Source organism: Streptomyces sp. NPDC055962 (assembly GCF_042270185.1).
Taxonomy (GTDB): Bacteria; Actinomycetota; Actinomycetes; order Streptomycetales; family Streptomycetaceae; genus Streptomyces.
The window spans coordinates 6496-64166 of the sequence record NZ_JBHJYN010000020.1; the positions used below are offsets into that span (position 1 = coordinate 6496).

Annotated in this window: 40 protein-coding genes, 1 tRNA gene and 1 pseudogene (1 of these 42 running past the window's edge); 24 read left to right on the forward strand and 18 right to left on the reverse strand. The window is 72.0% G+C overall.

Annotated elements, in window-relative coordinates; genetic code table 11:
• Positions 1-192: 192 nt before the first annotated feature.
• From ACFC51_RS34125 to ACFC51_RS34135, 3 genes are read left to right on the forward strand one after another with little or no spacing between them, the layout of a single operon-like run.
• On the forward strand, positions 193-960 hold the full coding sequence (locus ACFC51_RS34125; RefSeq protein WP_376370687.1) for a (Fe-S)-binding protein: 768 nt from the start codon (positions 193-195) through the stop codon (positions 958-960).
• Positions 957-2498 carry a lactate utilization protein B gene (locus ACFC51_RS34130; protein ID WP_376370685.1) on the forward strand — a complete coding sequence of 514 codons (1542 nt, stop codon included), beginning with the start codon at positions 957-959 and terminating at the stop codon, positions 2496-2498. Before ACFC51_RS34125 ends, ACFC51_RS34130 begins: the two co-directional genes overlap by 4 nt.
• Positions 2495-3127 carry a lactate utilization protein C gene (locus ACFC51_RS34135; protein WP_376532623.1) on the forward strand — a complete coding sequence of 211 codons (633 nt, stop codon included), beginning with the start codon at positions 2495-2497 and terminating at the stop codon, positions 3125-3127. Before ACFC51_RS34130 ends, ACFC51_RS34135 begins: the two co-directional genes overlap by 4 nt.
• Positions 3128-3240: 113 nt before the next feature.
• Here the strand turns inward: ACFC51_RS34135 and ACFC51_RS34140 are convergent, their stop codons facing one another.
• The 4 genes from ACFC51_RS34140 to ACFC51_RS34155 all read right to left on the reverse strand — a co-directional run bounded on the left by ACFC51_RS34140 (position 3241) and on the right by ACFC51_RS34155 (position 6668).
• Complete coding sequence (locus tag ACFC51_RS34140) at positions 3241-3756, reverse strand: DinB family protein (RefSeq protein ID WP_376370682.1); 516 nt, start codon at positions 3754-3756, stop codon at positions 3241-3243.
• Between the two features lie 198 nt (positions 3757-3954).
• Positions 3955-4866, reverse strand: a complete 912-nt coding sequence (locus ACFC51_RS34145; protein WP_376532625.1) for a hypothetical protein — start codon at positions 4864-4866, stop codon at positions 3955-3957.
• A 250-nt stretch (positions 4867-5116) separates the two neighbouring features.
• Positions 5117-5785, reverse strand: a complete 669-nt coding sequence (locus tag ACFC51_RS34150; RefSeq protein WP_376532671.1) for a hypothetical protein — start codon at positions 5783-5785, stop codon at positions 5117-5119.
• Between the two features lie 484 nt (positions 5786-6269).
• Complete coding sequence (locus tag ACFC51_RS34155) at positions 6270-6668, reverse strand: MarR family winged helix-turn-helix transcriptional regulator (protein ID WP_376370692.1); 399 nt, start codon at positions 6666-6668, stop codon at positions 6270-6272.
• A 167-nt stretch (positions 6669-6835) separates the two neighbouring features.
• Here ACFC51_RS34155 and ACFC51_RS34160 point away from each other — a divergent pair, with 167 nt between their 5' ends.
• Positions 6836-7777: a nitroreductase/quinone reductase family protein gene (locus tag ACFC51_RS34160; protein WP_376532627.1), complete on the forward strand. Its 942-nt coding sequence runs from the start codon at positions 6836-6838 to the stop codon at positions 7775-7777.
• A gap of 37 nt (positions 7778-7814) precedes the next feature.
• Here the strand turns inward: ACFC51_RS34160 and ACFC51_RS34165 are convergent, their stop codons facing one another.
• From ACFC51_RS34165 to ACFC51_RS34190, 6 genes are all read right to left on the reverse strand, one after another.
• A complete protein-coding gene (locus ACFC51_RS34165) occupies positions 7815-9707 on the reverse strand; it encodes a DUF2264 domain-containing protein (RefSeq protein WP_376532629.1) in 1893 nt (630 codons plus the stop codon).
• The gene (locus tag ACFC51_RS34170; protein WP_376370676.1) at positions 9704-10732 is read right to left on the reverse strand and encodes a hydroxyacid dehydrogenase; all 1029 of its coding nucleotides are present in this window, start codon (positions 10730-10732) and stop codon (positions 9704-9706) included. Before ACFC51_RS34170 ends, ACFC51_RS34165 begins: the two co-directional genes overlap by 4 nt.
• 37 nt (positions 10733-10769) lie before the next feature.
• Positions 10770-11645, reverse strand: coding sequence for a carbohydrate ABC transporter permease (locus tag ACFC51_RS34175; RefSeq protein WP_376370675.1), 876 nt, complete (start codon positions 11643-11645; stop codon positions 10770-10772).
• Positions 11642-12643: a carbohydrate ABC transporter permease gene (locus ACFC51_RS34180; protein ID WP_376370673.1), complete on the reverse strand. Its 1002-nt coding sequence runs from the start codon at positions 12641-12643 to the stop codon at positions 11642-11644. The genes ACFC51_RS34175 and ACFC51_RS34180 overlap by 4 nt, the downstream gene beginning before the upstream one ends.
• 48 nt (positions 12644-12691) lie before the next feature.
• Complete coding sequence (locus ACFC51_RS34185; RefSeq protein ID WP_376532631.1) at positions 12692-14059, reverse strand: ABC transporter substrate-binding protein; 1368 nt, start codon at positions 14057-14059, stop codon at positions 12692-12694.
• Between the two features lie 102 nt (positions 14060-14161).
• On the reverse strand, positions 14162-15283 hold the full coding sequence (locus tag ACFC51_RS34190) for a substrate-binding domain-containing protein (RefSeq protein WP_376370669.1): 1122 nt from the start codon (positions 15281-15283) through the stop codon (positions 14162-14164).
• 146 nt (positions 15284-15429) lie between these two features.
• Between ACFC51_RS34190 and ACFC51_RS34195 the strand changes: the two genes are divergently transcribed.
• Positions 15430-16197, forward strand: a complete 768-nt coding sequence (locus ACFC51_RS34195) for a sulfite exporter TauE/SafE family protein (RefSeq protein WP_376532633.1) — start codon at positions 15430-15432, stop codon at positions 16195-16197.
• A 21-nt stretch (positions 16198-16218) separates the two neighbouring features.
• On the opposite strand, the gene ACFC51_RS34200 is transcribed toward ACFC51_RS34195, so the two are convergent.
• Together ACFC51_RS34200 and ACFC51_RS34205 are read right to left on the reverse strand one after the other, a co-directional pair.
• On the reverse strand, positions 16219-17748 hold the full coding sequence (locus tag ACFC51_RS34200) for an amino acid permease (RefSeq protein WP_376370665.1): 1530 nt from the start codon (positions 17746-17748) through the stop codon (positions 16219-16221).
• A 103-nt stretch (positions 17749-17851) separates the two neighbouring features.
• On the reverse strand, positions 17852-18859 hold the full coding sequence (locus tag ACFC51_RS34205; protein WP_376532635.1) for a hypothetical protein: 1008 nt from the start codon (positions 18857-18859) through the stop codon (positions 17852-17854).
• Positions 18860-19231: 372 nt separating this feature from the next.
• On the opposite strand from ACFC51_RS34205, the gene ACFC51_RS34210 reads away from it, so the two are divergent.
• The 3 genes from ACFC51_RS34210 to ACFC51_RS34220 are packed head-to-tail and all read left to right on the forward strand — an operon-like array spanning position 19232 to position 23351.
• On the forward strand, positions 19232-20665 hold the full coding sequence (locus ACFC51_RS34210) for an FGGY family carbohydrate kinase (protein ID WP_376532637.1): 1434 nt from the start codon (positions 19232-19234) through the stop codon (positions 20663-20665).
• Complete coding sequence (locus tag ACFC51_RS34215; RefSeq protein WP_376532639.1) at positions 20662-22083, forward strand: FAD-dependent oxidoreductase; 1422 nt, start codon at positions 20662-20664, stop codon at positions 22081-22083. The genes ACFC51_RS34210 and ACFC51_RS34215 overlap by 4 nt, the downstream gene beginning before the upstream one ends.
• Positions 22080-23351: an NAD(P)/FAD-dependent oxidoreductase gene (locus ACFC51_RS34220; protein WP_376532641.1), complete on the forward strand. Its 1272-nt coding sequence runs from the start codon at positions 22080-22082 to the stop codon at positions 23349-23351. Before ACFC51_RS34215 ends, ACFC51_RS34220 begins: the two co-directional genes overlap by 4 nt.
• Positions 23352-23396: 45 nt before the next feature.
• On the opposite strand, the gene ACFC51_RS34225 is transcribed toward ACFC51_RS34220, so the two are convergent.
• The 3 genes from ACFC51_RS34225 to ACFC51_RS34235 form a co-directional block, all read right to left on the reverse strand.
• Positions 23397-23786, reverse strand: coding sequence for a hypothetical protein (locus tag ACFC51_RS34225; RefSeq protein WP_376370658.1), 390 nt, complete (start codon positions 23784-23786; stop codon positions 23397-23399).
• A 62-nt stretch (positions 23787-23848) separates the two neighbouring features.
• Complete coding sequence (locus ACFC51_RS34230) at positions 23849-24271, reverse strand: DUF350 domain-containing protein (RefSeq protein ID WP_376370656.1); 423 nt, start codon at positions 24269-24271, stop codon at positions 23849-23851.
• 105 nt (positions 24272-24376) lie between these two features.
• Positions 24377-24943, reverse strand: coding sequence for a DUF309 domain-containing protein (locus ACFC51_RS34235; protein ID WP_376532643.1), 567 nt, complete (start codon positions 24941-24943; stop codon positions 24377-24379).
• A 107-nt stretch (positions 24944-25050) separates the two neighbouring features.
• On the opposite strand from ACFC51_RS34235, the pseudogene ACFC51_RS34240 reads away from it, so the two are divergent.
• Together ACFC51_RS34240 and ACFC51_RS34245 are read left to right on the forward strand one after the other, a co-directional pair.
• Positions 25051-27707: pseudogene (locus ACFC51_RS34240) on the forward strand (AAA family ATPase).
• 50 nt (positions 27708-27757) lie between these two features.
• Positions 27758-27831 (forward strand) — tRNA-Pro (locus ACFC51_RS34245).
• Between the two features lie 379 nt (positions 27832-28210).
• On the opposite strand, the gene ACFC51_RS34250 is transcribed toward ACFC51_RS34245, so the two are convergent.
• Complete coding sequence (locus ACFC51_RS34250; RefSeq protein WP_376532645.1) at positions 28211-29134, reverse strand: hypothetical protein; 924 nt, start codon at positions 29132-29134, stop codon at positions 28211-28213.
• Positions 29135-29624: 490 nt separating this feature from the next.
• Between ACFC51_RS34250 and ACFC51_RS34255 the strand changes: the two genes are divergently transcribed.
• Positions 29625-32450 (forward strand): AbfB domain-containing protein, encoded by a 2826-nt coding sequence (locus ACFC51_RS34255; RefSeq protein ID WP_376370649.1) that lies wholly within the window; start codon positions 29625-29627, stop codon positions 32448-32450.
• Between the two features lie 597 nt (positions 32451-33047).
• Here ACFC51_RS34255 and ACFC51_RS34260 read toward each other — a convergent pair.
• On the reverse strand, positions 33048-33821 hold the full coding sequence (locus tag ACFC51_RS34260) for a thioesterase II family protein (protein WP_376532647.1): 774 nt from the start codon (positions 33819-33821) through the stop codon (positions 33048-33050).
• 554 nt (positions 33822-34375) lie between these two features.
• Here ACFC51_RS34260 and ACFC51_RS34265 point away from each other — a divergent pair.
• The 4 genes from ACFC51_RS34265 to ACFC51_RS34280 all read left to right on the forward strand — a co-directional run bounded on the left by ACFC51_RS34265 (position 34376) and on the right by ACFC51_RS34280 (position 41178).
• Positions 34376-35179 (forward strand): type VII secretion system-associated protein, encoded by an 804-nt coding sequence (locus tag ACFC51_RS34265; RefSeq protein WP_376532673.1) that lies wholly within the window; start codon positions 34376-34378, stop codon positions 35177-35179.
• A 123-nt stretch (positions 35180-35302) separates the two neighbouring features.
• Entirely contained in the window at positions 35303-36475 is a 1173-nt protein-coding gene (locus ACFC51_RS34270; protein ID WP_376532649.1) for a ricin-type beta-trefoil lectin domain protein, read from the forward strand.
• A 147-nt stretch (positions 36476-36622) separates the two neighbouring features.
• Positions 36623-39937 (forward strand): right-handed parallel beta-helix repeat-containing protein, encoded by a 3315-nt coding sequence (locus ACFC51_RS34275; protein WP_376532651.1) that lies wholly within the window; start codon positions 36623-36625, stop codon positions 39935-39937.
• Positions 39934-41178, forward strand: coding sequence for a S8 family serine peptidase (locus tag ACFC51_RS34280; RefSeq protein ID WP_376532653.1), 1245 nt, complete (start codon positions 39934-39936; stop codon positions 41176-41178). The genes ACFC51_RS34275 and ACFC51_RS34280 overlap by 4 nt, the downstream gene beginning before the upstream one ends.
• Positions 41179-41259: 81 nt before the next feature.
• Here ACFC51_RS34280 and eccCa read toward each other — a convergent pair whose 3' ends face one another.
• Entirely contained in the window at positions 41260-45309 is a 4050-nt protein-coding gene (gene eccCa, locus ACFC51_RS34285; RefSeq protein ID WP_376532655.1) for a type VII secretion protein EccCa, read from the reverse strand.
• A gap of 406 nt (positions 45310-45715) precedes the next feature.
• Here eccCa and eccD point away from each other — a divergent pair, with 406 nt between their 5' ends.
• From eccD to ACFC51_RS34330, 9 genes are all read left to right on the forward strand, one after another.
• Complete coding sequence (gene eccD / locus ACFC51_RS34290) at positions 45716-47122, forward strand: type VII secretion integral membrane protein EccD (RefSeq protein ID WP_376370640.1); 1407 nt, start codon at positions 45716-45718, stop codon at positions 47120-47122.
• 48 nt (positions 47123-47170) lie between these two features.
• Complete coding sequence (gene eccB / locus ACFC51_RS34295; protein ID WP_376532657.1) at positions 47171-48772, forward strand: type VII secretion protein EccB; 1602 nt, start codon at positions 47171-47173, stop codon at positions 48770-48772.
• A gap of 431 nt (positions 48773-49203) precedes the next feature.
• On the forward strand, positions 49204-49539 hold the full coding sequence (locus ACFC51_RS34300; RefSeq protein WP_099176577.1) for a hypothetical protein: 336 nt from the start codon (positions 49204-49206) through the stop codon (positions 49537-49539).
• A gap of 91 nt (positions 49540-49630) precedes the next feature.
• On the forward strand, positions 49631-49939 hold the full coding sequence (locus ACFC51_RS34305) for a WXG100 family type VII secretion target (RefSeq protein WP_362933362.1): 309 nt from the start codon (positions 49631-49633) through the stop codon (positions 49937-49939).
• 140 nt (positions 49940-50079) lie between these two features.
• A complete protein-coding gene (locus ACFC51_RS34310) occupies positions 50080-50544 on the forward strand; it encodes a type VII secretion system-associated protein (protein WP_376370636.1) in 465 nt (154 codons plus the stop codon).
• A 125-nt stretch (positions 50545-50669) separates the two neighbouring features.
• Complete coding sequence (locus tag ACFC51_RS34315; RefSeq protein WP_376532659.1) at positions 50670-54110, forward strand: AAWKG family protein; 3441 nt, start codon at positions 50670-50672, stop codon at positions 54108-54110.
• A gap of 184 nt (positions 54111-54294) precedes the next feature.
• Positions 54295-54747, forward strand: a complete 453-nt coding sequence (locus tag ACFC51_RS34320; RefSeq protein WP_376370633.1) for a YbaB/EbfC family nucleoid-associated protein — start codon at positions 54295-54297, stop codon at positions 54745-54747.
• A 3-nt stretch (positions 54748-54750) separates the two neighbouring features.
• Positions 54751-55122 carry a hypothetical protein gene (locus tag ACFC51_RS34325; RefSeq protein WP_376370631.1) on the forward strand — a complete coding sequence of 124 codons (372 nt, stop codon included), beginning with the start codon at positions 54751-54753 and terminating at the stop codon, positions 55120-55122.
• An 81-nt stretch (positions 55123-55203) separates the two neighbouring features.
• A protein-coding gene (locus tag ACFC51_RS34330; protein WP_376532661.1) for a lonely Cys domain-containing protein crosses the window boundary here: on the forward strand, positions 55204-57671 show its beginning. 23353 nt of this gene lie beyond the right edge of the window; only the first 2468 of its 25821 coding nucleotides appear in the window; its start codon is at positions 55204-55206; the stop codon falls past the right edge of the window.

Here is a 57671-nt window from a genome sequence, read left to right on the forward strand (position 1 = left end):
CTCTTTTGGGGGGGTTTTTTTTTTTTTTTTTTTGGGGGGGGGGGGGGGGGGGGGGGCGCGGGGGGGGGGGGGGGGGGGCTCCCCCCCCCCCCCCGCCCCCGTTCGGCTCCGCGCGGGCCGGGCGTGCCCGCACGCTTCCCCCTACGGACCGAGGCTAGTATGGTCGGACCATAAATCGACGCGGGAGGTCCCATGCGCATCGGACTCTTCGCCACCTGCCTGGGAGACACGCTCTTCCCGGAGGCGGTGAGATCGACCGCGGTGCTGCTCGCCCGCCTGGGTCACGAGGTGGTCTTCCCGCCGGACCAGACCTGCTGCGGCCAGATGCACGTCAACACCGGCTACCAGCGCGAACCCGTCCCGCTGGTCCGCGACTTCGCCGCGCAGTTCGGGGACCCCTCGATCGAGGCGGTCGTCATGCCGTCCGGCTCGTGCGCCGGCTCCGTCCGCCACCAGCACGAACTCGTCGCCGAGCGGTACGGGGACGCCGCGCTGCGCGCCGGGGTCGCCACGGTCAAGGCGAAGACGTACGAGCTCTCCGAACTGCTCGTCGACGTCCTCGGTGTCACCGACGTGGGCGCCTACTTCCCGCACCGCGTCACCTACCACCCCACCTGCCACTCCCTGCGCATGCTCAGGGTGGGCGACAAGCCCTTGCGGCTCCTGCGTGCCGTCGAGGACATCGACCTGGTCGAGCTTCCCGAGGCCGAATCGTGCTGCGGCTTCGGCGGCACGTTCGCCGTCAAGAACGCCGAGACCTCCACGGCGATGCTCCAGGACAAGATGCGCAACATCACCGGGACCAAGGCCGACGTCTGCTCCGCGGGGGACTCCTCCTGCCTGATGCACATCGGCGGCGGGCTCTCCCGCATCAGGTCCGGTACGCGCACCCTGCATCTCGCCCAGATCCTCGGCTCCACCCGCACCGCGCCGTACGCCCTGAAGGAGGCCGCCCGATGAGCACGTTCCTCGGCATGCCCGCCGCCCCGCCCCGCTCCCCGTACGGCACCGGAAACCTGCGCGGGGACAGGACGTTCCCCGAGGCTGCCCACGACGAACTCCGCAACGAACAGCTGCGCCGAAACCTCGGCAGGGCCACCCGCACCATCCGCACCAAGCGCCTCGGCGTCACCGGTGAACTCCCCGACTGGGAGCAGCTGCGTGACGCCGGATCGGCCGTCAAGACCGACACCATGAACCGGCTGCCCGAACTCCTGGAGCAGCTGGAGCGCAAGGTCACCGAGCACGGCGGCACGGTCCACTGGGCGCGTGACGGCGTCGAGGCCAACGAGATCGTCACCCGGCTGATCCGCGCGACCGGCAGCCGCGACGTCATCAAGGTGAAGTCGATGGCCACCCAGGAGATCGGCCTCAACGAGCACCTCGAAGCATCCGGCATCACCCCCTACGAGACGGACCTGGCCGAGCTCATCGTGCAGCTCGCCGACGACAAGCCGTCGCACATCCTCGTCCCCGCGATCCACCGCAACCGCGACGAGATCCGGAAGATCTTCCTCGACGAGATCCCCGGCGTCGACCCGGACCTCGACAACGTGCCCGCGCACCTCGCCGCCGCGGCCCGCTCCTATCTCCGCGAGAAGTTCATGACGACCAAGGTGGCCGTCTCCGGCGCCAACTTCGGCATCGCCGAGACCGGGACCCTCGCCGTGGTCGAGTCGGAGGGCAACGGCCGCATGTGCCTGACCCTGCCCGACACCCTCATCACCGTCATGGGCATCGAGAAGGTCCTGCCGCGCCACCAGGACCTGGAGGTCTTCCTCCAGTTGCTGCCGCGGTCCTCGACGGGCGAGCGGATGAACCCGTACACGTCGATGTGGACGGGCGTCACCCCGGGGGACGGGCCGCAGGACTTCCACCTCGTCCTCCTGGACAACGGACGCACCGCCGCGCTCGCCGACACGATCGGCCGCGAGGCCCTCAACTGCATCCGCTGCTCGGCCTGTCTCAACGTCTGCCCCGTCTACGAGCGGGCCGGCGGCCATGCCTACGGATCGACGTACCCCGGCCCGATCGGCGCGGTCCTCACCCCGCAGCTCGCCGGGATGCACGCGGCGAAGGACGACCCCAACAGCTCGCTGCCGTACGCCTCCAGCCTCTGTGGCGCATGCTTCGACGCCTGCCCCGTGAAGATCGACATCCCCTCGATGCTCGTCGAGCTGCGCCACCAGCACACCGAACAGTCCGGAACCACGGCGGAGAAGCTCGCGATGAAGGCCGCGGCCGGGGTGATGAAAAGGCCAAAACTCTTCACCGCGGCGCAGAAGGCCGCCGCCCTCGGGCGGGTCGTCGCCGGACGCGACGGCACTCTCTCCCGGCTGCCCCCGCCGCTCAGCGGCTGGAGCGACAGCCGGGACACCGCTGCACCGCCCAAGCAGTCCTTCCGTTCCTGGCTGGCGTCGGCCGAAGGAGCGGAGACGATGCGGACCGCGGCCGAGGAAGGCGCCCGGCGCACCGCCGCACCCGAGGAGGACCGGTGACCACCGCCCGCGACACCGTGCTCGGCCGGATCAGGGACGCCCTGGCCCTCGCGCCCGCTCCCGCCACCGAGATCCCCCGCGCCTACCGCACGGGCCGCACCCTCCCGGACGCCGAGCGCCTCGCGCTCCTGACCGACCGGCTCGTCGACTACAAGGCGACGGTCCACGCCGTCACGAGCGACCGCACGGCCGACGTGATCGCCGGGATCCTGCGCGAACGGGGCGCCCGGAGGATCGGCGTCCCGGACGGCCTGGACGAGCGGTGGCTCGGCGCCTACGACGGCGAGATCCTGCGGGATTCGGCCGACATCCCTGCGCCGAGCCTCGACGCGCTGGACGGCGTGGTGACGGCGTCGGCCGTCACCTGCGCCGAGACCGGCACGATCTTCCTGGACGGATCGGCGGGCCAGGGCCGGCGCGCGCTCTCCCTCGTACCCGACCTGCATGTCTGCGTCGTCGACCTGACGTCGGTCGTGGCCGGTGTCCCGGAGGCGGTGGCCCGGCTGGTGCCGGAGCGGCCGACGACCCTGATCAGCGGCCCCTCGGCGACGTCCGACATCGAGCTGGAGCGGGTCGAGGGCGTCCACGGACCGCGCAATCTGGTGGTGGTGATCCGTACGGACGCCTAAGGCCTGTCCGACGGATTATGTGACGGTAACGGTCTCGGGTCGTCGGCATGGGCATGGGAGGAGGGGATTCAACGCACCCGGAGTGGGCCCGGTTGAAGCTGCATCTCCCGAAGTCAGACACCGGTCTGTCCGTCGAGGAGTTCACGCACGACATCGAGGTGACCGTTGTGGCGGGAGATCTCTTCGATGAGGTGGAGGACCACCCAGCGCAGGTCCACGTGGCGGCCGTCGCCGATAGGGCGTTCGGCCTTGGAGTTCAGGTCGCGGTCGGCCACCAGCCGGCGATAGCGGGCGCTCTGTTCCTCGTACTCGGCGAGAAGCTGGGGCAACGGGATGTCGACCGCTGTCCGCATCTCGGGGTCGGGGTCGTCGTCGGTCGCCGCTGTGAGCGGCCCCTCGGGCTCCTCGCCGAGGAACATCACCTGGACCCAGTGATGCTCGACCCATCGCAGGTGGCTGATCAGCCCGCACATCGTCATCAACGGGGAATCCGGGAGCGGTGCCTTGCGGGCATCTTCCTCGGACACGCCTTCGCACTTGGCTCGCGCCGTGTCACGGGCGTAGTCCAGGAAGGTGGCCAGCTGCGTACGTTCGTCCCACGTGGGGGGTGTATCGGTTCGTTGTGTCATCGCGGGTGAGGTTGCCACAGCTCGGCTGCGGTGTCGCGTGGTTTAGGAACCGTGCAGACGAGCGTGCAACCACCGCCTTGCGCCGGCACGGCCTACAAGATCCGTCGGACAGACCCTCGCCAGGGCTTCCCCCGCCCGAGGACGGCCCGGGAGCCGAGGACGGGTCCGGTGGCGGCCGTGGACCCGTCCTCGGGCCTCTCAGCCCTTGCTCAGGTGGACGGCCACCGTCTCGCCGGCGGTCACCGGCTGGTCGTAGTCCGGGTCCGTCGCCGTCGCCCGCGCCTCGACCTCGACGTCACCGCGCTGGAACGGCACCGACCCGGTGGGGACGGCCTTCGCGGTCCAGGCGACCGGCGCGCCGGGAACGCACTCCACCGACGTGGCGTAGGAGCCCCGGATCAGCTGCTTCCGCTTCACCTGGGTGACGTCGCCCGCCACCTCCACGTGCACCGGCTTGTTGCAGCTCACCGTGCCGTGCAGGGTGGCCTTGCCGTTCAGGGTGCTCGCCGTGCCGTCGAGCGCCACGGCGAGGCCGAGGCCGAGCTCCGCGGGCGGGGCGGGGTTGTCGATGTGCACCTCACCGCGCGCGGCGCTCCCGCCGCCCTCGCAGTGCTGCTCGAAGGAGGCGTCGAGCTCCTCGACGTACCCCCGCGGGCCGAATTCGACCGCTGTGACCGTGAAGGTGCCGGTGAGCGTGTTGCAGCCGCGTCCGTTCCCGCTGAGGTCCAGTCCCGGCTCCGCCGCCTCGTTGAACGGGTACCGGGTGGCCCCGTCATAGGTGCCCGGGGCCAGGGTGGCGCCTGCGGGAGCCGCGAGGTCCAGGTACCACCAGTCCCCGTTCGCCCCGGCGACCGACACCGATACCACCCGGTTGTCGCTCGACCCCGTCACCGACACCGTGTCCTGGGAGTCCGTCGAGTAGGCGTAGGACTCGCCGCCGCTGATCCAGTCGCCCTCGTCCCCGCTGAAGGCCAGCGATCCGTCCGTGACCGGCTGGGCATGAGCCTGGGTTCCGGACAGCAGGCCCGTGGTGCCGGTCGCCATGCTGAGCGCCAGCGTGAGCACGGCCGCCCCTCTGGCCAGAGTGCGCCCGGGCATCGTGAGTTTCATGAGTGTTCCCCCCCTGGGAAGACGGTTCCCGCCTTGCCGACGAGGTGTCCCGTCAGCAGCGGGAAGAGTCTGGCAAGGAGAGGGACGGGCGACAACTGAGTTTCAGGAGTTACTGGTTGAGGTTTCAGCCAAGCTCTGTGGCCGGTGTGAACAGAGGGCTGAGACGCCCATCACCGGGAGTGGTGAACGTACCCCGCAGGGCCGCGCCCCGGCGTCCGCTCCTGCGGGGTGCCGGGGCGCGGCCTCGGTGTCAGGCCTCCAGGCTGTAGAGGGTGAACTCCTCCCAGGAGCCGGTGATCTCGGCCGAACGGGCGCGCAGCGCGTACTGGAGGGATCCGGTGTAGCTGTTCTCCATGGCGACGAAGAGCCCGTTCAGCGTGGACTGGAGCGCGAAGCGGTCCAGGCTCTCGTTGTAGTACAGGACGAACCGCTCCCAGCCGCCCACGCTCGTCGAGCGGGCGCGCAGGATGTTCTGGGCGGTGCCGGTGTAGTTCTTCTCGACCGCCACGTAACGGTCGTTCGCCAGCGACTTCAGCGAGACCGTCCCGGTGGCCTCGTCGAAGGTGAAGACGAAGCCTTCCCAGCCGCCGCCCACCTGGGCGGAACGGGCCCGCAGGGCGCCGGTGTTCGGGGCCGCGTAGTTGGCCTCGGTGGCGACGAACTTCTCGTTGCGGGCCGACTGCAGGGCCAGGAGTTCCGGCTCGACGGCCGCGGCGGTGGCGGCGCTGCGCCCGGCGGCGAGCGGGGCCTGGAGGGTGTCGGCCGCGTCGGTGATGTGCTGCAGTCCGGAGCTGTCCACGGCGACCCAGCCGCTGGGTACCGACGTCGCGGCGTCGGCCTGCGGCGCGGCTCCGGCCGTCGGTGCGGCCAGTGCGGAGGCCGCCAGGAGGGCGCTCAGGGACAGGAATACGGACGTGATTCGTCGCACGGGTCTTCCTTACTTGTCGTCAAGAGAATTCCGGGCGTGCGGAAAGGATGCGCGAAGGAGTCCCCGGTCGTCGCGCCGGGCGATCCGTCGAAAGAACAGCTGCGGACGGGACGGGTGTTCACCCGTCGACCAGTTCCTCCGCACGGCGAAGCCGCCCCCTGTTTCCCCACCCCCGAAAGCCGCGTCGACGCCTCCCCAGGCGTCCCCACGGCTGCCGCGCCACTCGGCGAAGCGGCCTCAGCGTAACCGTGCGCCGCGATATTCGGAATTGATTTCGAGGGATTCTGTGAAGTGCCCGAAAAGATTCCCGTGATGTATCTGTTCCGTGGTCCGCCATTAATTCGGGAGAGGCTTTCTGTTTCCCTGGTGTTGGTTCGGGGGTTCATGAACGGGAGTGCGTCAACCAGGGGCGCATATCCGGGCCGGGGGTGCGTGCGCGGGCCGGGAGTGCATGCGCGGACCGGGGTGCCGGACCTCAGTCGTCGGCGAGAGCCCGTTCGTAGGCCGTGAGCGTGTCGACGAACATCTGCCGCTCGCCCGGCGTCAGCGGGGCGAGCGCCTCGCGCCATGCCGCCGCCCCGCGCCCCAGCCATCCGTGGATCGTGTCCCGGTGCGACTCGGCGATGCTCACGATCTTCCGGCGTCGGTCCGTCTCGGACTCGCGCCGCTCCAGGACACCCTTCCGGCTCAACTCGCCGACCATCAGGCTCACCGTCGTGGGGGCGACCTCCAGTCCTGCCGCCAGCTCGTTGACGCTCATGGGGCCGTCGAAGAGCAGGTGGGCGAGGAGTGAGAGGTGCCGGGGGGTGAGTGCGAGTGAGCGGAGCTCCTCCGGGACCGGGATCCGCTTGGCCCGGCCGATCATGCGCGGCATGAGGAGGAGCAGGGCGCGGATCGACTCGTCGACGTCCTGGCCGGAGTCCCCCCGCCTGGGGTCGGCGGTTGACACGGTCTCCACCTCTCTTTAGCTTTGATGGCAAAGCTAATTTGCTTTCGAAGCAAATGGGTACGCGATGCGATGCTACCGGAGAGGCTGAATCCGTGACCGACCAGCACCCTTCACCCGCAGCGTTCAATCAGCAGGTCATCGAGGAGTTCAGGGCGAACGGCGGCGCGGTGGGAGGGATGTTCGAAGGAGCGCCGCTCGTCCTCCTCACCACCACGGGCGCCCGCACGGGCCGGCCCCGCACCAACCCGGCGGTGTACGCGCACGACGGCACCAGGATCCTCGTGTTCGCCTCCAACGCGGGCGGACCCAGGCACCCGGACTGGTACCGGAACCTGCTCGCCGACCCGAGGGTCACCGTGGAGGCCGCCGCCGGGGGCGGCGCCGTCGAGACGTACGCCGCCACGGCGGTACCCCTCGTGGGGGCCGAGCGTGACCGCCTCTACCAGGAGCAGTGCGACCGCGACCCGGCATTCAGCGCCTATCAGGCGGGCACCACCCGGGTCATTCCGGTCGTCGCGCTGCACCGCCTCGATCTGTCGGACCGTGAGCGCAACCGGGCACTCGCTGCGTACCTGTCCCGCGTCCACCGTGAACTTCGCGAGGAACTGGCGGTGTTGCGCCAAGAGGTCGACGCCGGCCTCGCGGTGCAGGCCCCGGCCGCCCCGCACGACCCCGTACGGCCCGCGCCGTCCCTGGGGAAGCGGCTGGCGGTGCACTGCCTCGCCTTCTGCGACTCCCTCCACACGCACCACACCGGCGAGGACGGGGCGTTCACCGTGTTCGAGACGCAGTTCCCCCGGCTCGCCCCCGTGATCGCGAGGCTCCGCGAGGAACACCGCACCGTGGCGCGGGTCCTGCACGACATCGAAGCGCTCCTCGCACGTCTGTCCTCACGGACGGCCGCGGGTGACGCGGAGACGCTCAGGACCGAGCTGGCGCGCCTGTCGGCCGAGCTCGAAGCCCACTTCAGCCGGGAGGAGCAGTACCTCCTCCCGGCCCTCACCGGTGACGACGGCGGGTCCCTCGCCACGTGAACGGTGCGTGGCAAGGGGCCCGTGGCCGGCCGCCGGACTACGGCTCGTGCGTGACCTCCAGCGGCGCGAAGGCGACCCGGGTCGTCGAGCCGTCGTCGGCCCAGCGCACCGCGACGGCCTCCCGGTCGACGTCCACCCCGCCGACCGCGGCCGCGAGGGGTCCGGCGTCCGGATCGGCGGTGAGCGAGGCCAGTGCCACCAGCACCTCCGTCCCCTCCACGTCGGCGCTCAGCCGGGGCAGTACCGCCCACCGGGTGAACGCCGTCCCCTGCGGAGCCCGTACGTCCTCCTGTCCCTCCCAGCCGTGCAGCCCGTGCAGCGCCGAACGCACCGTGCCCCCGGGGTCCGCCGCCCAGCCCGTCTGCTCGGCCAGGGACCCGGCAGGCGCCCCCAGGATCCGGTGCACCCGCAGCTCGTACCGTCCCCGTACGACGGTCACGCTCTCCACCCGCAGGCCCGGCCAGGTCCGCGGGCCGGCCGGGAAGACCGGGGTGTGCCAGGACGCCGCCCAGCCCCAGCCCTCGCCGTGCCCCGCACCCAGGGGGTGGATCCGGACGCGGCTGCTGCGGGAGCCCCCGACGCGTACCGACAGGTGGTTGTCCGCGGTGTTCGCGGATGCCGTGGGGCCGGTGGCCGTCGAATAGGCGAGCCGTGCGTAGAGCGGGTCAGCCACGTCCGCCGTCTCGCCCTCGTGCGGCCGGACGTGGTCGCTGCCGTGGTTGTGCAGCCGCACGATGCCGTCCGCCCGCGTCGACTGCACCAGCAGTCCCGGCGACGGCAGCGACAGCACCCGGTCCGGGCCCTCGCTGGGAGCGGGCTCCTCGTCCGCCGTCCACAGCGGGTGCTCCGCCGGGGCCAGCAGGGCGACGAAGGCCTTCGACGCCCAGTACGGCGACGAGGGACCCGAGTACACCTGGAGCGTTGCGTCGTGCGGGCCGTGCCACCCCAGGCTCAGCAGACCGTCGTCCCCCGCCGCGCCGTTGTCCAGGAAGTACCGAAGCGATCCGCTGATCAGCCGTCGCGACACCCCCGGTGCCAGAGGGGTGTGCCCGGACACCGCGCCCATGCCGACCGCCGCGCCCGCCGCGAAGCGATAGGTGAGGGAACGCCCGAAGTGCAGCGGGGCGCCGTCCGCGCCGAACATCAGGGAGAAGCCCTCCAGATGCTCGCTCAGCCGCGCCCCGTGGAGGGCGGACAGCTCCGCGTCACCCGAGAGGTAGGCGTCCAGCACGGGGTACAGGTGAAGCGCCCAGCCGTTGTAGTGGTCGAAGGCCCGCCCGTCCCCGTCGGCGTACCAGCCCTCGCCCCGGTACCAGACCTCCAGCAGGTCGAGCGCACGCTGCCGCGCCCGTGCCGTCTCCGCGTCGCCCCGGCCCACCGACTCCAGGAATCCGGCGACGGAGAAGGGGAAGAGGTACCAGTTGTTGGGAGCGGGGCTGTGGCGCAGCGCCCCGCGCAGCCACTCCTCGGCGCGGTCCTGGGTGGCGGCGTCCAGCCGGTCCCACAGCCACGGGCGGGTCAGCCGCAGCCCGATGGCCACCGACGCCGACTCCACCATCGGCTGGCCGAACACGGTGTGGTCCAGGATCAGCGGCCAGGACTCGGCGTCGTCCCGCCCGGCCGTACGCGTACCGGCGGTGAGCCCGGCGGCGTACCGCTCCAGCCAGTTGTGCGGGTCCTTGCCCTCCGCGCCGGCGACCCGGAACGCCGCGGTCAGGAACGTACGGGCGTAGCCCTCCAGGCCGTCGGACCTGACCCCCGAGCGGGAGGGCCGGCCGGGCAGGTCGAGGAGGGCCCGGCCGGGGGTGGCCCACTTCCAGGCGGAGTCCAGCAGTCCGTCCGCCACCGCCTCCCAGTGCGCCCGGGTGTAGCCGGTGAACGGGCTCGGTCCGCGGTCCTCGGGAGGCAGTGCAAAGGGAAGGGAGGTCATGCGAGGAATGCCAGCCTTTCACGTCGTACGGGATGGGCGAAGCCGTCGCCCGCGGCCCAGCGGGCGACCTCACCGACCGCGAGATCGGCCAGCCGCCTCAGTTCGTTTCCCTGGGATCCCGCGAGATGGGGAGTGATCGTGGCGTTGTCGCAGTCCCACAGGGGGTGGCCGGGCGGCAGCGGATCGGGGTCGGTGACGTCGAGCACCGCCCGGATGCGCTCCTGCCGCAGGACGTCGGTGAGGGCGTCCTGGTCGACGACCGCACCCCGGGAGGTGTTGATCAGGACGGCGTCGGGTCGCATGGAGGTGAGGAGTTCGCGGCTGACCAGCCCCGTCGTCGCGGGCAGCAGCGGGGTGTGGACGCTGACCACGTCGCTCCGGTTGAAGAGCGCGGGCAGGGAGACCCGCGCGACCCCCAGCGCGGCGGCCTCCTCGTCCGTGACGTACGGATCGTGGAGCAGCACCCGCAGGTCGTAGGGGCGGAGCAGCTCGATCACCCGGCGGCCGATCAGGGAGGCGGACAGGATGCCCACTGTTCGGCGGTAGTTGCCCACGTCGGGCGGTGTGGCGAGCCAGGCGTCACGCAGACGGGTGGCCCGGTAGTCCCTGGCCCGTTCCAGGACCCGCTTGCCGGACAGCAGGATCATCGCCAGGGTGTACTCCGCGACCGGGAGGGCGTTCGCCGCCGCCGCGGACGACACCTCGATGCCCCTCTCCCAGCACGCTTCGGTGACATGGCCGCGCACCGTGCCCGCGGTGTGCACGACCGCCCGCAGCGCGGGCGCCTCGGCCAGCACCCCGGCGTGGATCGGCGGGCAGCCCCAGCCGGTGACCAGGACCTCCGTGCCGGCGAGCACGGCGCGGGCCGCCCCGGTCGAGAAGTCGTCGAGGGCGGGGAGGGGCGCGAGGTCGCACACCTCGGCCAGCGCCGCCAGGGAGTCCGGGGAGAGCACCGCCGCTGCGGCGTCCGCTCCCATGGCGAGCGCGGCACGCGGCCGGCGGTGGGCGGGGGGAGTGCTGTGCATGGTTCTCCTGTGCGGTGGTCCGGGCGGGGCGGCACGGCTACTTGACGGCACCCGCCGTCAGACCGGACCGCCAGAAACGCTGGAGCAGGGCGAAGGCGAGGATCAGGGGCACCACCGCGAGCAGCGAGCCCATGATCACGGCGGGGTAGTACTCGGGAGACACGGACGCCGAGCTGTTCCAGGTGTACAGGCCGAGGCTGACGGGATAGAGGTCCTGGTCGGAGAGCATCACCATGGGCAGGAAGAAGTTGTTCCAGATGGCCGTGAGCTGGAAGAGGAAGACGGTGACCAGACCCGGTCCCAGCATCCGCAGCGCCACCCGGAAGTAGGCGGCCAGTTCGCCGGCGCCGTCCATCCGCGCGGCCTCCAGCACCTCGTCCGGCACGTAGCCCTGGCTGAAGATCCGGCCGAGGTAGACCCCGAACGGGTTGAACAGGACAGGGATGAAGACCGCCCAGAAGGTGTTCACGAGACCGGCGCCGGAGGCCATCAGGTACAGCGGCAGCGCGAGCACCGTCTGCGGCACCATGACGGCGGCCAGCACCAGTCCGAACAGCTTCTCCTTGTGCGCGAAGCGGTACTTGTCGAAGGCGTAGCCGCAGGCGATGCTGATCAGCGCGCCGAGGGCCGCGCCCAGCACCGCGTACAGCAGGCTGTTGCCGTACCAGCGTCCGAACAGCCCGCCGTCCATCGCGAACAGGTCCTTCATGTTCTGGACGAAGGAGAAGTCGCTCAGCGACAGGATGTTGCTGCTGAAGAGGGCGTCCCTGTTCTTGGTGGAGGCGAGCACCAGCCAGAGCACCGGCAGCAGGGTGTACATCACCGACACGAGCACCACGAGATTGACGACGGAGCGCCCGAGGAGCCGGGGCCGCAGGGGTGCGGTGGTGCGGGACACGGTCGACGCGCTCATCGGGCGCCCTCCTCGGTGGCGTTGGCGCGGTTGGTCCAGCGGGTGACGCCGTAGGAGAGCGCGATCGTGCAGAGCAGCAGGATGACCGAGGCGGCCGCCGCCAGTCCGTAGTTGTTGCGGGTGAACGCGGCGTCGTAGATGTACATGCTGGGCGAGAAGCGCGAGTTGATCATCGGCGTGGACTGGCTGAGCAGCATGGGTTCGGTGAAGAGCTGGAGCGCGAAGATGAGGGTGAACATCGCGACCATCACGATGGACGACCGCACCAGGGGGGTCTTGACCTGGAGAGCCGTGCGGACGGGGCCCGCACCGTCGACCACGGACGCCTCGATCACCTCGCGGGGGACCGCCTGGAGGGCGGCGTAGAACACGATCATGTTGTAGCCGAGGTTGCTCCACAGCGCGATGTTCACGATGGACGGGAGCACCGTGTGCACCCCGAGGAAGTCGACGGTGATGTCGGCCTTGCCCAGCAGGTCGATGACCGGACTGATGCCGGGGGTGTAGAGGTACAGCCAGATCAGGGCCGCGATGATGCCCGGCACGGCGTGCGGCAGGAAGAGCGCCAGCTGGGCGGTGCCCCGGAGCCGGACCACACCCGCGTCCAGCAGCAGTGCCAGCACGAGCGCGCCGGCCACCATCAGCGGGATGTAGACCAGGCAGTACAGGGCGACGACGCCGAGGCCGCCGAGGAAGGTCGGGTCCGCCAGTACGGCGGCGTAGTTGCGGACCCCGGCGAAGACCGTCCGCTCGGGGCCGAACCCGAGACCGGGCTGGTCGTCACTGAAGAAGCTCAAGTAGACGGCGGTGGCGACCGGGATCAGGAAGACGGTCACCAGGAGGACGAAGAAGGGCGTCATCAGGACGCCGCAGGCGCCGAGTTCACGCCGGCGGGCGGATCTGCGGCCCGTGGGTGCGGCCGGCTCCGCGGCCGGGGTCCTCGTCGACGGCCGGGCGGGGGCGTCCGCGGCCACGGACACGGGGGTGGCGCTGGTCATGGGTGTCACCTGCCTCTCTGCTGCTGGGAAGGGGATGCGGGGCGCAGGTCAGGTGGAGCGCTGGGTGGTGGAGAGGCCGAGCGCCTTCAGGTCCGGCATGGTGCCCTCCTGCGCCGCGCGGACCGCTCCGAGGATGGAGCCCTGGCCTCCGCTCGCCCGCGCCAGTCCGTCCTTCATGATCCTTCCCGTGGCCGACATCCGGGGGCCCCAGACCCAGCCGGGCCGGATCTTCCGCGCCTCCTGCTCGAAGAGCGTGTAGATGTCCTGGCCGCCGTAGTAGGCGCGGTCGAAGGCCTTGCGGCCCACGTCGACCAGGCCGGGCGCGGCCGGGTACTGGCTGCTCGCGCCGCTGGAGAGCCGGGCGCGCAGGGCGTCCGGGTGGGAGACCTGCCACTCGATGAACTCCATGGCGGCCTCGGGGTCCGCACAGTCCTTGGTGACCGCGAACGTCGACCCGCCGTGGGTCCCGACCCCGGGGTCCGCCGGGTCCCACTGGGGCATCGGGGCGATCTTCCACAGACCCTTCTGGGCGGGACGGGCCTTCATCTGGGCTCCTGCGTCCCACGCACCGCTGAGCCGGCTGAGCACCAGGCCCTCCGCGATCTGGACATCGCTCTGCCTGCTCTCCACGGCGTTCATGTACACCTGGTCCCGGTCGGTGAGCCGCTGCCAGTAGGCGCTCACCCGCCGGGTCGGCGCATCGGCGAGCGAGAGGTTCCAGGCGCCGCCCGAGGTGTCGAACCACCGGGCCCCCGCCTGCCACGCGAAGGCGGCGAGCTGGGTGTCACCGTCCGTCGGGAAGAGCGCCATCCGGCGCTCACCGCCTGTGCGGCGCACGCTCCTCGCCGCGTCCTCGAACTCCTCCCAGGTGCGCGGGACGCCCAGCCCGTACCGCTCGAAGAGGTCGGTGCGGTAGTGCAGCACCATGGGCTCTATGTCGAGCGGGACGCTGAACACCCGCTTCTCGAAGGTGGTCAGCCCCAGCGCCTGCGGCAGCAGCTTGGCGCGGAGGCCCTCACCGACGAGGTCCGTGATGTCACGGCACACCCCGTCGATGGCGAAGCCCGGGACCTGGGGGTACTCGATGGTGGCGATGTCCGGGGCGTTGCCCGCCCGGGCGGCGTTGCTCAGCTTGGCGTAACCGCCCTGGGCCCCGCCGGGGACCTGCTGGAAATCGACCTCGATGGTGTCGTGACCGCGGTTGAACGCGTCCACGACCTCCTGGCTGCCCCGCAGGGCCGACCAGAAGGTGATGCGTGTCTTCCTGCCGGTCCTGCTGCTGACCGTCCTGCCGGTACTGCTCGTGCTGCCCGATCGTGTGTCTCCGCCACCGCCTCCGCAGGCGCTGAGCGCGCCTGTCAGAGGCAGTGCGGCGATCGTGGCGAGCACGGATCGACGGCTCTGTCGACCAGGCATGTGCGCCTCCCGCGGCTCCTGATTCGAGACACGGGGAATACTGATCGGCTGGTCGATCGCGGTCAATAGATCGATCAAAAGAAGCGTGAAGTGTTCAATCGATCAGTCGGTAGGCGGGGGCAACACACGGGTCGATCCGCGCACTTCGAGACGCGGCAGCAGTTCCGTCCTGCGGACCGGACCGGTCGTGCCGGCCGGCTGCCCCAGCCGGTACAGGAGCAGCTCGGCCGCCGCCCGTCCGATCTCGGCCCTCGGCGGGGAGACCGCGGTGAGGGAGGTACTGGCCAGGGCCGCGACCACATCGTCGTACGCCACCACCGAGCAGTCCCGCGGCACCCCGATCCCGTTCTCCGTCAGCCGCTGGACCAGCATGAGGGCGTCCTCGTCGCCGTGCAGGACGGCGCCGGTGACGCCTCGCTCCCGCAGGTGCGCCGTGAGGTCCGGGGCCTCCTCCAGCGTGCCGGGCTCCCCGGGGCCCGCGTGGGGCGAACTCAGCACCACCGACCACTCCTCCACCTCGGGCCGGGCCGCCGCGATCTCGGCGAACGCCGCCCGTATGGCTCGTGCCGTGGGGCTGTCGTTCCTGGCCGCCAGCACGAGCCGGCGGTGGCCGAGCGAGATCAGGTGGTCCACGGCCAGATGGATCCCGTACCAGTGGTCGGAGCACACGGTGTCCATGGCGTGCAGCACGCTGCCGGACCGGGGCCGCCGCTCCATCATGACGGTGGGCACCCCCACCTCGGCCAGCCATCCGTAGTCCGCCTCCTCACCCGCGGCGCTGCGCCACCGGGGGGCGATCAGCAGACCGCGTACGCCGGCGGCCAGGGCCCTTTCCACCTGTGGCCGTTCGGCCCCGGCCATCTGCGGGGCGATGTGCAGGGTGATCCGCGCACCCGCCTCCTCCAGCGCCGTCCTTGCGCCGTGCAGCGTCTCGTAGAGGTAGGAGTGCCGCTCCGGGACGACCAGGCCGACGGCGGCCCCCTCGCCGGCGGGTTCGCCGCCGCGTGCGGCCGGCACGGCGGCCGGCGGCCCGGTGTCCCCCATCGGCCGGACCACGCCGTGTCCGCGCCGCAGCATCCCCGTCCTGGCGAGCTCCTCCACGTCCCGTCGGAGCGTGACCATCGAGACCTCGAGCTCGGAGGCGAGCGCACTCACCTTGACGGCGCCCCTCGCGTGCACCACCGCGAGGATGCGCGTGCGCCTCGCGTCAACAGGCTCCCGCATGCCGGCCCCCTTGCCTACTGCTGTGCGATGTTCGTTTGAACGCTTACGTGAGCGATCGCAGCATAGCGAGGGACTCGCGCCCGGAGAGGCCGCAGGATGGAACGATGATCCGCCGAGAGGAAGATGTGTCTACCATCTGAGCCGGAATGGATACCCTCACACTCTGGCAACTGGCCGCGCTCGCGGCGGCATCCACCCTCGTCGGCTTCTCCAAGACGGCGGTCAGCGGTGCCAATACGATCAGCCTCGCGGTCTTCGCGGCCGTCCTCCCGGCGCGCGAATCCACCGGGGTGCTGCTCCCGATCCTGATCGCGGGCGACCTCCTCGCCGTGCTGGTCTACCGCCGTCACGCCCACTGGCCGACCCTGCTGCGGCTGTTCCCCGCCGTGGCCGTCGGGGTGGTGGCGGGCACCGTCTTCATGCTGTGGGCCGACGACGACGCCGTACGCACCTCGATCGGTGCGATCCTGCTCTTCATGGCGGGCGTCACCCTGTGGCGCAGACGCGCGCGGCCCGGACCGGCTCCCGAGGGGGAGGACGGGGACGGCCCCTCGCGCGGCGGCCGGTTCAAGGCCCGCTCGTACGGGGTGCTCGGCGGTTTCACCACCATGGTCGCCAACGCGGGCGGTCCCGTGATGTCGCTCTACCTGCTGTCGGCGGGCTTCCACAAGCTGGGCTTCCTGGGGACGTCGGCGTGGTTCTTCCTCATCGTCAACACCTCCAAGGTCCCCTTCAGCGTGGGACTCGGTCTCATCGACGCCCGGTCGCTGCTGCTGGACGCCGCCCTGGTGCTCTTCGTCGTCCCGGGCGCCTGGCTCGGCCGTGCCTGCGTCGGCCGGATCAACCAGAAGCTCTTCGACCGGATCGTGATCGGAGCCACCGTCCTGGGCGGCCTCCAGCTGCTGCTGCGCTGAAGGCCGCCCGGGGAGGGACGGTCAGACGATGCCCTCGGCGATCTCCGCCTGCTCACGGGCGTTCCCGTACGCGTCCGGGGTGCTGTACGAACGGCGCGCGACGAACCACCACACCGTGGCCAGGACCAGCACCACGACCAGGGCGATCGACGCGTAGTTCATCGAGTCGACGGTCACCGGCGACGACTGGGGGAGCAGGAAGATCACGGTCACGATCGCGACCCACGTCACGGCGATCCAGCCGATCGGCTTCGACCAGCGGCCCAGGTGCCAGGGACCGCGCTCGAAGCGGTCCCCGGCCCGCAGCTTGAGATAGATCGGGATGGCGTACGCCGGAGTGATCCCGATGACGTTGATCGCCGTGACCGCCCCGTACGCCGTCGCCGAGTACAGCGAGGGCACCGCCAGCAGGGCGGCGACCGCGACCGACAGCCACACGGCGGGCACGGGCGTCTGGGTGCGCGCGCTCACCCTGCGCCACAGGGCGGAGCCCGGCAGCGCGTTGTCACGGCTGAAGGCGAAGACCATCCGGCTCGCGGCCGCCACCTCGGCGTTGCCGCAGAAGAGCTGGGCCGCGATGACGATCAGCAGCATGGCGGTGGCGCCCGCCGTGCCCAGCGCGTCGATCAGGATCTGGGCGGGCGGCACCCCGGTGGCGCTGTTCTGGGTGCCCGCGTAGTCCTGGATGGCGAACGTCAGACCGGCCAGCAGGACGAACCCGGCGACCCAGGAGACCCAGATCGCCCGGACGATGCCCTTGGCCGCGGTCACCGACGCGTTGGACGTCTCCTCGGACAGGTGGGCGGAGGCGTCGTAGCCGCAGAAGGTGTACTGCGCGAGCAGCAGGCCGATGGCCGCCACGTAGATCGGATTCTCCCAGCCCGTGCCGTTGACGAACTCGGTGAACACGAACGACGGCGACTGGTGGTCGGAGGGCACGATCGCCAGCACCGTCACGATCACGGCGACACCGGCCAGGTGCCACCAGACGCTGATCGAGTTGAGCAGGCTGACCAGACGCACACCGAAGAGGTTCAGCACGGCGTGCAGGAGCAGGATGCAGAGGAAGATCAGCATCGTGGAGCCCGGCGTGGGATCGAACCCCCACTGGAGATTGAGCAGGGCGCCCGTGAACAGCGCCGCGCCGTAGTCGATGCCGGCGATGGCGCCGAGCAGGCCGAGCAGGTTCAGCCACCCGGTGTACCAGCCCCACTTGCGGCCGCCGAGCCGGTCGGCCATGTAGTAGAGGGCGCCCGACGTGGGGTACGCGCTGGTGACCTCGGCCAGGGCCATGCCCACGCAGAGCACGAACAGGCCGACACCCGCCCAGCCCCAGAGCATCACCGCCGGACCGCCGGCCGACATCCCGAAGCCGTACAGGGTCATGCAGCCGGAGAGGATCGAGATGACGGAGAAGCTGATGGCGAAGTTGCCGAAGCCGCCCATGCGGCGAGCCAGCACCGGCTGGTAGCCGAGCTCGCGCAGCCGCTGCTCTTCGTCCTTCGGGGGCGTGGGCTCCGTGCCCGACCGGGTCGAGGCGGATATGGACATGGGGAGGACCTCCGGGTGGGGGTTGGGGGACGGGGACGTACGTGGGGGGCTCCGGCCGGACCGGCGTGCGGCTCCCTCCCGGGGAGGGGGCGTGCCCGGGAGGTCAGCCGTCCGGGTCTCTCCCGGGCTCGTGCCCGGCGGCCAGACAGCGGCTCCGGGCCCTGAGGAACACGTCCTCGGCCCCGGCCGGATCCTGGGGGGTGCGTGTGCGGTGGGCCCACGGGACCGAGGTGTAGTACGGGCCCATCGCGCGGAACACCGGTGCGGCGTCGGCGAACCGGAGCGAACCCCACAGCGCGTGGGCGAGGTGGTTGAGATCGAGCAGTGACCGGCTCGCCGGGTCGGCGGCGTCGAACCAGACGGACAGGGCCCGCCGGGCGTCGCGTTCGCCGTCCTCGGTCACCCAGTGCAGGTCCAGCGCGTGTTCGTTGCCGTGCTCACGGCGGTAGCGCTCCACGCGCACATACAGCGGCAGCACATGGAGGGCCGAGCCGTCGGGAGCGGAAGAGGCCGCCCACTGGACGAAGTTGACCGCCTCCGAGAGCGTGCCGCTCGCCTGCCTCGCGTAGACGAACTGCAGCATCCGGTGGTAGGCCTCGCGGTTGAACGGATCGCGCTTGTCCGCCTCCGCGAGCAGCCCCCACGGGCCGGGGAACAGCATCGGGCCCGGCGGCAGCAGCCGGTGCTCCTCCAGGCGCTGCCCCTCGTCGAGCTGGGAGAGCGCCAGCAGACACACCCACGGCACGGGATCCCGGGGCGCCGCGTGCGCGGCGGTACGGCATCCCTCCCAGGCCTCCTGCCACAACTGCTGGGCGCTCGGCCGCTTCTCCCGGTGCGCACGGACGGCCCGCTCCACGGTCACCCTGGCGTGCATCACCGCCCCCGCGACACTCCGAGGCTCCTCCGCGAGCCATGCCTGCACCGTGTCCGACCCCGCGGCCACAGCCGCGAGGACCTGGGTCCGCTGGGTCCAGAGTGCCCAGTCCGGTGTGCTCTCCAGCAGATTCCGCATGGCGAGCCAACGGCCGGTCCGCAGGTCCTGTAACGCCACACGCAGCGCGTGATCGTGTCCCGCTGGGTGGTAGACCGGCCGGAAATCACCGGTGGCCATGGACGCGCCCCGCCCCTGGACACACGGTGGGGGAGGGGCGGTGAGCCGGGCACGGCGGCGCGGCGCAAGTTCGTCTCGTCATGAATCCTCAAGAACGTGGGGGGTTGGTCGGTTCGGTCCTGAACGCCCGGTGTTCATCGTCCGGTCGTCCACGGGCGGTGAGTGTAGAGCTCTGCGCACCGTCCGTCGGGGGACTCCGTGGATCTTACTCAAGTAGTGCTGTCACACCGGACGTTGATCTCTCCAGGTGACTCCGGACGGGATGTTCTGGGCAGGGTTGACGCATGACGTGGACTGCACGACTGTGGGCGGAGGGACCAGATGATCACGATTCCGCCCGGGTCAGGGCGGCCCGCACGGCTGGAGCGTGGATTGACAGGACCGGTGCTCGCCATCGACCAGGGGACGTCCGGAACGAAGGCGCTGGTGATCTGCCCCGAGCGCGGGGTGATCGGTTCCGGTTCCGCGTCCGTGCGCCCGCGCCACGGCGCGGGCGGCCTGGTGGAGACCGATCCCGCCGAGCTGATCGGATCGGTCCTCGACGCCGGCCGCCGGGCGGTGGCGGACGCCGCCGAACCCGTGGCCGCCGTCGGTCTGGCCAACCAGGGGGAGACGGTGCTCGCCTGGGACCCCGCGACCGGCAGGCCCCTGACCGAGGCCGTCGTCTGGCAGGACCGGCGTGCGACAGGGATCTGCGGTGAACTCGCCCCGCACGGCGAGGAGCTGAAGCGGCTGACCGGGCTCCCGCTCGATCCGTACTTCGCCGCCCCCAAGATGGCCTGGATACGCCGCGAGCTGACCCGGGAAGGCGTCGTGACCACCAGCGACTCCTGGCTGGTCCACCAGCTGACCGGCGCGTTCGTCACCGACGCCGCCACAGCCGGGCGCACCCAGCTGCTGGGCCTCCACGACGTCGCATGGTCGCCCGCCGCCCTGGAGATCTTCTGCCTGTCCGACGAGCGGCTGCCGGCGGTCGTCGACTGCGCCGGGCCCGTCGGCACCACCACGGCGTTCGGCGGTGAGATCCCCCTGACGGGTCTCCTCGTCGACCAGCAGGCGGCCCTGCTGGCACAGAACGCCCTGGAGCCCGGCCAGGCCAAGTGCACCTACGGCACCGGCGCCTTCCTCCTCGCCCAGACCGGCGGCCTGCCCAGCACCGGCTCCACCGGTCTGGTCAGCTGTGTCGCCTGGCGCCTCGGCGGCCGGACCGACTACTGCCTCGACGGACAGGTCTACACAGCGGCCTCGGCGGTGCGCTGGCTCACCGACCTCGGGGTCATCTCCGGGGCCCCGGACCTCGACCCGGTCGGCGCCTCGGTGCCGGACACCGGCGGGGTCACCTTCGTCCCGGCGCTCGCCGGTCTCGCCGCCCCCTGGTGGCGCAGCGACCTGCGCGGCTCCGTGACCGGCCTCGGCCTCGACACCACCGCGGGGCACCTGGTCCGTGCCCTGTGCGAGGGCATCGCCGCCCAGGTCGTCGCCCTGGCCGACGCTGTCGCCGCCGACCTGGGCGCACCCCTGACCACACTGCGGGTGGACGGCGGCCTGACCCGCTCCGCCCTGCTCATGCAGACCCAGGCCGACCTGCTGCAACGGCCGGTCGAGGTCTCGGCGCTGCCCGACGCGACCGCGCTCGGCGCCGGCGTGGTGGCCCGCCTCGGCCTCGACCCCCGCCTTCCACCGGGCCGCGCGGTACCCGACTGGCGGCCGTCCGCCGTGTACGAGCCCCGGATCGGCCCCGAGGAGGCGTCGGAGCGCCTCGCGGGCTTCCGTGCCGCGGTGGACGGCCTGCTGGAGCGCGCGTGACCGTCACCCTCACCACCGCCGGACCCCTGACCCCGGACCGGACCCCGGAGGACACCTACGACGTCACGGTGATCGGCGCGGGCGTCGTCGGCGCGGCCATCGCCCGGGAGCTGGCCCGCCACCGGCTGCGCACCGCTCTGGTCGATGCCGCCGGCGACATCGGCAACGGCACCTCGAAGGCCAACACCGCGATCCTGCACACCGGTTTCGACGCCGTTCCCGGATCGCTGGAGGCCCGTCTCGTACGCGAAGGACAGGGACTCCTGGCCGCCTACGCGGCGGAGACCGGCATCCCCGTGGAGAGGGTCGGCGCGCTCCTCGTGGCCTGGGACGAGGAGCAGCTCGCCGCGCTGCCCGGGCTGCGGGCGAAGGCCGGGCGCAACGGCTACCACGCGTCCCGGATCATCGGAGCGGAGGAACTGCGGCGGCGTGAACCGCATCTGGGACCCGGCGCGCTCGGCGCACTCGAGGTCCCCGACGAGAGCGTCATCTGCCCCTGGACCACCCCGCTCGCCTTCGCCACCCAGGCCGTCAGGGCCGGTGTCCACTTGCACCTCAACTGCCGGGTGGAGGACGTCACGAGCGACGCCGGAAGCCATCTGCTCACCACCACGCGCGGTCCGCTGCGCACCCGCCACCTGGTCAACGCCGCCGGACTGCACGCCGACGAGATCGACCGGCTCCTGGGCCACGACGTGTTCACCGTGACCCCGCGCAGGGGCCAGCTGGTCGTGTTCGACAAGCTCGCCCGCGACCTCGTCTCCCACATCCTCCTCCCGGTGCCGGGCCCGGCGGGCAAGGGCGTCCTCGTCGCCCCGACCGTGTTCGGCAACGTCCTTCTCGGCCCCACCGCCGAGGAACTCGACGACAGGACCGCCACCGGGTCCACCGCGGAGGGCATCCACCTCCTGCGCGAGAAGGGCCGCCGGATCGTGCCCGCCCTGCTCGACGAGGAGGTCACCGCCGTCTACGCGGGCCTGCGCGCCGCCACCGGGCAGGAGGACTACCGCATCCAGGAGTACCCGGCTCAGCGCTACGTCGCCGTGGGCGGCATCCGTTCCACCGGACTGACGGCGTCCATGGCGATCGCGAAGCACGTCATGGGGCTCCTCGCGGCAACCGGCCTGGACGCCGGCGAGCCGGGCGCACTCCCGCACCTGACGATGCCGAACCTCGGCGAGGCGTTCCCCCGGCCCTACCGGGACGCCGGGCTGATCGCCGGCGATCCGGCGTACGGCACGCTGGTCTGCCACTGCGAACAGGTCACCCTCGGGGAGATCCGGGACGCCTTGTCCGCGACGATCCCACCGCACTCCCTGGACGGCCTGCGGCGCCGCACCCGGGCCCGGGGCGGCCGGTGTCAGGGCTTCTACTGCGGCGCCGCCGTCCGCGCCCTGTTCGAGGAGGCACGACCGTGAGCGGGAACGAGCGCGAGGTGGACGTGCTGATCGTCGGTGCCGGCCCGGCGGGGCTGGCGGCCGGCGCGGAACTCGCGGGAGCCGGTGCGGGCCGCGTCGAGATCCTGGAACGCGAGCAGGAGGCGGGCGGCGTGCCACGCCACTGCCACCACGGTGGATTCGGCGGCCGCCTCGACCGCGCGGCGTACGCCTGGGCCGCCGCGACCGGTTCCGCCCACGCCGGACGAGGGACGACCGGGCCCGTGTACGCCCGGCGGAGCGTGGCAGCGGCGGTGGCCGCGGGCGCGGCCCTGCGCACCGGGGTCACCGTCACGGGCTGGGCGGGGCCCCGCACCGTCGAGACCACGGGACCCACCGGGCTCGAACGGATCACCGCCCGCGCCGTCCTGCTCGCCACCGGCGCTCGCGAACGGCCCCGCAGCGCCCGCCTGATCCCCGGCACCCGGCCGCCCGGCGTCTACACCACGGGAGAGCTCCAGCAGGCCGTCCACCTGTACGGACAGCGGATCGGCAGCACCGCGGTCGTCGTCGGCGGCGAGCCCGTCGCCCACGCCGCCGTGGCCACCCTGCGCGCCGCGGGGGTCCGTGTCGTCGCCGTGGTCACCGACCGGACGCCCCTCCCGGTCCTGCCGCGGAGCCGGCACGTCCCCCTGCTCACCGGGGCGACCGTCACGGGGCTCACCGGCAGGGCCCGGCTCACCGGGGTGGCACTGCGCCACGACGACGGCCGCACCACCACGCTGCGCTGCGACACCGTCGTCCTGACCGGCGACTTCGTCCCCGACCACGAGCTTGCCAGGCGCGGCGGCCTCCGCCTCGACCCCGGCACCCGGGGCCCGGCGTACGACACCGCCTTCCGCACCTCGCGTCCGGGCGTCTTCGCCGCCGGGAACGTGCTGCACGCCGTCGAACGTGCGGGGTTCGCGGCTCAGGAGGGCCGAGCCGTGGCGGTGCCCGTGCTGCACCACCTGGCCGGCACCGAGGATCCGGCCGGGGAGGGGCGGCACCTGATCGTCGACGCCCCTCTGCGGTGGATCGCCCCCAACGTGACGGGACCCCCTGGCACGCGCCCGCCGGGGGACCGCTTCGTGCTGCGCACCGCGCGGCGGCTTCCCCGGCCGGTGCTGGTCGTCTCGCAGAACGGGCGCGAACTCCACCGGCAGCGGCTGCTGTCGCCCGCCGTCCCCGGCAGGCCGTTCACCGTCGCGGCCGACTGGCTCGACCGGGTCGACCCGGACGGCGGCCCCGTACGGATCACGGCCCGGTGACCGGCGGAGCGGTGTTCCGTCAGGGGGCTCGCGGAGCGGCCTTCCTCAGGGGATGAGCAGCCGGTCCGCGCCGATCGCCGCCACCAGGCCGACCCCCAGCAGCCAGCTGCCGAGCCGGGTGCGGCCGTTCCTGCTGAGCTCGATCACCACACCGCACAGGATGAGCGCGAGGCCGTACACCCCGACGACCAGCACCGACGAGCGGCTCGCGATCCGCAGGGCCAGGACGACGGCCATCGCCGCCATGCCCACCGAGGAGAGGACGATCCGCAGCCGCCGGGCCTGACGGGGCGTCAGTCTCCGCTCCCGTGCGGCGGGCCCGGGTATCGCCCCGTCGTTCTCGCCCCGGCCCGCGTCCTGCTCCGCGTCCTGCTCCGCGTCCTGCTCGCGGGCCTGCGCTGTTTCCTGGTCCTGGTCCTGGTCAGAAGTGCTCATGACGCCGGATCGTAATGGCTGCGCACCGCGGTGTTCGCCGGACCGGGGGATCAGCCGCGTGGTCAGGCGATCGACGCCGAGACGACGGCCGCCACAGCCAGGTTGCAGGACGCCGTCACCCAGACGGCCGGGTGCGGCTCGCGCTCCACCAGCGTGGCCCCCAGCTTGCCGGGCGTCACCAGGTCCACGACGAGGAACGCCACCGCCATCATGATCAGGCCGAGCAGCCCGAAGGCGGCCGTGGAGGCGAGCCCCTTGCCGAAGTCCTCGTAGGTCGTCCAGATCGACGTGAACACGATCCCGCCGATGCCCAGCAGCGCCGAGCTCAGGAGCAGCGCGGCGTTGCGGTTGCGCTCCTCCCATATCTGGCGGCCGAGCTTGCCCGGGGTGAGGGCGTCGATCAGAAATATGCCGAGAACGAGCAGTACGACGCCGAGGGCCCCGTACGCGGTGGCACGGCCGAGGCCGTTGATGATGTCGGTCATCGGGGCGTCCGTCTCCTGAGCGAGTGAGCGAAACATGGAACAGGAATGTGACAGGCGCGATCGGCGCACCGTCAGGAAAGAGCAAAACCTATCGCATGTAGACGCTCACTCCCCGGCCCGGTCCTCCAGCCGCAACCGGGGTGCCTCCGCGGCCGCGTCCACCACGACCGGACCGTGCGCGGCGACCCGGCCCACGCCCGTGACGCCGCCCGGTCCGTCCTCGGGTCCGCCCGGGTCGGCCCGGTCCATCCGGTCCGCCAGCTCCTGTGCCCAGCCGATGAGCCCGTTCACACCGATCCCGTGCGGAGCGGAGTCCCCGAACCTCTCGACGGCGGTGGCGCCCCGCCGCAACAGCCTTGCTCCGCCCGCCGTGTTGCCCCGGGCGGCATGGGTGAGCCCCACCGCCATCTGCGCGAGTCCGCGCCACAGCTCGCGCTCCTCGGCGGGCCCCGACTTCCAGGCGTCCTCGAACACCTCGTGGGCGTGGAACGGCATCCCCGCGTCCAGCAGCCTCTGGGCCTCGCGCACCGTCTCGCCGGGTGCACGGACCACCCCCTCCGGCTGCCGCTCCACACCCGGAGTCCCGTACGGGAGGGGGCGCCCCAGCCCGTCCCGGGGGCGCGCGTTGCGCGCCCGCCCTTCCTCGTCCCGGTCCCTGCGCGATTCGTCCACCCCCCGATTGTGCCTCGCACCTGCGGAGAACCACGGGAACCCTGTCCGTGAGCACCCGCGCGCGGCTAGGCTCGGACTTCTCCGCAACCACCCTGGGAAGGGGAGGCATGAAGCCGTCCCGGCCGTTGTACGAGCGCGAACCGGAACTCGCCGCCGCAGCACAGGCGGTGGACGCCCTCTGCGGCGGACAAGCCGCCGGCGGGCTGCTCGTCTTCAGCGGCGAAGCCGGCATCGGCAAGACCGCGCTGCTCGGTGAGATCCAGGCCATGGCCGCCGACCGGTGCACCGTGTGGTCCGCACGCGGCGGTGAGACGGTCACCTCGGTGCCGTTCCACGTCGTGCGCCAACTCCTCCAGCCCGCGCTGGACCAGTTCCCCGCCGACGAGATCCGCGCCCTGTTCGGCGACTGGTTCGAGAGCGCCGCACCGGCTCTCGGTCTCGCCGACCCCAGCGGCCCGCAGCCCGACCCGCAGGGCGTCAGGGACGGTCTCGACCACGTCGTCTCCCGCCTCGCCTCCCGCCTCAGCCACCGGCCGCTGGTCCTCATAGTGGACGACGCGCACTGGGCCGACGGCGAATCCCTCGCCTGGCTCTCCGGATTCACTGCGCGCCTGTCCGAACTGCCCGTGCTGGTCGTCCAGGCGCACCGCCCCCAGGAGCTCGCCGACCGCGACGCGGACTGGGCCGTCTCCCGTGGTGAGGAGCGGGGCGCGGCCCCCGCCCACCCGGCGCTGATCCGGGTCGCCTTGCGCGCCCTCACCCCGGACGCCACGGCCGACCTGGTGCGCGCCGGCCTGGGCGACCACGCGGACGACCCGTTCTGCCGGGAGGTCTGGGCCGTGACGGGAGGCAACCCGTACGAGGCGGTCGAGCTCGTCGCCAAGGCGCAGGACCGTGAGCTGGCACCCGTCGAGGAATCCGCCGGGCTCCTCCGCGAGCTCGGTGCCTCGGCCCGTGGCAGCGGACTCGTCGCCCGTCTCGAACGCCTGGGCACCAACGCCAACCGCTTCGCCTGGGCCGCGGCCGTGCTCGGCACGGAGATCTCCCAGGAACTCGCCGCGACGCTCGCCGGCATGAGCTCGGCCGAGGCCGCCGACTGCACGGCCCGCCTGCGGGACGCCCGTATCGTCAGCGGCTTCGACCCGCTGGAGTTCGTCCACCCGCTCATCGCCTCCGCCGTCTACCGCTCCATCCCGCCGGCCACCCGCACCGCCATGCACGGAAGGGCCGCCTGGGCCATCACCCAGGCGGGGCTCGGAGCCGCCGCAGCCTCCCGTCACCTGCTCGAAGTCCACCCGGACGACGACCAGGAACTGGTTGCGCAGCTCCGCGAAGCAGCACGGCAGCACCTCGCGGTCGGCGCCCCGGAAGCCGCCCGTCGCTGCCTCGAACGCGCCCTGGACGAACCGCCGCGCCCCGACGACCGGGCGGCCCTGCTCTACGAACTGGGCTGCGCCACACTGCTCTTCTCGCCGGCCACGACGGTGCAGCACCTGCGCGCCGCACTCGACACACCCGGTCTCGACGGGCCGCTCCGGATCGACGCCACCTTCCGGCTCGCCTCCGCGCTGTCCCACAACAACCAGCTCAAGGACGCGGCGCTCTCGCTGGCCGCCGAGGCGGCCCGGACCGCGCCCGGGCCCGGCCTGATGCGTCTCCAGGCCGCGCACTTCCTGTGGGAGGGCATGCAGGCCGCCGAGGACGACGGGCCAGGACGGTCCGCCCGGCTCGCACGCAACGCCGACCACCTCAAGGGCCGAGACAACGCCGAGCGCGCCCTGCTCACCCTCCGGGCCTTCGACGCCATGCTGCGCGGGGAGAACGCCCAGCTCGTCGTGGACTTCTGCGAACGCGCGCTCGTCGACGGCCGTCCCGCCCGCGGGCTCGGCTGGACCGACACCGAATGGGGCTTCGAACTTCCCACGATGGTCGGTATCACCTACGCGTTCACCGACCGGACGGACCGCGCCGAGGAACTCTTCAGCGAGGCCGTGCGCGCCTTCGAGATCTCCGGCTGGAGCGGCGCGCACCTCGCGTTCGCGCACACCCTGCTCGGCCTCGTGCACCGCCGGCGCGGCCGTCTCGCCGAGGCCGAGGGCTTCCTGCGCGAAGGGCTGCGCCTCGCCGACCGGGCCGGCCGCGGGCTCCCCGTCCACTGGGACGCCGCCTGCCTCCTCGTCGACACGCTCCTCGCCCGCGGCCGCACGGCCGAGGCCCGGCTCGTCGCCGACCGGTACGACTTCGGTCCGCCGTACCCGACCGCGATGGTCCTGCCGGACGCGCCGTGCGTCCGCGGACGGCTGCTGCTGGCCGAAGGCCGTACGGAGGAGGCCGTGGCCGAGCTGGAGTCGGCGGGGCGGCCCTGGAGCCCCGGGGCCGCTTCAACGGCGTCTGGGCCCCCTGGGCGGGCGACCTGGCCCGTGCCCTGGCGGACAGCGACCCGGTCCGGGCCTCCCAGCTCGCCACCCGTGCCCGCGTCCACGCGGAGCGCTTCGGCACGGACACGGCGATCGGGGAGGCGCTGCGCTGCGTGGCCCTCTTCGCACCGGAGGGGGAGGCCGAGCAGCTGCTCGCGGAGTCCGTACGCCACCTCGAGGCGTCCTCGTCCGCCTACGAGCACGCCTTGGCCCGGTTCGAGTACGGCATCGCGATCCACTCCCAGCGGGAGGTAGCCCGGGCCCAGAAGATCGCCGCCGCCTGCGGCGCGGAAGGACTGGCGACCCGCGCCCAGCAGGTACGCGCGTCGATCCGGTCCTCGGAGTGAGGTAATGTTTGTCCTGCGCGGTCACCCGGGAACACCGGGAGAAAACGCATCGGGACGTGGCGCAGCTTGGTAGCGCACTTGACTGGGGGTCAAGGGGTCGCAGGTTCAAATCCTGTCGTCCCGACGGAAACGTCGCAGATCAGAGGGGTCCTTCGGGGCCCCTCTTGATCGTTTCCAGGGGTGCCGTCCCATCATTTCGCACCAACGCTGCTGATCAAGGTAGGCCGAGCAGTGCGGCCGGCTTCTCCGGACCCGTTTTCGGCGACTGCTCCTGAGCGGGGTCCCGCTCGCCAACGGCGTGGACGGTCCCCCGGCGCGACGGCAGGCGCGCCGGGCCGGCCGGGGCCGGTCCTGCCGCCGCCTGGCGTGTGAAGGAAGAAGAGGCCGAGAACGCCGGTCGGGACGAGTCCGCCAGGAGGTCGGCCCAGCGAGGGGGGAGTGCGTGAGCGGGACACCGGATTCCTTCGCGTACGCGGCGGCCGGGGGATCGTGGGCGGGTCCCGTCAGGACGGCAGCGGTACGCCTTGGTACACGCGCTGGAGGAGGTCGAACAGCGGGCGGTCGTAGCGCTGCAGTTCACCTCGGGTGTTGATCTCGTTGTGGACGCCGTCCCCGCCGGGCCGGCCCTCGTAGTTGACGTCGAAGTAACTCTGCACGCCCTCCGCCCGGTACTCGGAGGTGTTGGTCGCCGCGTAGGTGTTGTTCCAACGCCCGGACGCCCGCGCCTGGTTGTAGGCGTTCTCGAGGTCCCGGGTGTAAGCGGGGTCGATGTGCCGGAGGGACATGTCGGCGACCGAGTGCCCGAACTCGTGGACGAAGACGTTTTCGCGCCCCTGGCCGTCCGTGAGGTTGGCCTCGGTGCCGACCGACAGCGGCAGCGAGTCGGAGGCGCCCATCCCGCCCCAGTACCGGTCGTCGAGCTGCGTTCCCCAGGCGGCCTGCACCTCGGGGATCGAGCTCATCCGCTCGCCGCGCGCTGTGAGGACCACCCGTACGTTGCGGCGCGACAGCTCGCCGACCGGGTAGTACGGCCAGGTCCGGGTGAGCGCCTCCAGCTGACGTGCCGCCTTGAGGAGAGTGGCGTCCGAGATCCGGGCCGAGCCGAGGACGGCGACGGAAGCTCCGGTGTTCACATCCGTCGGTCCCTGGACGTACTTGGCGTACCAGCGGGTGTCGAGCCGGTACCGGTCCACGACCGACTGCGGCACGGGGCTCTGCACGGCAGCCGCGGCGCCGACGGTCCGGTGTGCCGCAGTCCTGGGAGCGGAGGCCGGCGCGCCCACCGGTCCGGAGCCTGCGGACGCCGGTGCGGTGCCGGCCGGCGTGCCGCACAGGGCGGCCGCAAGAACGGCCGCGAGCGTGGCGAGGCGGCGGCCGGGGCCCGCGGTACGGCGGCGGAGGGTGCCCGCGTGCGGCGTGGGGGGCATGGCTCACCTTTCGTACGCGCCGGAGCGGCGCTGCGGAGGCGGTGGGGGAGCGATGGGGAGAGGCGGGGCGGGCCCCGGGGAGGGGCGGGGCGTCCGGGCCTGTTGCCGACACTGGCACGGGTTGCGCGTTCCTGGAACCGGTGCGCAGGCGATGGACGATTCCCGATGGATCTGCCGGGACGAAGACCGGACGGTTTCGGGACACCGGCGACGCTGCGGCTTGAAGTCACGACCTGCAATGTCAACACCCCATCGAAACAACCAGGTTGACCGTCGCCGGCCGCGCCAGGATGTCGCGGCTGCACAGACTCCGTTCGTTCGTTTTTGAGGCTTCCTGATGGATTCCGTTGGTCTCTGTTTTCTGTTACGTTCCCCCCCGCCTCACCCTCTCGCCTCATCCCCCTCACTCCGCATGGACTCCCGCACGCCGTCGGCCGGTAAGCCGTACGGGGTGACGGTCCTGCGAGCCGCCCAGACCTGGAGGAGTCCGATGCGCCGCATCATCGCCTGCCTGGTGGCCCTGTTGGTGGCGGCGTTCGGAGTCCCGGCGCTCGCCGGTGCCGCCTTCGCCGCCGTTCAGCCCAAGACGCCACCGCTGACCACCCCGTGGACGGATCAGGTGTCCACCACGAACCCACTGCCCGAGTACCCGAGACCCCAGATGACCAGAGGGGCCTGGCAGTCCCTGAACGGTGAGTGGGAGTTCCTCAATCCGGCCACCGACGGCGCCGGCAACGTCAACCGGTACGCCGCCCCGCCGGTTGGTCAGACGCTGCCCGAGCGGATACTCGTGCCCTACCCGGTGGAGTCGGCGCTGTCGGGCATCATGCGCAACGACAACCGCGACCTGATGTTCTACAAGCGGTCGTTCACCGTGCCCGCGGGCTGGAACGGCCAGCGGATCAACCTCCACTTCGGGGCGGTCGACTACGAGGCCACCGTCTTCGTCAACGGCACCCAGGTCACCACGCACAAGGGCGGCTACGACCGATTCGACGTCGACGTCACCCCTCAACTGAAGTCCGGCGCGAACGAGTTGATCGTCAGGGTCTACGACCCCACCGACGGACGTGGCGAGAAGCAGCCGGTCGGCAAGCAGGTCAACCAGACCAGCAACATCTTCTACACCCCCTCCTCCGGCATCTGGCAGACGGTGTGGCTCGAGCCCACCCCCGCCTCGTCGGTCTACTCCGTCGACATCCGCGCCGACCTCGCCGACAACACCGCCCGGGTCCGCGTCTTCACCCGCGGCGACGTCACCGGCCACACCGTCCTCGCCCAGGCGATGAACGGCGCCCAGGTCGTCGGGCAGAACACCGGCGCGTTCACCGAGTTCTCCGTGCCCGTCCCCGACGCCCGGCGGTGGTCGCCAGACGACCCGTTCCTCTACGACCTGAAGGTCCAGCTGCGCAACGCCTCCGGCGCCACCGTCGACACGGTGACCAGCTACTTCGGCATGAGGGAGATCGGCACGAAGAAGGTCAACGGGGTCCTGCGGCCCACCCTGAACGGTGAGTTCGTCTTCCAGGTCGGCACCCTTGACCAGGGCTTCTGGCCCGACGGCCTCTACACCGCTCCGACTGATGCCGCGCTCGCCTCCGACCTGCAGAAGCACAAGGACCTCGGTTTCAACATGGTCCGCAAGCACATCAAGGTCGAACCCGCCCGCTGGTACTACCACGCCGACCGGCTCGGCCTGCTCGTCTGGCAGGACGTGCCGTCCACCCCGGCCTTCGACCAGAGCCGCACCCCCTCCCAGATCGCCCAGTTCGAGACGGAGGCGCGCGAGATCATCGACGAGCACCGCTTCTCGCCGGCCGTCGTCACCTACGTGCCCTTCAACGAAGGGTGGGGCGAGTGGGACCTGAACGACACCCGACGGATCACCACCGCGCTGAAGAACCAGGACCCGTCCCGGCTGGTGAACTCACACAGCGGCTACAACTGCTGTGTGAGCAAAGGCGATCCGGGCACCGGTGACATGCTCGACTGGCACGTCTACACCGGACCCGACGCACCGCGCCCCTCCGACACCCGGATCTCCGTCCTCGGCGAGTTCGGCGGCATCGGACTGCGCACCCCGGGCCACGAGTACAGTCCGCGCAACGAGTTCTTCGCCTACGAGGAGGTCTCCAGCGCGGCGCAGCTCAACGACCGCTATACCGGCATGGTCCGCGACACCCAGCACCTGATGACCGCCAAGGGCCTCTCGGCGTTCATCTTCACCGAGATCACTGACGTGGAGGGCGAGTACAACGGCCTGTTCACCTACGACCGCCGGGTCCAGAAGGTCGACACCGCGCAAGTGCGCAAGGCGCACGGCGACCTCATCGCCGCCTCCCGCAACCTCAACGCGGCCACGCCGCTGACCCTGGGTCACGTCCGCTCGTTCAAGTCGACCTCGGCCGGCTCCACCGACCGCTACCTGCGGCACGCGGACAGCCTGGGGCGCACGGACGTCCTGACCACGGCGTCATCCGACGGCGCCCGCCAGGACGCCTCGTTCCGCACGGTGCCAGGTCTCGGGGACTCGCGCTGCTACTCCTTCGAGTCGGTCAACTTCCCCGGCCGCTACCTGCGCCACGCCAACTTCCGGGTGCGGCTCGACGCCGACACCGGAGGCTCGTTCCGGGCGGACGCCACCTGGTGCAGCCGGACCGGGCTCGCCGCCGGCGGCACGTCCTTCGAGTCGCTGAACGTGCGCGGCAGCTACCTGCGGCACTACGCCGACAACGTGTACCTCGCCCGCAGCGGCGGTACCAACGCCTGGGACACGGCCTCCGGCTTCACCGCCGACGCCACCTGGAACGTCGCCGTCCCGGCGCTGTGGCGCAGCTCGGTGATGATGCCCGCCGACGCGCGGCGCTCGCTGCGGGTCGCCACGTTCAACTTCACCGACCGCTACCTGCGGCACGCCGACAGCCTCGCCTACACGGAGATCGTGAACGCGGGCAGCCCGGCGGTCCTCAAGGCCGACGCCACCTACACGATCCGGCGCGGGCTCGCCGACTCCTCCTGCTACTCCTTCGAGTCGGTGAACTTCCCCGGCCAGTACCTGCGACACGCCGCGAGCCGGGTCCGCAACGCGCCGAACGACAACACCGCGCTCTTCCGCGAGGACGCGACGTTCTGCGCCAGGCCCGGTCTCAGCGGCACCGGGGTCACCCTGGAGTCCTTCAACCAGCCGGGATCCTTCCTCCGCCACTTCGAATCCCAGGTGTACATCGCCGAGGGAGGCGCGAACGAAGGCTTCAATCGCCCACAGGCCATCACCGCCGACTCCACCTGGACCCTGGCGAACCCCTGGACGCCCTGATCCGGTCACCACCTGAACAGCACGGACACCCCGGTGGGGCCACGGCGAGCGCCGCGGCCCCACCGGCCGTTCATCCGATCGGCATCAGGACTCCGCCGCCCCGGCCCGGCCGCCCGCGCCGAGGGGGCCCCGCGTCGTAGGAGCCGGCCGGAAGGCGCGGACCAGGCCGAGGCTCCGGGCCGATGTGTGGCGGTGGCCTCCGCCGTGCTCACCTTGTGCTGGAGTCCCATGAGCGGTTCGACGGGCCGCCCCCGGCCCTGAGGCTTCCGCATGAACAGGATGAGCCGAGCGCACGGGGCAGGGACGGGCACGCTGGACAAGAGGGGCACCGCCTGGTCCAGCGGTGGGCGGGCACCGTGAACGCCAGTTCGTCGTCCGCCCACCCGCGCTCAGGCCGCAGAGCGCGACCGGCCGCCGCTTCTCCTCGCTGCGGCGATCCCGGCACGTCCACATCCTGTCGTCCCGACGGGAGACAGACGCAGGTGAGGGCCGGCTTCGGATTTCTCCGAAACCGGCCCTCACTCGTTCCCCGGGCCACGTGGGCACCGGGGTGCCCGCACGGCTCGGGCGTGGGCACCCAGGGACCCGCGTACGAGGTCAGCGGGCGGAGGCCGTGACGCTGCGGCGGATCAGCTCGGCGAGTTCGTCGATCCGGTCGGCCAGGTAGAAGTGGCCGCCCTCGAAGACCCGCAGGCGGAAGGCGCCCGAGGTGTGCCGGCGCCACGCCTCGACCTCCTCGACAGGCGCCGACGGGTCCGCGTCGGCCGCGAGGGCCAGCACGGGACAGGACAGCGGCGTCCCCGTGGTCCCTCGGTAGGAGGCGAGGGCCTCGTAGTCGCCCCGCAGCCCGGGCAGGATCAGTTCCAGCAGATCGGGGTCGTCGAGGAAGGCGGGGTCGGTTCCGCCGAGCGCCCGCACTCTCCTGACCAGGGCCGCGTCGTCCCCGGTCCGGTCCCAGGCCGTCTCGGGCACGCTCGGAGCCCGCCGGGCGGACACGACGAGCAGGTCGGGACCGGCGCCGGCGGAGCGGGAGAGCCGCGCGCCCACCTCGTACGCCAGGGAGGCGCCCATACTGTGGCCGAGCAGCACCCGGGGGCGGTCGCCGGGCCCGTCCAGCACCCCGGCGACCAGATCCGCGGTCCGGTGCAGGTCGGTCACGGCCGGCTCCCCGAAGCGGTCCTGGCGGCCCGGGTACTGGACGGACAGGACATCCGCGTCACCGGCGAGCGCCTCGGCGAGCCCCCACCAGTACGAGGCCGAGCCGCCTGCGTGCGGAAAGCAGATCAGCTCGAACGGTGCGTCGGCCGCAGCAGCTCTCCGTGCCTCGTTGCCGAATGCCCGTATCCAGAGATCTCGTTCAGTACGCGCCACTTCAGGAACACCCCTGACGGTTCATCATGCTTCGATGCCTCATATGCCGACCTGGAAGAGAGAACGACAGCCTCTCGCATCACTGCCGAAGGGACACGCGATTCCGCGCAACCGAGGAGCGGCGCCCGACCGGGCCCTTGTCCGGGACCGACCAGCAGTACGGCCGGAACCTTCCCCCGGAGGCTCTGCCCATGCGCCGTCCTACGCATGGGTACGGCCGCGACCGGCTGCCGGCTGCTGACGGCCGGGTCGCCCTCGGTCCGGAGGATCGCCATGCGTTCCCCGTGGCGCCGACGACCGCGAGCCCGGGGAACGCATGGCCGGCCCGCTGCCCGGTATATCCCTCGTCGGTTTGTCCGTCTGCGCCTCTGTGCTCCCGGATCGTCCCCGGACCGGGCGGCAAACGGGTGCCCGGGCCACCGAAACGGACCCCGGGCGGGCGTCAACGGGTGGGGCTGATGTGACATCCTGTTGACTCGGTTTGATCAGTGTCGGCGCACGCTCAGGTCGCTCGGCACCCAAGGATTCGTACGGACCCAAGAGTTCAGGTGGAGATGCGGCCCGGACAGCGGCAAGAGGGCGGGCAGAAAGCTTCGTTCACCGTGCCGGACGCCGTCGTCCCCGTCGCTGACGAGTCATCACCCACGGACGGGTCCACCGAACCTCCCGTGATACCCGAGGCCGTGAGGGCTGCCGCGCGTGAGGCGCCGGGGCACTGGATCGGCGTGGTGGATCCCGAGTGGACCGACGAGCGGACGCCGCCGGAGTGGGCGGTGCTCGGGGAGTGGCGGACGGACGACGAGGGCGGCGTGGGGGAGTACCGCGCCAACCCCGTGTACCGGCCCTCGGCGCGCGTGCTCGACTGGCCCGAGCCCACCGACCCGGTGGACGCCGCGGCCCAGCGGGCCGCCACCGGCTACGGCTCGGTGGACGCCGCCGTCGAGGCGCTCGCGGCCGCCGACGTCAGCGTGGTGCGCGGACCGGACGGCGGGCCGCTCCTGGCCGCAGGGCTGGACGGGGCGCCCGTGGCCTTGTTGTTCACCTCCCCGGCACACGAGTTCATGTCCGCGGCACTTCACCATGACAGGCTTCCGGCAGCGGACCTGGCCCGTTCGCTCAGCGGTCCCGGCGCGCTGCTGATGGTCAATCCCGCTGCGGCGGCACCGCTGCTCGTCCCGGCGGACAGCCTGTCCGGCCCCGGACACGAGGCGGACGACGGGAACGCTCCCGCCGAGGGCCCGCCCGTACACCTCTCCGGCACGGTGCCCCGTGCCGGTGCTCCGGTCGTGGACCTGTCCGCGGACCGGGCCCACAGCCCATCCGAACCCTGGCCCCACACCACAGGGAGAACCTCGTGACGCGTTCGGCTCAGCAACCCTCCGCCTCCGCACGGGCTCGCGCGGAGTCCGCTTCCGAGAGCGAGGAGACGGCCGCTGCCCCCCTCGGTGAGCCCACGCCCGAGGCGAGGCCCGGTACGTCCGGTGCCCACGCCCGAGGCGAAGGCCGCCACCTCCGACCCCGAGCCGGAGGCCACGCCGGCGCCGGCGAAGGCCGGGGCGGGCCCAGCCGCGCCCGCCGGCACGGCGGAGGTGGAGCCCGAGCCGGGTGAACCGACCGGCGAGGCCGGGAAGAGGGCCGGCGCGGACGGCACGGCGGCGGATCCCGGAGCAGGTGCGGCCGCCGGGCCCGACGCATCTTCCGGCGCCACGTCCGGGCCCGGCACCTCCTCCGGTGCCCGGCCCGACGCCGACCCCGACTCCGGTGCCACCGCCGCCGCCGAGAGCCGGCTGCCCGCCCTCGTACGGACCATGACCGCGACCGCGATCGGCCGTCCGCAGCAGTCCGGGCCGGTCGGACGGCCGGGCAAGGCCGTGCTGGCGGGCGCCGCGATAGCAGGGGCCCTGCTCGTGTCCGTCCCGTTCCTGGTCCTCGCGACGGACGACGACAAGGACCCCGACCGGCCGGCGACGGCGGCCGGAACCGTGCTCACCGGCAGCGAGCAGGAGGCGCCCGGCGAGTTCGCCGTGACCCCGACCGAGCCCGGCACCCCCGGCGACGGCACGAAGGGGAAGGGCCCCGAGGCGTCCGAGAAACCCGCCAGGCCGGTGGAGCAGGCGCCCGAGGATCCTACGGCGGACCCCGACAAGGCCGCGGGAGCGGAGAAGAAGGACGACGCCGAGAAGCCCGCCGCGCCGAAGAAGCAGAGCAGCGGCGGTCAGAAGTCCGGCAGCACCAGGAACAAGCCGGCGGCCGCCCCGGCGGTCACCCTCAGCGCACCCGTCTCCTTCCGCAGCCATCTCTCGGGCCGTTGCATCGACGTACCGGGGCACGACTTCAGTGACGGCAAGGCCCTGCACATGTGGGACTGCAACAACGCCGCCGCACAGAAGTGGCAGTTCGCCTCCGACGGCACCATCCGCATCCAGGGCCTGTGCCTCGACGTGGCCAATGCGAACTTCAGTGACGGCACCGTCATCCAGATCGCCCGGTGCAGCGACAACCCCGCCCAGAAGTTCGCCCTGAACGGCGCCCACGACCTGGTCAACACCGTCGTCGGCATGTGCGTCGACATCGCGGGGGCCAACCCGGACAACAGGGCCGCTCTGCAGCTGTTGAAGTGCTCCGGCAATCCCGCCCAGAAGTGGAGCACCTGACCGCAGCGCCTCGACGCCGGGAGCACCGCTCCCGGAACCCGCACGACCCGGGGGCGAGGCATGATGGCACCGTCGGCCCCCGACACGCGTCCCCGGCGAAGAGGGGGACGTCCGCTCATGACGTTGCCGTAGCAAGGAGGTTGGTGCGTGTCGCGCCAGGTACTGTCGGTCGGCCCTGACAGCCGGGACCGCTACCGGACGATCGGTGAGGCACTCGCCGCCGCCCGTACCGGTGCGCTCATCAGCGTCCGGCCAGGGACGTACGCGGAGAACCTCGTGATCCACACGAGGGTCACCCTCACCGCCGCCGAGGGGCGGGGCACCGTGGAGATCAGGCCGCGCTCGGGCAGCGTCATCGCCCTGCGCGCCGACGCCGTGATGCTCTCCGAGCTCACCCTGCGCGGCGGCGACGCCGAGCTGCCGGCCGTGGACGTGCGGCGTGGCCAGGCCGCGCTCGACGGCTGCGAGGTCGTCGGCGCGGCCTGGACCGCGATGCTGGCCGGAGGCACGGGCTCCCTCGCGCTGCGCGACTGCCGGGTGAGCAACCCGCAGGGCGCCGGCATCGTGGTCACCTCGAACACGCCCACCACCGTGGAGTCCTGCACGTTCGAACACCTGGGGACCAGCGGGCTGGTCCTCGCCGAACAGGGCGAGGCGCGGGTACGCGACTGCACGGTGCGCGGCGCCCGCGGGAACGGGCTGCTCGCCAACGGCGAGTCGCGGGGCAGCGTCGAGGACTGCGACATCTCCTCCACCGACAAGCCCTCCCTCGCCCTGGAGGAGAACTCCGCCGTCACGGTGGTCCGCACCGTGGTGCACGACACCAGCACCGGGGTGCACCTGAGCAGCGCGGGCCGTACGACGCTCGAGGACGTCCGGGTCACCGGTGCCTCCGGGAACGGCATCGCGCTGGCCGCGGGCGCCGACCCCGTACTGCGCCGCTGCCGCGTCTCGCGCACCCGCGGCCACGGCTTGCTGGTCACCGACCGGGCGCGCGGCACCTTCGAGGACTGCTGGGTGGACGGCGCGCAGGGCGCGGCGGTGCGGGTCGCCGGAGCCGCCTCCCCGGCGCTGACCGGGCTGACGGTCCGTGACTGCGACGGGGCGGGGCTGCTCCTGGAGGAGGACTCCGCTGCGGAGCTGGACCGGCTGGAAGTGATCGGCGGCGCACCCGCGGTCGCGGTGCGCGGCGGCGCCAACCCCCTGCTGCGCCGGGCCCGTCTGGTGGAGCCCGCAGGGGAGGGCATCTCGGCCACCAAGGACGCCCGGGGCCGTGCCGAGGACTGCGAGATCGTACGGCCGAAGGGTGCGGGGGTGCGAGTGGCCTCCGGCAGCACCTTCTACCTGGCCGGCGGCGGGGTCTCCGACGCGGCGGCCGGCGGCCTCGTCGTGGACGACGGGGGCAACGTCACCGTCCGCGACTTCCGGATCGAGATATCGGGCGAGGAGGGGGTGGTGGTCGCCGCGGGAGGCGAGCTGACCGCCAACCGCACCGCGGTGCACGCCGCCCGGGGCCACGCCTTCCTGCTCCGCGAGGGTTCGCTCGCCTCGCTCAGCGGCTGCGAGGCCACCGGAGGGGCCCAGGACGGCTTCCGGGTGGAGTCCACCGCGCCCGTCTCGCTCGTCAACTGCCTCGCCCGCGAGAACGAGGGCGGCGGCCTGGTGCAGACCGCGCCCGGCGAGCGGCTCGCCGTGGAGGCGCTGAACAGCGTCGGCAACGGCAAGCGCGACGCCTGGGGCACGGGCAGCGCGGAGAACACCGACCCGGCGGGAGCCGGGGCCGCGGACGCGCCCCCGCCGGACCGCGCGGACGGCCCGCTCGGCGCCCTCAACGCGCTGATAGGCCTGGAGAACGTCAAGCAGCAGGTCCGTACCCTGGTCAACCTGACGCAGCTCGCCCAGCGCCGCGAGCAACTCGGCATGTCCGCACCGCCGATGAGCAGGCACCTGATCTTCGCCGGTCCGCCCGGCACCGGCAAGACCACCGTCGCCCGCCTCTACGGGGCCATCCTGGCCGAGCTGGGTTCGCTGCGCAGCGGCCACCTGGTGGAGGTCTCCCGCGCCGACCTCGTCGCTCAGGTCGTCGGCGGTACGGCGATCAAGACCAGCGAGATCTTCCAGCGGGCCCTCGGCGGAGTGCTGTTCATCGACGAGGCGTACACGCTCACCGCGGACAGCGGCAACGGCGGGGCGGACTTCGGCCGCGAGGCGGTGGACACCCTGCTGAAGCTGATGGAGGACCACCGCGACGACGTGGTGGTGGTCGCCGCCGGGTACTCCCGTCAGATGGACTCCTTCCTCGGCTCCAACCCGGGTCTGGCGTCGCGTTTCTCACGGACCGTCGAGTTCGAGAACTACTCGGTGCCCGATCTGGTCGCGATCATGGAGAGCATGTGCGCCCAGCACCAGTACGAGCTGGGGGAGGGCACGGAGGATGCGCTGGCCGCGCACTTCGGCGCGATGCCGAGGGACGAGGGGTTCGGCAACGGACGTGCCGCACGCGGGGTGTTCGAGGAGATGGTCGACCGGCAGGCGGTCAGGCTCTCCACGCAGGCACAGGTCGGTGAGCACGACCTGCGGCTGCTGCTGCCGGAGGACGTCTCCGTGGCCGCCGCGGCGAAGGCCGGGCCGTCCGCCGCACCCGACGACGACCCGCTGACCCGCCTCGGCGACATGATCGGCCTGGCCGAGGTGAAGCGGGACGTGGCGGACCTGGTCAACCTCATCACCACGGCCCGCCACCGCGCCGCGGCCGGACTGCCGGTCCCCTCGCTCAGCAACCACCTGGTCTTCACCGGCCCGCCCGGTACGGGCAAGACGACCGTGGCCCGTCTCTACGGAGAGGTCCTGACCCAGCTCGGCATCCTGGACCGGGGCCAGCTGGTCGAGGCGGCCCGCGCCGACCTGGTCGGCCGCTACATCGGCCACACGGCCCAGCTCACCCGCGAGGTCTTCGAACGGGCCCGGGGCGGTGTGCTGTTCATCGACGAGGCGTACACCCTGACCCCGCGCGGCGGCGGCGCCGACTTCGGACAGGAAGCGGTGGACACCCTGCTGAAACTGATGGAGGACCACCGCGACGAAGTCGTGGTCATCGTCGCCGGCTACACCGACGAGATGGAGCGCTTCCTCGCCTCCAACCCCGGTCTGGCCTCCCGCTTCCCCCGCCGGATCGCCTTCGCCGACTACTCCTCCGAGGAACTGGTCACCATCGTGCGGGCCCAGGCCTCGCACATGGGGTACGAGTGCGGGCCCGGCACCGGGCCGCTGCTCAAGGAGTACTTCGACGGATTGCCCCGGGACCGTTCGTTCGGCAACGCCCGGCTGGCCCGCCAGGTCGTCGAGTCGATGGTCACCCGCCAGGCGGGACGGCTCAGCTCGCTGGCCGCGCCCACCCTGGACGACCTGCGCATCCTCCGCCCCGAGGACGTCACGGCCGCACCGAAGCCGGCGTCCCGATGAGGCCGCCCGCCCGCGGGGCCGCTCGTCTGCTGTCCGGCGCCGGCCTCGCCGCAGCCCTGCTGCTGCCCACGGCGCTGCCGGCCCAGGCGGCGCCCCCGTCGCGCGTACCGACGGCCGACGGGGAGAAGGGCCAGGAACTGCCCGGCATGCCCTCCGCCCTCGATCCGCAGGCACAGCAGGAGGCCTGCACCCCGGCCTCCCGGGAGAAGGCGAAGAAGCAGGACTGGTCGCGCCAGCGCCTCGACCTGGACCGGCTGCACGGACACAGCACCGGTGAGGGCACGACCGTCGCCCTGATAGACACCGGCGCCGCCCCCGACGCAGCAGGGCTCAAGGGCCGGGTCTCGGCCGAGGGGGCGGCCGGTGACGACTGCGTCGGCCACGGTACGTTCCTGGCCGGGCTGATCGCCGGGAACGGCGGCGGTGCCCCCCGGCTGGCCGGAGTCGCCCCGAACGCGAAGGTCCTGGCGCTGCGCGGCACCGACCGGAGTGGTCGGGCGAGCGCCGCCCTGGTGACGCAGGCGCTGAAGGAGGCGACCGCCGCACACGCCGACGTGATCGCCGTCGCGGTGGCCCTGCCCCGCCGGGACGCGGCGCTGACACGCGCGGTGGCCGAGGCGCTCGGAGCGGGGGCGGTGGTGGTGGCCGCGGCGACCCCGGACCCGCCCCGCACCGGCACCGACGAGATCCCGTCCCGCACCTACTGGCCGGCGGGTGAACCCGGCGTCCTCTCGGTCGCCGACATGCTCCCCGCCGGCGTCCGCCCGGACGGCGCCCTGCCCACCGACGGCATCGACCTCGTCGCACCCGGCGCCGGAGTGGTCTCCGGCGGCCCGCGCGGCGACGGCCACTATCTCGGGGCGGGAGCGTCGGTGGCCGCCGCCTACGCCGCCGGCGCCGTCGCCGCGGTGCGCTCCGCCTATCCGGGCGAGGAGCCCGGCGACGTCGTACGCCGTCTCACGGCCACCGCCTACCCGGCCGAGATCCCCCAGCTCGACCCCTACGCCGCCGTGACCACGGTGCTCGGTGCCCCGGCGGCGCCCCCGGGTGACGGGCGGGCCGCAGATCCCGTGACCGTCCGCGACACAGCGGACGCCGACCGCGCGACCGGCCGTGCCACCCTCCTCGTCCTCCTCGGCTCCGCCGCCGTCCTCTCCGTCCTCTGGGCGGGCTTCGCCGTCACCCGGGCCCGCGCCCGGGGCTGGCGTCCGGCAGGAGCCGGCGGGACGGGTACGGAATGAGCTGAGCCGGGCACACACACGACACCCTCCCGGGGAGCTCCCCGGGAGGGTGTCGTCGTCGCGTCCGCGCTCTCGCCGGCTCTAGCGGCCCCCGTTCTCCTCGACCAGGGCCGTCTGCATCAGGCGAGGCTTGCGGCGGGCGATGTGCAGGGCCCGGCCGGGCGGGAGGTTGAGGGGCTTCGCGTCCCCGAAGAGACGGCCTTCCGTCGGCGGGCAGGACAGCAGGACGGCCGGGTTGTTGGCCTCGTCGAGGCGGCGGACGAGCCCGTCGCTGAGTCCGCGGCCTGCTCCCATCGCGCTCCGCGCCACGACCAGGTGCAGGCCCATCTCGAAACCGAGGGTCAGACTCTCGAAGAGCGGTTCGAAGGGGCTCTGGAAGGAGTTTCCGGAGACCATGTCGTAGTCGTCGACCAGGATGAACAGGCGGGGGCCGGTCCACCAGTCGCACTGCCGCATACGGGCGGGTGCGATGTCCGCCCCGGGCACCCGGGTCTTCAGGGCGCGTGCCGCACCGTCGATGGTCTCCTTGAGGTTGTCCAGGGAGATCACGTGCCCGATGCGGTACTCCTCCGGGACGGCGTCCACCAGGGTGCGGCGGTAGTCCACCGCGATGATCTTCGCCTCGTTCGGGGCGTAGCGGTCGGTGATGCCCCGGGTGACGAGCCGCAGCAGGTTGGTCTTGCCGCTCTCGGTGTCGCCGACCGTGATCAGGTGCGGCGTACGGCTGAAGTCGTGCCAGACCGGCTCCAGGGACTCCTGGTCGATGCCGAGCGCGAGGCGCATGCCGCCGCCCTCGGTCGCCTCCGGCGCGGGGAGTTCGGAGAGCGGGAGACGGTGCGGCAGCATCCGGACCTGGGGGGCCGGTGCGCCGGTCCAGTGCCGGGCGACCTCCGCCACCAGGTGGGAGACCCCCTCGCCGAGGTCGTCGAGGGAACCGCTGCCGTCCAGGCGGGGCAGACCGGCGAGGAAGTGCATCTTGCTGTCCGCGGTGATGCCGCGGCCACCGCTGCGCGGCACGGAGCGGGCCTTGCGGGTGTCGATCTCGGAGTCCATCGGGTCACCCATCCGCAGTTCCAGACGGGTGGCCGCCTGGTCGCGGACCTGGGCGGACAGCTCCACCCAGCGGGTGGTCGTGATGAGCAGGTGGATGCCGTAGTTGAGTCCGCGGGCCGCGAGTTCGTTGAACTTCGGGATCAGGTCGTCGTAGTCCTGACGGACCGTCGACCAGCCGTCGACGACCATGAACACGTCGCCGAAGGGCTCGTCGGGGAACTCCCCGGCGGCCCGGCGGCGGCGGTAGGAGTTCATGGAGTCGATGGTGTGGTCCACGAAGAACTGCTCGCGCCGGGCGAGCAGCGTCATCACCTCGGCGACGGCCCGGTGCACCCGCTCCGGGTTGAGCCGCGCCGCGACGCCCCCGACGTGCGGGAGGGCCGCGAGCTGGGAGAGCCCGCCGCCGCCGAAGTCCAGGCAGTAGAACTGGATCTCGGCAGGGGTGTGGGTCAGTGCCAGGGAGGTGATCAGCGTGCGGGTGAGGGTGGACTTGCCGCTCTGCGAGCCTCCCGCGACGGCGACGTGTCCGCCGGCGCCGGAGAGGTCCACGACCAGCGGGTCGCGGCGCTGTTCGAACGGCTTGTCGACGAGGCCGACCGGAACCCGCAGCCCGCCGGTGCCCGACCAGCCCGTGGCGCTGAGGCCGCGCTCCGGATCGGGGGCGATGCCCGGCAGCAGGGCGTCCAGCGGCGAGGGCTCCCTCAGCGGCGGCAGCCACACCTGGTGGGCGGCGGGACCGGAACCGCGCAGCCGGTCGAGCGCCACGTCGAGGAGAGCCTCCTCGTCGCCGCTCTCCTCGGTCTCCGGCTCCGGCGCGGCCGGGGGTTCCACGGTGCGGGGCACCACCCAGCCGCTGGTCCACGGCACCACCTGGCTGGCCACCCGGGCCTGCACCACCGCGCCCGTACGGCGCCGGTAGGTCCCGGACGAGTACGCGGCACGGAACCGGGTCAGCGCCTCCACGCCGGACTTCAGGTAGCCGCTGCCGGGCTGGGCCGGGAGCTCGTAGGCGTCGGGCACGCCGAGCACGCCGCGGCTCTCCATGGCGGAGAAGGTGCGCAGCCCGATGCGGTACGAGAGATGGCTCTCCAGCTGGTGCATGCGGCCCTCGTCCAGGCGCTGCGACGCGAGCAGCAGGTGCACCCCGAGGGAGCGGCCGAGCCGGCCGATCATCACGAAGAGGTCCATGAACTCGCGGTGGGCGGAGAGGAGTTCGCTGAACTCGTCGACCAACACGAACAGGCTGGGCAGCGGGTCCAGGTCCGCGCCTGCCGCACGCGCCCGCTCGTACTCAAGGGCGGAGGTGTGGTTGCCCGCGGAGCGCAACAGCTCCTGACGGCGGATGAGTTCACCGTGCAGGGCGTCCTGCATGCGCTCCACCAGGGCGACCTCGTTGGCGAGGTTGGTGATGACGGCGGAGGTGTGGGGGAGTTCCTCCAGGCCGAGGAAGGTGGCGCCGCCCTTGAAGTCGACGAGGATGAAGTTGAGCGTCTCGGAGGAGTTCGTCAGCGCCAGACCGAGGACGAGGGTGCGCAGCAGCTCGCTCTTGCCGGAACCGGTGGCGCCGATGAGCATCCCGTGCGGGCCCATGCCGCCCTGCGCGGACTCCTTGATGTCGAGCTCGACCGGACGGCCGTTCACACCGACGGCGATCGGTACCCGCAGCCGCGCGGAGCCGGTGTGGCGCTCGAAGAGGGTCCGCGGTTCGTGCCGGTGCAGGTCGGGGATGCCGAGCAGCGTGGTCAGCTCGACGTCGGAGTCCAGAGGCTGCGCGATGTCGGCCCCCAGGCTCATCCGCCGGGAGGTGAGCAGCCTGGCCAGGGACTCCGCGCCGAGCGGGCCGAGGCGGTCCGGCCGGCCCAGCGGGACGGACCGCTCCTTGCGGCTGCGGTCGGTGCGGACCAGGCTCACCCGGTCGGGGCCGGCGGTCAGCCGCAGCGTGTTGCGGCCGGGGCGCCAGCGCAGCGCCCCGGAGACGTCGAGGGCCAGCGCGTTGCGGTAGCCGTGCCCCTCCCAGCGGTGGCCCTCGGGGACGGTGACACCGTCCAGGACGACGACCGTGTAGGGCTCGTCGCGGCCCGGGCGTGCGTCCGGGTCGAAGTCGGGGCGTTCGGCGAACTCGGCGCCGAGCAGGTCGTCCAGTTCCGCGACATCCGCGGTGACCCGGCGCACCTGGCCGGCGCCGTCCTCCTCGTGCGGGTCCAGAACGTGCGGCAGCCACTTCACCCACTCCCAGTCCGGCCGCCGCTCGTCACTGACGCAGAAGGCGATCCACAGCTCCTCCGGAGCGTGGAACACCGCCAGCTGCCCGAGGACGGCGCGCACCAGCGCGCGTACGGCGTCGGCGCCGGGAGCCCCGCCGTTCCCCCGGGGCGAGGGCGTGCCCGGCTCGGTGGACTCCCCGTCCGGCGTCTCCTCGGGGCGTACCAGGATCCGGGCCGAGGAGCGCAGATAGAGGCCGAGGGGCTGCTCGGGGATCGTGGAGTACGCCCGGATGAACCGGCGCAGGGCGTGCGCGCAGAGGGGTTCGAGGTCCTCCACCGGGCGGGTGGACACGGGTTCCAGCGTGAGGGCGAGCTGCTGCTCGCCGACGGCGAGACGGACCTCGCCGAAGTCCTCGTCGGCCGGGCGGCGTTCCCAGAGCCGGGAGGTGCGGGCCAGCGAGCGCAGCGAATGGGGCTCCGGGTGGCGCCAGGCGAGAGCCCGCTGCTGCTCCGCGATCGTGGTCCTGACCCGCTTGCGGGTCTGGGCCAGATAGCGGAGGTAGTCGCGGCGTTCGCCCTTCAGGCGCTGCTTGCGCTCGCTGGAGCGGCGCATCAGCTGCCCCAGCAGCATGGCGCCGGCGGAGAGCGCCATCACGCCCATGGCGAGGTACATGAAGACGCCGTTGCCGCCGCCGGGGCGCAGGAACATCAGCATCATGGACACCGACATCAGCGCCATCGGCAGATAGGTCCATATTGCCGAGGTGTCCGGGACGGTCTCGGCGAGGACCGGAGGCTCCTGGAGAGTCAATTGCCCTTCGGGCATCTCCGGTCCGCGACGGCGGGCCGGACGGCGGAACAGCACCACACTCAAGGAACAGAACCTCCGGTTATACGGCATTCCGGCCCGTACCGAATACCGGTGCACCCGGTAGTGGGAAAGACCGCACCGCGCTGATTCTCCGGGTCCCGCGTGCCGCGGTGAACGCCGGGTGAATGTTTCGGGCGGACGGCAGGGGAGCGGCAACTCCCGTGCCGGTCAATTGCATACCGGTCAGGGGTGCCGGTCCACAATACGACCCGGTGGTCGTAGGCAGTAGTCTGCATTCACGGAACGCGAACTGTCCACGCGGGGGCGGTCGTCGTGATGCGCGCCGATGCAATTGGCCTGTCGGGCAACCGTTCCCGGCCGTACGGGTCTTCCGTAGTGTTCGCACCTCCCCTCTCCCGCGGAGGGGCCCCTCCTGTCAAAGTCCCCACGGAAGCCGAGAGTTCAGCTGATGACCGACAGCACGGTGGCCGAGTCGTGCCGCCTGACCGTACGTGCGCCGAGCGTCACCGTTGATCTGGCCGTGCCCGCCGACGTCCCGGTCGCCGACCTGCTGCCCACACTGCTGCGTTACGTCGGCCAGGAGGCCGAGGAGGCGGGCCTGGACCACGCCGGCTGGGTGCTCCAGCGGCTGGGTGACGCCCCGCTCGACGAGGAGACGACCCTGGCGGGCGCCGGGCTGTCCGACGGAGCCGTGCTCCACCTGCGCCCGCACACCGAGGCGCTGCCCGAGGCGCGGCTCGACGACCTGGTCGACGGGATAGCCGACACCGCGGGCAGGCGGCTGCACACCTGGCACCCCGGAGCCGCCCGCGGACTGCTGGTGGGCTCCGCCGTGGCGACCGTGGCCGCCGCCCTCGTGCTGGTTTTCTGGCCGGGAGTCAGCGGCTCGGCCCTCTCGCGTGCCGCCTGCGCGGCCGTCGCCGGGCTGCTGCTGCTGGCCGGCGCCGGCTCCGCCAGCCGGGCGGTCGGCGACCGCCTCTCCGCGACGGCCCTCGGCCTGATGGTCGCCCCGTGCCTGGCACTCGCCGGCTGGGTGCTGCCCGGCGGCGACGTGACCGGCCCGGACGCGACGCAGGTCGTGGGAGCACGCCTGCTCGCCGCGGGCGCGGCGGGAGCGGGCGGCGCGGTCATCGCGCTCGCCGCCACCGCGGTCGGCGCCCCCGCCCTGCTGGCCACCGCGGTCGTCTCTGCGGCCACCGCGATCGCCGGCGCCCTCATGGGATACACCGGGCTGGGCGGCCCGGCCGCGGTCGCCCTGGTGGCGACGGTGGTCGCGCTGGCCGCCGGGACGGTCGCACCGTTCGCCTTCAAACTGGCCGGGATGCGGATGCCCGCACTGCCTTCCACGGCCGGCGAGCTCCAGCAGGGCATCGACCCCTACTCCGGCGACGAGGTCGCCGAGCGCACCGAACTGGCCGGACGCTGGGTCGCCGCGCTCTTCGCCGCCACCGGCATCATCGCCGCGGCCGCCCTGACCGTCCTCGCCGAGCACCCGAACCTCCCCGAGGTGCTGACCGCCCTCGCGCTGAGCCTGCTCCTCCTCCTGCACGCCCGCGGCCTGGTCCACATCGGGCAGCGGCTGACCCTGGCGGTGCCCGGACTCTGGGGGCTGCTGCTCCTCGCGCGTGCCTGGGCGCTGGACAGCGGCAGCGACGGCCGTCTCGTGGTCTTCGCGGTGCTGCTCGCCGCGGCGGCCGGTCTCGTGACCGCCTCCTGGACCGTGCCCGGCCGCCGGGTGCTGCCCTATTGGGGCCGTGCGGCCGAGCTCGCCCACACCCTGCTGGCTGTGGCACTGCTGCCGCTCAGCCTGTGGGTGGCGGGCCTCTTCGGCTGGCTGCGCGGCCTGTTCGGCTGAGTACACCCGCATGCCGGGACAGGGTCAACGAGTTGGTGAGGAGAGGCAGTGCAGTCCAAGCGCGACCAGGTACAGGCGCACAGTTTCATGATGGGCAGGCTCAGTTCGGGCCTGCTGACGGCCGACCCGGACGCCGCGGAGAGCCCGCTGGGGCGTACCACCCGCGGGGTGGTCTTCGGGGTCCTGGTGACCGTGCTGATCGGTGCGGGGGCCACGGTCTTCGGCCTGCTGCGCCCGGGCGGGAACGACAGCTGGCGGGACGGTGAGCACCTGGTCGTCAACCGTGACACCGGCGCCCGGTACCTGTGGACCGGCACCGACGGCTTCCTGCACCCCGTGCGCAACTACGCCTCGGCGAAGCTGATCGGCGGCGCCGACCTCGAGACAGCCGACGTCGCCACCGCCTCGCTGCGGGACGTCCCCGTGGGTGCCCCGGCCGGCATACCCGGTGCGCCGGACGCCGTTCCCGGCCCCGGTGAGCTCGACGACGGCGCCTGGCACATGTGCGTCACCGGTCCTGGCGGGGCGCTGCCCAGCACCTCCGGTGCCGTCGCGGACGCCGGGGTGGACAAGCCGGGGGCCACCACCGTGGTCGCCGGGGCGCCCCTGGACTCCCAGGACGTCGGCAGCGACCGCGGGGTGCTCGTACGGGGACCCGGCGACGCCGAGTACCTGGTGTGGCGGGGCAGCCGGCTGCCGCTCGACCGCGAGTCCGACGCCCGCAACGCCCTGGGCTACGGCTCGGAGGAGCCGATGCCGGTCTCGGCGGCCTTCCTCGACGCCCTGGCCCCCGGTCCCGCCCTCAAGCCGCCCGCCGTTCCCGGGCGCGGCGAGGAGGGTCCGGTCCTCGGAGGCGAGGCCAGCCGGATCGGCCAGGTGTTCAACGTGCAGGTGCCCGGTGGCGGAAGCACCTACCACCTGCTGCAGAAGGACGGCCTGGTGCCGCTCACCCGGCTCGGCGCCGCACTCGTGCTGGGCGACCCGGCCACCCAGAAGGACGCCTACCAGGGGGAGTCACCCGAGGCCCGCGACGTCGGCGCGGACGCCCTGCGCGCGCACCGGGCGGGGGAGACGGCCACCGCCGGGTCCTCGGAGCTCCCGGACACCCCGCCGGTCCCCCAGCCCGCGCCGCGCGGCACCGCGCTCTGCGCGCAGGTGGACGGGGACAACGGCGGCACCCGGATCAGGTCGGTGCTGGTCCGGCTGACCCGGCTCGCACCGGTCGTGGTGTCGGAGGGCACCGCCCAGCCGCTGGACCCGGCCTGTGTCCGGACGGATGCCACGGTGGTACGGCCAGGACGCGGCGCCCTGGTCCGGGCGCTGAACGCGAGCGGCGCCGCGCACGCCGGCACGACCTACCTGGTGGCGGAGAACGGTGTGAAGTACCGCGTGCCGGCCAAGGACGCCCTGGCGGCGCTCGGTTACGCGGAGGGTGACATCGGCTCCGTGCCGGCCCCGCTGCTCGCCGCCCTCCCGACCGGTGCGGACCTCGACCCCGCCGCCGCCACGGGCGCGGCGGAACCCCGTGTCACGGCGCCGCGGTGCGGGACGGGAGCGCGCAAGGGGACGACCGAGGCGGGCAAGACGGACACACGGGATGCTTCCGGCACAGCCGACTCCGCGGTCCGATCCATTCGAAATCCCGTATAGGGCACCGAAGAGCAGGAAAGGCATCGGCAGGGCAACTCCGCGCGGCTCATGCTGATTTCCCGGCTGCCGGACACCGCGAGAAACCTCAAATGAAGCTCAGATATTCGGGCGGGGGTGCCCGCTCATTCCGGGGCGGGTACCCAGCGCAGCCTGAAACGGGCGGCCCTGATGACCGTTCCGCTCATTTTCCTGCCCGCTTTCCAGCCGTATCGCGCGGCACGGCACGGAGCCGTCATCCCGCACACAAGGCGCTCAGGAGCGGCTGGTTCATCCTGCGGAAACATTGGGACAACTCTGTTGCCATGCAAGGGATCTGAGGAACTGACCTATGCTCAAATCTTCCCCACACGCGTTGCGCGGAACGCCGGGTTCTCTTTAGCCTCGGCAAGGCAACGGTGCAACAGGACTGGTCTGAAGGAAGGGAGCGCGACATGGCGGACACTGGCTCAAGGAAAGCGGACTATGCCAAGGGCTTGGGAGGTGTCTCCTCCCTGGAGTCGGCCCGGAGCGCGGTCGAGAAGATCCAGAACAACGTCGCCGAGATCGCCGCGCGTTCGGGCGTCGGCGGTGACGAGGGCCAGGCGCTGCTGAAGCTCTTCCGCAGCTGGAACGGCGAGGCGCAGAAGGTCGTCGTCCAGATCAGCAAGATGGTCGACGCGCTCCAGGAGAACGTGACCTCGGCCGACCGCCTCGCGAAGGAGAACCAGGACCTGACCGAGGTGCTCAACAGCAAGACCAGCCAGGGCGTCTTCGAAGCGCTGCGCTGATCCACCCCCGCGGAACCGGTTCCCCCGCGGAGTGGGCCGGAACACGTGAGCTCGCCGGGCCCCGGGGCCCGGCCACCCGAGAGGAGCAGTCATGGCTGACGGCATCATCGATGTGCAGTACTCCACGGTCCGCAACGCGATCGAGGAGCTGAAGGGCCAGACCCAGCAGATCATCACCACCCTCAACAACCTGGAGGACGAGCTGCGGCCGCTCGTGACGTCCTGGGAGGGTGACGACCAGCAGATGTACCGCGGGGTCCAGGCCGAGTGGGACCAGGCCACCAAGAACATGGCCCTGCTCCTCGGCGACAGCGGCGAGCTGGTGCAGAGCATCCACGACAACCACTCCCGTGACGAGCGCAGGAGCGCCGACAACTGGGGCAGTGTGCGGGCCCGCTGAGCCCTTCCGTCCGGACCGCGCCGGGACATGCGTCCCCGGCGCGGCCCGTGCGGCAGTTCCTGGGCCCGGCCGGCGCTCTCCCGCCCGTCCGGCCCGCCCCAGAGACCCCCGTCCGGTACCGAGCGGCAGGAGGACGTCCCATGGCTGGTGACAGGGCCGACGTCAAGCATTTCGACCTCAAGCAGATGGAGAACTTCCGCGACAACGAGGTGCATCCGGTGTACACCGCCGCGAAGAAGCACCGCGAGGACGGCGACGGGCCGAACACCCGGCCGCTCGGCGACCTCATCGACGGGCACACCACCGCGGAGAACCTCAACCAGGACCAGCAGCTCCTGCGCATCGGCAAGATGGCCACCGACAAGCTGGTCTCGGGGCCGGCCCTGCTTGCGGACATCCGCACCGCCGCCACAGCCATCGACAAACTGCTGGGCGACCAGATGAAGCTCTTCAAGGAGCTCAAGGAAGCGCTCAGCGAGACCATCGACGACGCCAACGAGACCAAGAACAAGAACCTCGACGCGATCGACGCCCAGACGCTGCTGCAGAACTTCGAAGAGGTCGACACGCTCACCAGCGGGTCGTCGGGCGAAGAGAGCACCTGAGCCCGCATGGCGTGCGGCCGGCGCCTCCACCGCCCGGCACGCCCCTGTGAGAGACCCCCTGCCGCACACCCGCGCGAGGCCGTGGTGTGCCGCACCGAAGGACAACCGACCGGAAAGAGTGCACGGTGGCCAAGGGATACGACGAGGACTCCGACGACCACGTCGGGAAGTACGCGGAGGTCGACGCGACGCCCGACGACGTCTGGGCCGCCCTGGTCACCCACATCACCGGCTATCCGGTGCCGGACCGCAGTACCGTCTTCGACACCCTGCGCTCCGACCACGGGGGCAAGCTCTTCCGGATGGACATCCAGGAGAAGAGCCTCGGCCTGCTCGTCAAGGACTCCGGTTTCCTGATGAACGCCGGCGAGGACTACGACATCTGGTTCTTCGACAGTGGCAAGAAGTACTCGATCCGGCAGGCCCGGATCGTCTTCGAAGGCCGTGTGAAGGCGGGTGACGAGATCATCTTCGCCAGTCCCGGCTCCGACAACGTCCACGACGCGCAGGTCCGCGAAGGCAACGAGTTCACGGACTACAACAAGGACAAGATGAGCACGGTGGCGCTCGCCCGCTACATGAACGGGCCGCGGGCGGCGCTCATCCAACTCCTCACCGGGAGCACGAAGGACGCCCGGTTCAGCGACCTGGGTGTACCCACGGCCGGCGTGGTGGACCTGAACTCCTTCGACGAGACGGGGCGCTCCTTCGACTTCGCGGCCAAGTTCTTCAAGGACCACGCCGAGGTGCTCAAGGACTGGGAGGAGCGCTTCGGCCGGGACGACGCCAGCTGGAAGGGCGAGGCGGCGGAGGTCTTCCGCGGTCTCGTCAAGAAGATCCGCGAGAACTACGACAGTTACGTGGAGACGTTCAACAACACGTCCGGCACGGGGGACGAAGCGGGCAGCGGCTCCACCGTCTACTCACGTGCCCTGTCGCTGGGGCGCTCCTACCTGGTGGACGCCGCCAACGATCTGCTGGACGCCTGGCTGGCCTGGGCCAAGTCCCCCTACTACGACCCGCACCAGGTGCTGCGCTACGTCCTCGACGAACTCGGCCGGTGGGTGGACCAGAACAACGTCGACAAGTCGGAGATCCAGTCCTACACCTCGCAGTACCACACGACCATCAGCCACAAACCGAAGGAGGGATTCACCCAGGTGCACCCCGACTACGGCGACCTCACCGACATCGCGAACTGGGCGAAGGTGGGCGACGCGGCGGTCAAGCTCTGGTCGCAGGGGATCGACGACTACCTCGGCAAGCCCGCCGCGAAGGTGCAGTCCGCCCTGAACAACCACTTCCTCGAACTGGGCAACGACTTCTCCGAGAACATCCCCGAACCGAAGTCGACCAGCACGGCCGCCGACGAGTACAAGGAGAAGAAGCTCGAGGAGGAGCAGGCCGAGGCGGACAAGAAGCTCAAGGAAGCACAGGCCGAGGCCGACAAGCAGCGCGAAGAGGACAGGGCGTACCAGGACAAGCTGCGGGACGAGGCCAACAAGCAGCGCGAGGAGGACAAGGCCGAGGCCGACAAACTCCGGGCGGAGGCCGAGGCCCAGCGCGCGGAGGACAAGGCGTACCAGGACAAGCTCCGGGACGAGGCCAACAAGCAGCGCGAGGAGGACAAGGCCTACGCCGAGAAGCTGCGGGAGGAGCAGAAGGCCGAGGAGGAGGAGGCCAGGCGCCAGGCCGAGGAGCAGTCGAAGGCGCTGGGCGACAGCCTCGGCAACATCAACGGCCCCGGTGGGGGCGGCCCGGTGAACCTCGACGGCCTCGACGACCTGCTGAACGGCAACAAGCCGGTCACCGAGAGCCTGGGCGACCTGGGTGATCTGAACGACCCGGGCGGCGCCGGCGGCAACGGGCCCGGTGACGTGAACGGCGACGTGAACAAGGCGGTCACCCAGACACTCGACGGCCTGGGCGACCTGAACGACCCCGGCGGCCAGAACGGCGACCAGCAGGGATCCACCGCAGTGCCGCCCCCGACCGTCCAGAACCTGGGCGGGCTCGGCGCGCCCAACAGTGGCCCCGGCGGGACCAACAAGGCCGTCGACGAAGCCAATCAGGCCATCACCCGGGACCTCGGCGGTCTCGGCGGCCTGAACAACGGTTCCGGCGGCTCGCTGGACACCCCCACGGGCGGCAGCACCCAGCTGGACGGCGGAAAGCTCACCTCGGACTTCCCGGACGGCAGCACCAGCACCTTCGACCCGGACACCGGGCTGGTCACCACCACGCACCCGGACGGCAGCGTCACCACCCAGAACCTGGGCGACGGCGTGAAGGTGACCAACCCCGACGGGTCCGTCACCTCCCTCGGCGACGACGGCAAGCTGACCACCACCTTCCCCGACGGCACCACCCAGGTCGTCGACCCCGCCACGGGCCAGGCCACCACCACCGACCCCGACGGCGCCACCACCACCCAGAACCTCGGCAGTCTCGGCGATCTCAACGGGCAGAACGGCCTCGGGGGTCCGGGGGACCTGGGAGACATCGACGCCGACCTTCCCACGCAGTCGATCGGAGACCTGGGTGACCTCGGACGTCTCAACGGCGACCTCTCCGGACTGGAGACGCCGACCGGCGGCCACACCGCGCTGACGAACGGCGACTTCGCCACGACCTTCGCGGACGGCAGCAAGGGCGTCTTCGACCCGGACACCGGCTCGTTCTCCCTGACCGGCCCGGACGGCTCCACCGTGACGACCGACCTCACCCACGGGGCGTCGGTGACCAACCCGGACGGCTCCACGACCGTCCTGGACAACGGGCAGCTGACCACCACCTTCCCGGACGGCAGCAAGCAGGTCATCGACCCGGACACCGCCGTCGCCACCGTCACCGACCCGCAGGGCAGGACCGAGACGGTCGATCTGCACGACCTCGTCCAGGGCGGCAGCGACGGAGGCCGGGGCGTGCTCGACGGGCTCGGTGATCTCGGCAGCCTGAACGGCCCGGGCGGCCTCGGCGACCTGGGGGGTCCGAACGGGTCGGGCGGCCTCGGCGGTCCCGACACGGTCGGCGGCGGTGTCACCACCAGTGAGGTGCCGTTCTCCGACTTGGGTGTCGGAGGGGGAGGGACGAGCGCCGGTGCCCTCGGCGGTGGCCTCTCCCCGGACGGCCTCGGAGCGGCCGCCCCCCTCTCGGACGGCACCGCGGCAGCCGGCGCGGGCGCGCCGCTCGCGGGTGCCGCCCAGGCCGGTACGCCGGGAGCACCGGGCACACCCGGCAGCCCCGGCATGCCGATGGGCGGCGGCATGGGCGGCATGGGCGGAGGCGGCGAGAAGGGCAACGGCGAGCGGGTGCGGGCCGTCCTGGTCGACGCGGCGGAGGAGAGCGAGCGCCGCAACCGCCGCAGGCGCAGCCCGTGGAACCGCCAGGAGGACAGCGACACCTTCCTGGCACCGGCCCGCCGGGTGACGACCACGGGCGGCGACACACCCGAGGAGGAGGGGGAGCCCCGTCAGAGGTCCACCAGCTCCGCCGACTACCTGGAGGAGGACGCGGACGTGTGGGGCACCGAGGAGGGCGGCACGCCGGCCGTCATCGGCCGGTGACCGGCGTCCGTGCCCTGCGCGCCGTGTCGGGCGGACCATCCCGGGGAAACGCGTCCCACCCACCCCCGGCTTCCTGCCTCCGACGCCCACCAGGCAAGATCAACAGAGAAGTTGACGCACTGTTCAGAACCGTCCGCACCGACCGGGCGTACGGAGAGACCTGCGGAGAGGGAGGGGAGCGGGCATGACGGAGCCGCTGGAGAAGCGCCTGGAGAAGGCCATGGCCGAACTGCAGTCCGCCCAGGAAGCGGTGGCGCGCACGGAGCGCGAACTGCGGTCGGCGTCGTTCTCGTCGCTCTCCTCCGACCGCGCGGTCCGGGCCACCGCCGGCCCTCAGGGCGAGCTGGCCGGGATCGAGTTCCTGGAGAACAAGTACCGCGACATGTCCCCGCAGGAGCTGGCCGCCAGCGTCCTGGAAGCGGCGAGCGCGGCGCGCCTCAAGATGAACCGGCACGTCATGAAGGCGATGGCACCCTTCGCCGAGCCCAGCAGCGACGTGCCGGAGCTGAAGGGCTTCGAGCTGGACTGGGAGCGCATCTTCGGCCCCGAGGTGCTGCGCGAGGACGAGGACGCGGCGCGCGGCGGCCGGGCGGCCCCCGCCTGGCGTGACGCACTCGGCGAAGAGGGAGGGGACTGAGGGATGGGCGAGCGGTACTACGTCGATCCGCAGCGCATCGAGGCGCTGGCGGGGCAGCTGGAGGAGATCGGCGCCCTCACCAGGAGCATGACCGAGGAGTTCCTCGACGACCTTGCGCCCACGGTGAACTGGCCCGGTTCGGAAGGCGAGTTCGCGGAGAAGGCCAAGCCGCAGGAGCAGAAGGAGCGGCAGACCACCAAGGACACCATGCTGTCCATACGTGACGCGCTGGTGGGCATCACCGACGCCACGGTCAGCCAGGTCCGGATGATGAAGGACACCCGCGACCACAACATCGAGCAGGTCGAGAAGGGCAACAGCCGCATCGAGACCGACGGGCTCGGCAGCGGCTCGGGCGGGCATGGCCGCCGCTGAACCCCGCACCGCAGGCCGCTCCCGCGCCACACCGGGAGCGGCCGCTCCGTCGTGCCCGCGCGGGCTCAGGGGCGGGCCTCGATGAGTATCCACGTATCGCCCGAGATCAACACGATGATCTTCATCCTCACCGGGGAGAAGCTCATCGACGCCGACGAGGACCTGGCCTTCGACAGCCGTGTGCCCTACTCCGGTCTGGGCCGCAAGCTGGAGCGCCTGTCCTCGCTGATCGACAAGTCGATCCACGACATCGGCGAGTCCATGCCGGACGACCTTTCCAAGTCGTACGCGAACGCGATGGGCATGCTCGTCGACGACGGCGGCAAGAACTACCTGAAGGAATTCGCCGACCAGCTCGACAAGATCGCCGAAGGCCGGCGGAAGACCTCCATGGACATCATGGAGTCGAAGTGGCAGGTCATCGCCGAGATCATCCGGTTGCTCATCGAGATAGCCATCTACCTGGCGATGTCCTTCTTCACCGGTGGCGCGTCGGCCAGCCAGATCATGATGGCCAAACTGCGCAGCCGTTTCTTCATCCTCACCACGATGAGCCACCTGCTCCAGCGACTCCACCTTGCGCCTTCCCTGACCGAGGCGTTCGCCGAGGCCTTCACCACCTTCGCGGTGCGGCTGGCGATGATGAACTTCGCTCCCGACGGCCGCCGCCCCGACGGCTTCGACTGGAACGACATCCTCAAGGCAGCGGCGTTCGGCGCGGCGGCCGGTGGCCTCACCAGCATCTTCGACAGCTTCGCGAAGAACATCGTCAACAGCTACGACAAGAACTTCCTCAAGAACGGCCCGGACCTCGACTTCAAGGGTCCCCCCACCCCGAAGAGCAACCCGGACCTCGACTTCAAAGGCAACGGCCCGACCCCCAAGCCGGACCCCACGCCCGGCCCCACGCCGAGCCCCAAGCCCGACCCCACGCCGACGCCGAAGCCGGATCCGGCACCGACCCCCGGCCCCGGTGGCACCGGCCCCACGCCGTACGGGAACGGTCCGGGGCCGTCGAGCAAGCCACCGGTCACCTTCCGGAACGACCCGCTCTCCTTCCGGAACAACCTCGACCTGTGGCGCAACAACCAGATCCTGCGCAACAACGCCGACCGGCCGGGCGCGCTGGCCGGGCACTACGGGCTGAAGGGGACGGCCGACTTCCTCGCCGCAGGCGCAGGTGAAGCGCTCGCGGAGATCCTGATCAAGGGCGCATTCGACGGTGACTGGTCGACCAGCTGGTCCACGTTCGTCGGGGCCGGCATCAGCAGCCAGGTCGAGGGATCGCTCAGCGACACCGCCGTGAACAGCGGCGCCGAACTGCGCCACGCCATCGACAAACTGGGCAACCGGCCGCCCACCGTCTCCGGTGGGGGCAGTGGAACAGGTACGGACGGTTCCTCGCGTTCCGGCGCCGGCTCCGACCGTACCGACGGTTCCCCGGGCAGGGACACCACGGGCGGCGACGGGCCCGCGCCCGCCTCGCCCCCGCCCGTCGTCCAGCAGACGACCGGACAGGGAGACACCACCGGCAGCCCGTCCCCACCGCCCTACGAGCCGGGGAACCCGCCGCCTTACACGACCCCTGACCCGCCGGCCTACACCCCCGGCCCGCTGCCGGTGACCGCCGCCGAGAACGAGCTGTGGCAGCAGGTCCACAGCAGCTCCGCCGAGGTCCGTCAGCAGGCGTTGGACGATCTCGCCGCGCTGCGCGGCACTGCGGCGGCGCCGGGTGCCGCGGAGCTCGGTATCCGTGACGGCCTCCAGGGCAGCCTGTCGCAGATGCCCGAGGTGCGGGTGGTGCCCGGCGGGAACAGCCCGGCCGTACAGATCGACGCCGACGAGGTCCGCCGTGCCCTCGGCGGCTTCGACGCGCCGGTCACGGCGGGTCCCCCGTTCACTGCCGCCCCCGGGACGCAGGGCAACAGCATCGCCCCGGTGACGGGAGGCCCCACCGGAAGCGGCCCGCAGGGCGCCCCTCCCGGCACGTCGCCGGAGAACGCGGGCGTGGACGTGCCGGTGGACCCGGCCGCGGCCCCGACGGGAGACGGGAACCCGGGGGTCGCCTCGCCCGGCGGCACGACTGCGACGTCCCCGGAGAACCCTGCCGTGACGTCCCCGGAGAGTCCGGGTGTGACGTCGCCGGAGCACGTGGAGGGTGAGTTCCCGAGCGCTTCCCACGATTCGACCCCGCAGAGCGACCCCGCGTCCACCCCGACGGACCGGGAAGCAGGCACTCCCGTCCCCACGGGCGTCCCCGCTGCCGCCACCCCGGCCGGAGCGGGCAGCGGAGCGCGGCCGGGCGGTGTCCCGTCCGGGTCGGCGTCCCCCTCCGCCACGCCTCAGCAGGGCAGCCGTACCCCGGAAGGAGCCGCCCCGGCGGACGGCTCCCCGCAGAACGGGGCTTCCCCGCAGAACGGGGCTTCCCCGGACCCCACGGGCGCCGATCCGGACCCCACGGGCGCAGCTCCGGACGCCACGAGCGCCGATCCGGATGCCGCGAACCCGACGGTGCACGCGGGCACATCGGATTCCGCACCGGGATCCAC

Excerpts from the sequence above, each read along its gene's own strand:
- ACFC51_RS34125 (WP_376370687.1), top strand. The coding sequence starts at position 193 with ATGCGCATCGGACTCTTCGCCACCTGCCTGGGAGACACGCTCTTCCCG.
- ACFC51_RS34130 (WP_376370685.1), top strand. The coding sequence starts at position 957 with ATGAGCACGTTCCTCGGCATGCCCGCCGCCCCGCCCCGCTCCCCGTAC.
- ACFC51_RS34140 (WP_376370682.1), bottom strand. The coding sequence starts at position 3,756 with ATGACACAACGAACCGATACACCCCCCACGTGGGACGAACGTACGCAG.
- ACFC51_RS34145 (WP_376532625.1), bottom strand. The coding sequence starts at position 4,866 with ATGAAACTCACGATGCCCGGGCGCACTCTGGCCAGAGGGGCGGCCGTG.
- ACFC51_RS34155 (WP_376370692.1), bottom strand. The coding sequence starts at position 6,668 with ATGCCGCGCATGATCGGCCGGGCCAAGCGGATCCCGGTCCCGGAGGAG.
- ACFC51_RS34165 (WP_376532629.1), bottom strand. The coding sequence starts at position 9,707 with ATGACCTCCCTTCCCTTTGCACTGCCTCCCGAGGACCGCGGACCGAGC.
- ACFC51_RS34170 (WP_376370676.1), bottom strand. The coding sequence starts at position 10,732 with ATGCACAGCACTCCCCCCGCCCACCGCCGGCCGCGTGCCGCGCTCGCC.
- ACFC51_RS34175 (WP_376370675.1), bottom strand. The coding sequence starts at position 11,645 with ATGAGCGCGTCGACCGTGTCCCGCACCACCGCACCCCTGCGGCCCCGG.
- ACFC51_RS34180 (WP_376370673.1), bottom strand. The coding sequence starts at position 12,643 with ATGACCAGCGCCACCCCCGTGTCCGTGGCCGCGGACGCCCCCGCCCGG.
- ACFC51_RS34185 (WP_376532631.1), bottom strand. The coding sequence starts at position 14,059 with ATGCCTGGTCGACAGAGCCGTCGATCCGTGCTCGCCACGATCGCCGCA.
- ACFC51_RS34190 (WP_376370669.1), bottom strand. The coding sequence starts at position 15,283 with ATGCGGGAGCCTGTTGACGCGAGGCGCACGCGCATCCTCGCGGTGGTG.
- ACFC51_RS34195 (WP_376532633.1), top strand. The coding sequence starts at position 15,430 with ATGGATACCCTCACACTCTGGCAACTGGCCGCGCTCGCGGCGGCATCC.
- ACFC51_RS34200 (WP_376370665.1), bottom strand. The coding sequence starts at position 17,748 with ATGTCCATATCCGCCTCGACCCGGTCGGGCACGGAGCCCACGCCCCCG.
- ACFC51_RS34205 (WP_376532635.1), bottom strand. The coding sequence starts at position 18,859 with ATGGCCACCGGTGATTTCCGGCCGGTCTACCACCCAGCGGGACACGAT.
- ACFC51_RS34225 (WP_376370658.1), bottom strand. The coding sequence starts at position 23,786 with ATGAGCACTTCTGACCAGGACCAGGACCAGGAAACAGCGCAGGCCCGC.
- ACFC51_RS34230 (WP_376370656.1), bottom strand. The coding sequence starts at position 24,271 with ATGACCGACATCATCAACGGCCTCGGCCGTGCCACCGCGTACGGGGCC.
- ACFC51_RS34250 (WP_376532645.1), bottom strand. The coding sequence starts at position 29,134 with ATGCCCCCCACGCCGCACGCGGGCACCCTCCGCCGCCGTACCGCGGGC.
- ACFC51_RS34255 (WP_376370649.1), top strand. The coding sequence starts at position 29,625 with ATGCGCCGCATCATCGCCTGCCTGGTGGCCCTGTTGGTGGCGGCGTTC.
- ACFC51_RS34265 (WP_376532673.1), top strand. The coding sequence starts at position 34,376 with ATGCGGCCCGGACAGCGGCAAGAGGGCGGGCAGAAAGCTTCGTTCACC.
- ACFC51_RS34280 (WP_376532653.1), top strand. The coding sequence starts at position 39,934 with ATGAGGCCGCCCGCCCGCGGGGCCGCTCGTCTGCTGTCCGGCGCCGGC.
- eccD (WP_376370640.1), top strand. The coding sequence starts at position 45,716 with ATGACCGACAGCACGGTGGCCGAGTCGTGCCGCCTGACCGTACGTGCG.
- ACFC51_RS34300 (WP_099176577.1), top strand. The coding sequence starts at position 49,204 with ATGGCGGACACTGGCTCAAGGAAAGCGGACTATGCCAAGGGCTTGGGA.
- ACFC51_RS34305 (WP_362933362.1), top strand. The coding sequence starts at position 49,631 with ATGGCTGACGGCATCATCGATGTGCAGTACTCCACGGTCCGCAACGCG.
- ACFC51_RS34310 (WP_376370636.1), top strand. The coding sequence starts at position 50,080 with ATGGCTGGTGACAGGGCCGACGTCAAGCATTTCGACCTCAAGCAGATG.
- ACFC51_RS34320 (WP_376370633.1), top strand. The coding sequence starts at position 54,295 with ATGACGGAGCCGCTGGAGAAGCGCCTGGAGAAGGCCATGGCCGAACTG.
- ACFC51_RS34325 (WP_376370631.1), top strand. The coding sequence starts at position 54,751 with ATGGGCGAGCGGTACTACGTCGATCCGCAGCGCATCGAGGCGCTGGCG.